At 71.6% G+C, this 57097-nt stretch carries 51 protein-coding genes (1 of these 51 cut by a window edge); 24 read left to right on the top strand and 27 right to left on the bottom strand.

Features of this window, described 5'->3' with window-relative positions; translation table 11 throughout:
* From Van01_RS17745 to Van01_RS17720, 6 genes are all read right to left on the bottom strand, one after another.
* On the bottom strand, positions 1 to 848 hold the 5' portion of the coding sequence (locus tag Van01_RS17745; RefSeq protein ID WP_239099138.1) for a glycoside hydrolase family 6 protein. 226 nt of this gene lie to the left of the window's left edge; only the first 848 of its 1074 coding nucleotides appear in the window; its start codon is at positions 846 to 848; the stop codon falls past the left edge of the window.
* Between the two features lie 5 nt (positions 849 to 853).
* Complete coding sequence (locus Van01_RS17740; RefSeq protein ID WP_013735712.1) at positions 854 to 1033, bottom strand: DUF6104 family protein; 180 nt, start codon at positions 1031 to 1033, stop codon at positions 854 to 856.
* 76 nt (positions 1034 to 1109) lie between these two features.
* Positions 1110 to 4880 (bottom strand): multifunctional oxoglutarate decarboxylase/oxoglutarate dehydrogenase thiamine pyrophosphate-binding subunit/dihydrolipoyllysine-residue succinyltransferase subunit, encoded by a 3771-nt coding sequence (locus tag Van01_RS17735; protein ID WP_204008434.1) that lies wholly within the window; start codon positions 4878 to 4880, stop codon positions 1110 to 1112.
* 290 nt (positions 4881 to 5170) lie between these two features.
* Positions 5171 to 5986: an ABC transporter permease gene (locus Van01_RS17730; protein ID WP_204008431.1), complete on the bottom strand. Its 816-nt coding sequence runs from the start codon at positions 5984 to 5986 to the stop codon at positions 5171 to 5173.
* A complete protein-coding gene (locus Van01_RS17725) occupies positions 5983 to 6918 on the bottom strand; it encodes an ABC transporter ATP-binding protein (protein WP_204008429.1) in 936 nt (311 codons plus the stop codon). The genes Van01_RS17730 and Van01_RS17725 overlap by 4 nt, the downstream gene beginning before the upstream one ends.
* Positions 6919 to 7067: 149 nt before the next feature.
* Positions 7068 to 7718, bottom strand: coding sequence for a hotdog fold domain-containing protein (locus tag Van01_RS17720; protein ID WP_204008419.1), 651 nt, complete (start codon positions 7716 to 7718; stop codon positions 7068 to 7070).
* Positions 7719 to 7888: 170 nt separating this feature from the next.
* On the opposite strand from Van01_RS17720, the gene Van01_RS17715 reads away from it, so the two are divergent.
* The 7 genes from Van01_RS17715 (at position 7889) to Van01_RS17685 (ending at position 15619) form a co-directional block, all read left to right on the top strand.
* Positions 7889 to 8653, top strand: coding sequence for a GNAT family N-acetyltransferase (locus Van01_RS17715; RefSeq protein WP_204008417.1), 765 nt, complete (start codon positions 7889 to 7891; stop codon positions 8651 to 8653).
* Positions 8650 to 9642 carry a lysophospholipid acyltransferase family protein gene (locus Van01_RS17710; RefSeq protein ID WP_204008415.1) on the top strand — a complete coding sequence of 331 codons (993 nt, stop codon included), beginning with the start codon at positions 8650 to 8652 and terminating at the stop codon, positions 9640 to 9642. The genes Van01_RS17715 and Van01_RS17710 overlap by 4 nt, the downstream gene beginning before the upstream one ends.
* A 72-nt stretch (positions 9643 to 9714) precedes the next feature.
* Positions 9715 to 10416 (top strand): response regulator transcription factor, encoded by a 702-nt coding sequence (locus tag Van01_RS17705; RefSeq protein ID WP_099853003.1) that lies wholly within the window; start codon positions 9715 to 9717, stop codon positions 10414 to 10416.
* Positions 10413 to 11966 (top strand): HAMP domain-containing sensor histidine kinase, encoded by a 1554-nt coding sequence (locus Van01_RS17700; RefSeq protein WP_204008413.1) that lies wholly within the window; start codon positions 10413 to 10415, stop codon positions 11964 to 11966. Before Van01_RS17705 ends, Van01_RS17700 begins: the two co-directional genes overlap by 4 nt.
* A 62-nt stretch (positions 11967 to 12028) precedes the next feature.
* Positions 12029 to 13564, top strand: coding sequence for a trypsin-like peptidase domain-containing protein (locus Van01_RS17695; protein WP_204008411.1), 1536 nt, complete (start codon positions 12029 to 12031; stop codon positions 13562 to 13564).
* Between the two features lie 173 nt (positions 13565 to 13737).
* Positions 13738 to 14409, top strand: a complete 672-nt coding sequence (locus tag Van01_RS17690; protein ID WP_204008409.1) for a BON domain-containing protein — start codon at positions 13738 to 13740, stop codon at positions 14407 to 14409.
* 148 nt (positions 14410 to 14557) lie between these two features.
* Entirely contained in the window at positions 14558 to 15619 is a 1062-nt protein-coding gene (locus Van01_RS17685; protein WP_204008545.1) for a glycosyltransferase family 4 protein, read from the top strand.
* Positions 15620 to 15632: 13 nt separating this feature from the next.
* Here the strand turns inward: Van01_RS17685 and Van01_RS33095 are convergent, their stop codons facing one another.
* The gene (locus Van01_RS33095; RefSeq protein WP_239099137.1) at positions 15633 to 17321 is read right to left on the bottom strand and encodes a serine/threonine-protein kinase; all 1689 of its coding nucleotides are present in this window, start codon (positions 17319 to 17321) and stop codon (positions 15633 to 15635) included.
* 183 nt (positions 17322 to 17504) lie between these two features.
* Here Van01_RS33095 and Van01_RS17670 point away from each other — a divergent pair, with 183 nt between their 5' ends.
* From Van01_RS17670 to Van01_RS17645, 6 genes are all read left to right on the top strand, one after another.
* Positions 17505 to 18335, top strand: coding sequence for a patatin-like phospholipase family protein (locus tag Van01_RS17670; RefSeq protein WP_204008405.1), 831 nt, complete (start codon positions 17505 to 17507; stop codon positions 18333 to 18335).
* Positions 18335 to 19351, top strand: coding sequence for a 1-acyl-sn-glycerol-3-phosphate acyltransferase (locus Van01_RS17665; RefSeq protein WP_204008403.1), 1017 nt, complete (start codon positions 18335 to 18337; stop codon positions 19349 to 19351). Before Van01_RS17670 ends, Van01_RS17665 begins: the two co-directional genes overlap by 1 nt.
* A gap of 9 nt (positions 19352 to 19360) precedes the next feature.
* Positions 19361 to 19681: a divalent-cation tolerance protein CutA gene (cutA, locus tag Van01_RS17660; protein ID WP_204008401.1), complete on the top strand. Its 321-nt coding sequence runs from the start codon at positions 19361 to 19363 to the stop codon at positions 19679 to 19681.
* A 48-nt stretch (positions 19682 to 19729) separates the two neighbouring features.
* The gene (locus Van01_RS17655; protein ID WP_204008399.1) at positions 19730 to 23362 is read left to right on the top strand and encodes an SCO7613 C-terminal domain-containing membrane protein; all 3633 of its coding nucleotides are present in this window, start codon (positions 19730 to 19732) and stop codon (positions 23360 to 23362) included.
* Between the two features lie 110 nt (positions 23363 to 23472).
* The gene (locus tag Van01_RS17650) at positions 23473 to 23766 is read left to right on the top strand and encodes a 4a-hydroxytetrahydrobiopterin dehydratase (RefSeq protein ID WP_204008397.1); all 294 of its coding nucleotides are present in this window, start codon (positions 23473 to 23475) and stop codon (positions 23764 to 23766) included.
* Complete coding sequence (locus Van01_RS17645) at positions 23763 to 24911, top strand: FHA domain-containing protein (RefSeq protein WP_204008395.1); 1149 nt, start codon at positions 23763 to 23765, stop codon at positions 24909 to 24911. The genes Van01_RS17650 and Van01_RS17645 overlap by 4 nt, the downstream gene beginning before the upstream one ends.
* A 53-nt stretch (positions 24912 to 24964) precedes the next feature.
* On the opposite strand, the gene rocD is transcribed toward Van01_RS17645, so the two are convergent.
* The 4 genes from rocD to Van01_RS17625 all read right to left on the bottom strand — a co-directional run bounded on the left by rocD (position 24965) and on the right by Van01_RS17625 (position 29168).
* Positions 24965 to 26179 carry an ornithine--oxo-acid transaminase gene (gene rocD, locus Van01_RS17640; RefSeq protein ID WP_204008393.1) on the bottom strand — a complete coding sequence of 405 codons (1215 nt, stop codon included), beginning with the start codon at positions 26177 to 26179 and terminating at the stop codon, positions 24965 to 24967.
* Positions 26176 to 26991 carry a dimethylargininase gene (ddaH, locus tag Van01_RS17635; protein ID WP_204008542.1) on the bottom strand — a complete coding sequence of 272 codons (816 nt, stop codon included), beginning with the start codon at positions 26989 to 26991 and terminating at the stop codon, positions 26176 to 26178. Before ddaH ends, rocD begins: the two co-directional genes overlap by 4 nt.
* A gap of 416 nt (positions 26992 to 27407) precedes the next feature.
* Positions 27408 to 28241, bottom strand: coding sequence for a DMT family transporter (locus tag Van01_RS33090; protein WP_239099136.1), 834 nt, complete (start codon positions 28239 to 28241; stop codon positions 27408 to 27410).
* A 237-nt stretch (positions 28242 to 28478) separates the two neighbouring features.
* Positions 28479 to 29168 (bottom strand): SDR family NAD(P)-dependent oxidoreductase, encoded by a 690-nt coding sequence (locus tag Van01_RS17625; protein ID WP_204008391.1) that lies wholly within the window; start codon positions 29166 to 29168, stop codon positions 28479 to 28481.
* A gap of 150 nt (positions 29169 to 29318) precedes the next feature.
* On the opposite strand from Van01_RS17625, the gene Van01_RS17620 reads away from it, so the two are divergent.
* Positions 29319 to 30125, top strand: a complete 807-nt coding sequence (locus Van01_RS17620) for an Fpg/Nei family DNA glycosylase (protein ID WP_204008389.1) — start codon at positions 29319 to 29321, stop codon at positions 30123 to 30125.
* 69 nt (positions 30126 to 30194) lie between these two features.
* On the opposite strand, the gene Van01_RS17615 is transcribed toward Van01_RS17620, so the two are convergent.
* The 4 genes from Van01_RS17615 to Van01_RS17600 all read right to left on the bottom strand — a co-directional run bounded on the left by Van01_RS17615 (position 30195) and on the right by Van01_RS17600 (position 35375).
* On the bottom strand, positions 30195 to 31187 hold the full coding sequence (locus Van01_RS17615) for an aminoglycoside phosphotransferase family protein (protein ID WP_204008387.1): 993 nt from the start codon (positions 31185 to 31187) through the stop codon (positions 30195 to 30197).
* Positions 31188 to 31335: 148 nt separating this feature from the next.
* Entirely contained in the window at positions 31336 to 32760 is a 1425-nt protein-coding gene (locus Van01_RS17610; RefSeq protein WP_204008385.1) for a WGR domain-containing protein, read from the bottom strand.
* 80 nt (positions 32761 to 32840) lie between these two features.
* Positions 32841 to 34211: an FAD-dependent oxidoreductase gene (locus Van01_RS17605; protein ID WP_204008383.1), complete on the bottom strand. Its 1371-nt coding sequence runs from the start codon at positions 34209 to 34211 to the stop codon at positions 32841 to 32843.
* 15 nt (positions 34212 to 34226) lie between these two features.
* Positions 34227 to 35375: a carboxylate-amine ligase gene (locus Van01_RS17600; RefSeq protein ID WP_204008381.1), complete on the bottom strand. Its 1149-nt coding sequence runs from the start codon at positions 35373 to 35375 to the stop codon at positions 34227 to 34229.
* 214 nt (positions 35376 to 35589) lie between these two features.
* Between Van01_RS17600 and Van01_RS17595 the strand changes: the two genes are divergently transcribed.
* Both Van01_RS17595 and Van01_RS17590 read left to right on the top strand, forming a co-directional pair.
* Positions 35590 to 37014: a carbohydrate-binding protein gene (locus tag Van01_RS17595; RefSeq protein WP_204008379.1), complete on the top strand. Its 1425-nt coding sequence runs from the start codon at positions 35590 to 35592 to the stop codon at positions 37012 to 37014.
* Positions 37015 to 37182: 168 nt separating this feature from the next.
* Positions 37183 to 38586, top strand: coding sequence for a chitinase (locus Van01_RS17590; RefSeq protein WP_204008377.1), 1404 nt, complete (start codon positions 37183 to 37185; stop codon positions 38584 to 38586).
* 113 nt (positions 38587 to 38699) lie between these two features.
* Here the strand turns inward: Van01_RS17590 and Van01_RS17585 are convergent, their stop codons facing one another.
* Together Van01_RS17585 and Van01_RS17580 are read right to left on the bottom strand one after the other, a co-directional pair.
* Entirely contained in the window at positions 38700 to 39368 is a 669-nt protein-coding gene (locus Van01_RS17585) for a DedA family protein (RefSeq protein ID WP_204008375.1), read from the bottom strand.
* 76 nt (positions 39369 to 39444) lie between these two features.
* Positions 39445 to 40035, bottom strand: coding sequence for a DUF1349 domain-containing protein (locus tag Van01_RS17580; protein WP_204008373.1), 591 nt, complete (start codon positions 40033 to 40035; stop codon positions 39445 to 39447).
* 107 nt (positions 40036 to 40142) lie between these two features.
* On the opposite strand from Van01_RS17580, the gene Van01_RS17575 reads away from it, so the two are divergent.
* Together Van01_RS17575 and fabG are read left to right on the top strand one after the other, a co-directional pair.
* Complete coding sequence (locus Van01_RS17575) at positions 40143 to 41795, top strand: alpha-amylase family protein (RefSeq protein ID WP_204008371.1); 1653 nt, start codon at positions 40143 to 40145, stop codon at positions 41793 to 41795.
* Between the two features lie 184 nt (positions 41796 to 41979).
* A complete protein-coding gene (gene fabG, locus Van01_RS17570) occupies positions 41980 to 42738 on the top strand; it encodes a 3-oxoacyl-ACP reductase FabG (protein WP_204008369.1) in 759 nt (252 codons plus the stop codon).
* Positions 42739 to 42777: 39 nt separating this feature from the next.
* Here fabG and Van01_RS17565 read toward each other — a convergent pair whose 3' ends face one another.
* Positions 42778 to 43206, bottom strand: coding sequence for a hypothetical protein (locus tag Van01_RS17565; RefSeq protein ID WP_204008367.1), 429 nt, complete (start codon positions 43204 to 43206; stop codon positions 42778 to 42780).
* Positions 43199 to 43597 carry a hypothetical protein gene (locus Van01_RS17560; RefSeq protein WP_204008365.1) on the bottom strand — a complete coding sequence of 133 codons (399 nt, stop codon included), beginning with the start codon at positions 43595 to 43597 and terminating at the stop codon, positions 43199 to 43201. The genes Van01_RS17565 and Van01_RS17560 overlap by 8 nt, the downstream gene beginning before the upstream one ends.
* Before the next feature lie 204 nt (positions 43598 to 43801).
* Here Van01_RS17560 and Van01_RS17555 point away from each other — a divergent pair, with 204 nt between their 5' ends.
* On the top strand, positions 43802 to 44704 hold the full coding sequence (locus Van01_RS17555; protein ID WP_204008363.1) for a Gfo/Idh/MocA family protein: 903 nt from the start codon (positions 43802 to 43804) through the stop codon (positions 44702 to 44704).
* A gap of 245 nt (positions 44705 to 44949) precedes the next feature.
* Here the strand turns inward: Van01_RS17555 and Van01_RS17550 are convergent, their stop codons facing one another.
* Positions 44950 to 45141 (bottom strand): DUF2795 domain-containing protein, encoded by a 192-nt coding sequence (locus Van01_RS17550; RefSeq protein ID WP_204008361.1) that lies wholly within the window; start codon positions 45139 to 45141, stop codon positions 44950 to 44952.
* A gap of 86 nt (positions 45142 to 45227) precedes the next feature.
* On the opposite strand from Van01_RS17550, the gene Van01_RS17545 reads away from it, so the two are divergent.
* Complete coding sequence (locus Van01_RS17545) at positions 45228 to 46484, top strand: erythromycin esterase family protein (RefSeq protein WP_204008359.1); 1257 nt, start codon at positions 45228 to 45230, stop codon at positions 46482 to 46484.
* Between the two features lie 59 nt (positions 46485 to 46543).
* Here the strand turns inward: Van01_RS17545 and Van01_RS17540 are convergent, their stop codons facing one another.
* Complete coding sequence (locus Van01_RS17540) at positions 46544 to 48796, bottom strand: MMPL family transporter (RefSeq protein WP_204008357.1); 2253 nt, start codon at positions 48794 to 48796, stop codon at positions 46544 to 46546.
* 36 nt (positions 48797 to 48832) lie between these two features.
* Positions 48833 to 49384, bottom strand: a complete 552-nt coding sequence (locus tag Van01_RS17535) for a TetR/AcrR family transcriptional regulator (RefSeq protein ID WP_204008355.1) — start codon at positions 49382 to 49384, stop codon at positions 48833 to 48835.
* Positions 49385 to 49509: 125 nt separating this feature from the next.
* On the opposite strand from Van01_RS17535, the gene Van01_RS17530 reads away from it, so the two are divergent.
* Both Van01_RS17530 and Van01_RS17525 read left to right on the top strand, forming a co-directional pair.
* Positions 49510 to 50283, top strand: a complete 774-nt coding sequence (locus tag Van01_RS17530) for an isocitrate lyase/PEP mutase family protein (RefSeq protein ID WP_204008353.1) — start codon at positions 49510 to 49512, stop codon at positions 50281 to 50283.
* A 201-nt stretch (positions 50284 to 50484) separates the two neighbouring features.
* Positions 50485 to 51444 (top strand): DNA polymerase domain-containing protein, encoded by a 960-nt coding sequence (locus Van01_RS17525; RefSeq protein ID WP_204008351.1) that lies wholly within the window; start codon positions 50485 to 50487, stop codon positions 51442 to 51444.
* A gap of 53 nt (positions 51445 to 51497) precedes the next feature.
* On the opposite strand, the gene sigJ is transcribed toward Van01_RS17525, so the two are convergent.
* Positions 51498 to 52457, bottom strand: coding sequence for an RNA polymerase sigma factor SigJ (gene sigJ, locus Van01_RS17520; protein ID WP_204008349.1), 960 nt, complete (start codon positions 52455 to 52457; stop codon positions 51498 to 51500).
* Between sigJ and Van01_RS17515 the strand changes: the two genes are divergently transcribed.
* Positions 52456 to 53124: a carboxymuconolactone decarboxylase family protein gene (locus Van01_RS17515; protein ID WP_204008347.1), complete on the top strand. Its 669-nt coding sequence runs from the start codon at positions 52456 to 52458 to the stop codon at positions 53122 to 53124. The genes sigJ and Van01_RS17515 overlap by 2 nt on opposite strands.
* Before the next feature lie 53 nt (positions 53125 to 53177).
* Positions 53178 to 53600, top strand: a complete 423-nt coding sequence (locus Van01_RS17510) for a DUF6220 domain-containing protein (RefSeq protein WP_204008345.1) — start codon at positions 53178 to 53180, stop codon at positions 53598 to 53600.
* A gap of 228 nt (positions 53601 to 53828) precedes the next feature.
* Here Van01_RS17510 and Van01_RS17505 read toward each other — a convergent pair whose 3' ends face one another.
* The 4 genes from Van01_RS17505 to Van01_RS33495 all read right to left on the bottom strand — a co-directional run bounded on the left by Van01_RS17505 (position 53829) and on the right by Van01_RS33495 (position 56608).
* Positions 53829 to 55673 (bottom strand): recombinase family protein, encoded by a 1845-nt coding sequence (locus tag Van01_RS17505; protein WP_239099135.1) that lies wholly within the window; start codon positions 55671 to 55673, stop codon positions 53829 to 53831.
* Positions 55670 to 56167: a hypothetical protein gene (locus tag Van01_RS17500; RefSeq protein WP_239099134.1), complete on the bottom strand. Its 498-nt coding sequence runs from the start codon at positions 56165 to 56167 to the stop codon at positions 55670 to 55672. The genes Van01_RS17505 and Van01_RS17500 overlap by 4 nt, the downstream gene beginning before the upstream one ends.
* On the bottom strand, positions 56164 to 56316 hold the full coding sequence (locus tag Van01_RS17495) for a hypothetical protein (protein ID WP_204008342.1): 153 nt from the start codon (positions 56314 to 56316) through the stop codon (positions 56164 to 56166). Before Van01_RS17495 ends, Van01_RS17500 begins: the two co-directional genes overlap by 4 nt.
* Before the next feature lie 166 nt (positions 56317 to 56482).
* Positions 56483 to 56608 carry a hypothetical protein gene (locus tag Van01_RS33495; RefSeq protein WP_275410359.1) on the bottom strand — a complete coding sequence of 42 codons (126 nt, stop codon included), beginning with the start codon at positions 56606 to 56608 and terminating at the stop codon, positions 56483 to 56485.
* Between the last annotated feature and the right edge of the window lie 489 nt (positions 56609 to 57097).

Below are 57097 nucleotides of genomic sequence, written 5' to 3'. Positions count from 1 at the left end.
TTGCGGCTGGTGTCGATGACGAACGTGGCGTCACCGCCGAGCGCATCGGAGATCCGGTGCCCGTAGGCGACGTTGTCCTCGGTACTCACGAAATTCGCCACGTTGAGGGCGAACCCGTCGGCCTGGTCCACCCCGGCCCGGCGGAGCCCGGCCGCCAACGCCTCGATGTCGCGGATCCACCCCGGATGCCCTGCGTCGAGGTAGATCCGGGCGTTGCCGGTACTGGCCAGCACGGTGACCGCGTCGCGCAGCAGCGCGAGCCGACCGGCGGAGTCAGCCACGCAGCCAGCCACCGCGTCGGGCAACGCGCCCGGTTCGAGCACGACGATCACCGGGCGTCCCGCGACGCCGGCGGCGACCTCGCGGATCCACGTCTGGTACTCCGCGCTGGTGTCGGCACCGCCCTCGCCCTGCCGACCACAGTCGCGTTGCGGCACGTTGTGCACCACAAGCACTGGTGTCTGGCCGGCGATCGCGGCCTGCCCGAGAAAGGCGTCGACCTCGTCCCGTGCCGCCCCACCGGTCAGCCACTTCGCACTCGGCCGGCTGCCGATCGCGCGCAGCGCCTCCGCTGCCGCCGAGTCGCCCTGGGCGGCCCGCCGCGCCGCCTCCGCCTCGGCCGGATTGTCCGGGTCGAGGTAGAACACCGAGGGTACGGACGGTGGCGCGGCGCCAGCCGGGTCGGACACCCGAGGCGGTGCGGGTGCGTCGGAACAACCGGCCAGCAGCAACGCCAGGGCGACCCCGGCCGCCACGACATGCCGTCGGCGCCGCGCGGCACCGGTCCGGCTCGTCGGCAGCGAAGGCCACGGCCGGGTACGCCGGCCGCCCGGTCGGATGGCTGGCACGGTGATCAGTCGTCGTCTTCGTCGTCGAGCCGGGCCAGCCAGGTGGCGAACCGCTCGATCGGGGTCTCGAACTCCGGGTTCAGGTCGACGAAGTCACGCAGCCGCTCGCCCAGCCACTCGAGGCTGACCTGCTCCTCGCCACGCCGCTCGACCAGCTCCTCGATGCCCCGGTCGGTGAAGTACATGGATCTGCTCGCTTCCTCGGTGAAGCCGGCCGGTCCCGCCCCACCGTAGGGCGGGACGGGACCGGATCAGTTCTCGTCAGGGGCGGGGGAGAGCCGCCTCGATCAGCGCGGTCTGCTCGACCTCGTGCATCTTCGCCGAGCCGACGGCCGGAGCCGCGGCGGCCGGACGGGAGATGCGGCGCAGCCGGACACCGTCGAGGTGCTCCAGCAGGTTGAGCGCGACGAACGACCAGGAACCCTGGTTGGCCGGCTCCTCCTGCACCCAGGCGAAGTCCTCCGCGTTCGGGTACTGCGCGAGGGCGGCCCGGATCTCCTCCACCGGCATCGGGTAGAGCTGCTCCAGCCTGATGATCGCGGTGTCGGTGACGCCGCGTTCCTTCCGGGCCTGGAACAGGTCGTAGTAGACCTTGCCCGAGCAGAGCAGCACCCGCTTGACCTGCTCCGGCGCGCTCACTGCCGGGTCGGCCAGCACGGGGGAGAAGGTGCCGGTGGTGAAGTCCTCCACCGAGGAGACGCAGAGCTTGTGCCGCAGCAGCGACTTCGGCGTGAACACCACGAGTGGCTTGCGCTTGGGCGAGAGGGCCTGGCGGCGCAGCAGGTGGAAGTAGTTGGCCGGGGTGGTCGGGTTGGCCACCCGCATGTTGTCCTCGGCGCAGAGCTGGAGGAACCGCTCCGGGCGGCCGGAGGTGTGGTCCGGCCCCTGACCCTCGTGGCCGTGCGGCAGCAGCAGGGTGACCGCGGAGCGTTGGCCCCACTTCACCTCGCCTGAGGAGATGAACTCGTCGATCACCGTCTGGGCGCCGTTGACGAAGTCGCCGAACTGCGCCTCCCAGCAGACGAGCGCGTCCACGTTCTCCACCGAGTAGCCGTACTCGAAGCCCATCGCCGCGTACTCGCTCAACAGCGAGTCGTGCACGAAGAGCCGGGAGTGCTCACCGTCGCCGGTGAGCGACTTCAGCGGCAGGTAGTCGTCGCCGGTCTCCGCGTCGACGATCGAGGCGTGTCGTTGCACGAAGGTGCCTCGGCGCGAGTCCTGCCCGGCGAGCCGGACGGTGACCCCGTCGTGCAGCAGCGCACCGAAGGCGATGATCTCGCCGAACCCCCAGTCGATGTTGCCCTCGACGGCCATCCGGGCCCGCCGGTCGAGCAACTGCTGGATCCGCTTGTGCGGGGTGAAGCCCTCGGGGAGGTTGACGTGCGCCTCGCCGATGGCCTTGATGACCGACGCCTCGGTGGCGGTCTCCACCTGCGGCTCGGGCTGGTCCTGTCGGGGCGGGCGGCTCAGCTGGCGGGGCGTGCTGGCCGCGTCGCGGGTGGCCTTGAACACCCGCTCCAACTGCGCCTGGTAGTCGCGCAGCAGTTCCTCGGCGTCCTCCACGGTGATGTCGCCCCGCCCGATCAGCTCCTCGGTGTAGAGCTTGCGCACCGAGCGCTTCGAGTCGATGATCCGGTACATCTGGGGGTTGGACATCGAGGGGTCGTCGCCCTCGTTGTGCCCACGCCGCCGGTAGCAGACCAGGTCGATGACGACGTCCTTGTTGAACGCCTGGCGGTACTCGAAGGCGAGCCGGGCGACCCGGACCACAGCCTCCGGGTCGTCGCCGTTGACGTGGAAGATCGGGGCCTGGATCATTCGGGCCACGTCGGTGCTGTAGAGGCTGGAGCGGCTGTACTCCGGGGCAGTGGTGAAGCCGACCTGGTTGTTGACCACCACGTGGACCGTCCCGCCGGTGCGGTACCCGCGCAGCTGGGAGAGGTTGAGCGTTTCGGCCACCACGCCCTGACCGGCGAAGGCGGCGTCGCCGTGCACCGCCAGCGGCAGCACGGTGTAGCCCTCCAGCTTGAGGTCGATGCGGTCCTGCTTGGCCCGGACGATGCCCTCCAGCACCGGGTCGACGGCCTCCAGGTGCGACGGGTTCGCCACCACCGAGACCTTCACGGCGTGGTCGCCGTCGGGGGTGGTGAACTTGCCGTTCTGGCCCAGGTGGTACTTCACATCGCCCGAGCCCTGGGTGGAGCGTGGGTCCAGGTGCCCCTCGAACTCGGAGAAGATCTTCTCGTACGGCTTGCCGACGATGTTGGCCAGCACGTTGAGCCGGCCCCGGTGGGCCATGCCGATGACGACCTCGTCCAGCCCGCCCTCGGCGGCGGCCTCCAGCACCTCGCCGAGCAGCGGAATGAGCGACTCGCCACCCTCAAGCGAGAACCGCTTCTGGCCGACGTACTTGGTCTGCAGGAAGGTCTCGAACGCCTCGGCCGCGTTGAGCCGGTTGAGCACGTGCTTCTGCTCGCCGGCCGGCGGCTTCTCGTACTTGCGCTCGACCCGCTCCTGGATCCAGCGGCGCTCGGCCGGGTCCTGGATGTGCATGTACTCGATGCCGACCCGGCGGCAGTACGAGTCACGCAGCACGCCGAGGATCTCCCGCAGCTTCATCCGCTGCCGGCCGGCGAAGCCGTTGACCGGGAAGGTGCGGTCCAGGTCCCACAGGGTCAGCCCGTGCTGAAGGACGTCGAGATCCGGGTGCTTGCGGATCTTGAACTCCAGCGGGTCGGTGTCGGCCATCAGGTGGCCACGCACCCGGTAGGAGTGGATCAGCTCGTGGACCCGGGCGGTCTTGTTGATCTGACCCTCGCTGTCGACAGCGACGTCGCGCATCCAGCGCACCGGCTCGTAGGGGATCCGCAGCGAGGTGAAGATCTGGTCGTAGAAGCCGTGCTCGCCGAGCATCAGCTCGTGCATGACCTTGAGGAACTCGCCGGACTGCGCGCCCTGGATGATCCGGTGGTCGTACGTGCTGGTCAGGGTGATGACCTTGCTGACCGCGAGATCGGCCAGGGTGGCCTCACTCATGCCCTGGTACGGCGCCGGGTACTCCATCGCACCGACCCCGATGATCGCGCTCTGACCCTGCATGAGTCGCGGCATGGAGTGCACGGTGCCGATGCCGCCGGGGTTGGTCAGCGAGATCGTGGTGCCGGAGTAGTCCTCCATGGTCAGCTCGTTGCGGCGGGCGCGCCGGACGACGTCCTCGTACGCCTGCCAGAACTGCCGGAAGTCCATCTGCTCGCAGGCCTTGATGGAGGGGACCACCAGGTTGCGGCTGCCGTCGGGCTTGGTCAGGTCGATGGCGATGCCCAGGTTGACGTGCTCGGGGCGGACCATCACCGGCTTGCCGTCGACCTCGCCGAAGGAGTTGTTCATCTCCGGATGCGCGACGAGCGCCCGCACCAGGGCGTAGCCGATCAGGTGGGTGAAGCTGACCTTGCCACCGCGGCCCCGGGCGAGGTGGTTGTTGATCACGATCCGGTTGTCGACCAGGAGCTTGGCCGGCACGGCTCGCACGCTCGTCGCGGTCGGCACGGCCAGCGAGGCGTCCATGTTCTGGACGATCTTGGCGGCCACGCCGCGCAGCGGGGTGGTCTGCGGCCCGTTGGCGGTGGGCGCGGTCCGCTTCGCCGGCTCGGTCTTGGCGGCGGCCGGCTTCGCGGTGGTCGCCTTCGGGGTGGCCGGCGTCGGCTTCGACGCGGCGGGTGCCGGCTTCGCCGGTGCCGCCGGCGTACGGCGCTCACCCTTGGCCGCCGGCTCGGCCTTGGCCGCGGGTGCGTTCTTCGTGGCCGTCTCGGTGCCGGCCGCAGCGGCGTCCTTTGTCGCGGCGGTGGTGGCCGTCCGACCGTCTGTGGCGCCCGCTGTGCCCTGACCGGGTCGGTAGTCGGCGAAGAAGTCGTGCCAGGCCGGGTCGACGCTGCTCGGATCGGCGAGGTAGCGCTGGTACATCTCCTCGACGATCCACTCGTTCGGGCCGAAACCCGCCAGTGGGTTCTCCTGCGAAGTCTGCTGGGTCGACACGGCCGGTAATCGCCTCTTTCACGCGGGTTTGTATGTCACGCGGTGCCCGGTGCGCCGGGACGGACGCACAGGACGGTTCCCAGGCTACGCCGTACCGAACCTCGGGGCATTTCCGCCTCCGACGCGTGGTCGGATTCACAGAAGATGCCAGAAGTTCGGTAAGCGCTGCGTATTCCCTCGATCGCTGCTATGGCCTGTCGCTTCCGAGCGGCGACGGGCCCGGTACCCAGTTCTCGCTGGGTACCGGGCCCGTCGGGGCGGTGCGCTCACCCGGGTTGGTCGTCCAGGTGTCAGGAGATGTCGCGGCGCCGGGTGATGAGGATTCCGGCCACCCCGCTGACCACGGCGTAGCCGATGAGCACGAGCGCGCCCACCCACCAGGCGGGCAGCATCTCGTTCTCGCCCGGCGTGATCATGACCTGGGAGGCAGCGGCCGGCCAGACCACCTGCCACTTGATCACGGCCATGTTGTCCAGCACGTTGGCCAGCAGCAGGAAGAGCAGGCCGATCACCTGGGTACCGATCAGGTAGAGCACCGAGGCAGTGATCACCGCGCCCAGTTGGTTGGTGATCAGCGTGCCGATGCCGACGCCGAGCACCGTCCAGATCGCGTACGCCATCAGGTTGAGCAGCAGGGCCCGCTGGACCTCCCACTCGCCGAGTTGCGTGCCGTAGTCGTTGAGGGACAGGAACGTCGCTCCGGCGGCGAGGTCGATGAGCGTGGTCACCAGCCAGAACGCGAAGCCGAGCAGGCTGGCCGCGACGAGCTTGCTGGCGATCACCGCAGTGCGTCGCGGGGTGGCCAGGAACGTCGTGGTCGCGGTCTGGTGGAAGAACTCGTTGGTGACCATGAGGATGCCGATGAGCATCACGAACATCAGACCCAGGTACTGGCCGGAGGTGTAGAGGTTCGCCGCCTGAGCCGGCGCGGAGGCGGCGTCGCCGGTGTAGCCGAACTCCTCCCCACCGCCGCTGAGGGTCTCGGTGGCCAGCCAGGCGTTGAAGGCGAAGGCCAGGGCGATCGACAGGAACGCCCCGATGGCCAGCCACCACCAGGTGCTGGTCGTACGGATCTTGAGTAGTTCGGAGCGGACGAGGTGGCTCATCGGATGCCCGCCTTTCCGGCCGTCAGCTCCAGGAACACACGTTCCAGGTCGGGTCGTTCAGTGGTCAGCTCGTGCAGTTCGACCCCGGCGGTCAGGGCCGCCCGGCCCACCGCCGGAGCGTCGACCCCGCCGATCAGGAGAGTGCCCTGCCCATCGTTCTCGACAGTGGCCGGCCCCTGGGCCAGCGCGGCGGTCAACGCGTCGGCCTGCGGGGTGCGGACCCGGACCCGGACACCCTGCGCCATAGACCCGATCACCTGGTCCACCGGGCCCTGCCGGACCAACTGACCGGCCGCGATGATCACCACGTCGTCGGCCAGCAGTTGCATCTCCGAGAGCAGGTGGCTGGAGACGAGCACCGTGCGTCCCTCGGCGGCCAGCCCCTTGAGGAATCCGCGCATCCACCGGATGCCCTCCGGGTCCAGACCGTTCGCCGGCTCGTCGAGGATGAGCACCCGTGGGTCGCCGAGCATCGCCGCGGCGATGCCGAGGCGCTGCTTCATGCCCAGCGAGTAGCCCTTGAACTTGCGCTTGGCGGCCGGGGTCAGCCCGACCAGTTCCAGGGCCTGGTCGGCCCGTTCCCGCGGCAGCCCGGCGGCGGCGCTGATCACCCGCAGGTGGTTGACGCCGGTCCGGCCCTTGTGCGCGCTGGACGCCTCCAGCACCGCGCCGACGTGCCGCAGCGGGTCGGCCAGGTCGGGATACCGGTGACCACCGATGGTCGCCGTCCCGGCGGTCGGGGTGACCAGGTTCAGCAGCATGCGCAGGGTGGTGGTCTTACCCGCACCGTTCGGGCCGAGGAAGCCGGTGACCCGACCCGGTTGAACCGTGAAGGACAGGTTGTTGACCGCGAGCACGTTGCGGTACTGCTTCGTCAGACCGGAAACCACGATCTGCGCGTCGTTGGTGGGGCTTGGTTGCCCGTCGGTCATCGTTCTCCTCCCGTGGCGGCGCCGGGGTGCGCCGTTGCACAGCGTGACGTTAACGGTCGAGCAATTCAATCGGGCTCGTTCGGGAGATCGTCGTCCACCTCAGGCAGGAGTCGTCTCATCCCCAGGTACGAGTCGATCGACGACCGCGTCTACACAGCGATCCAGGTCGCCCGGGCGTGGCCGAGCGGGTGGCCGTCCGGGGCGTACAGGCTCGTGTGCACCAGGGCCTTGCGGCCCTCGGTGCCGATCAGCGCGCCGGTCACCACGCACTCGTCGTCCGGTCGGGGCAGCGCCGCGATCCGGGCCGCGATCCGGCCGAGCACGTACGGCCGGCCGGCACCGATCACCGCCCACCCGCCGGGACAGTCCAGGGCGGCCCAGACGGTGGCGACCTCGACCTGACGTGGCGCCCGCACCGGTGCGGCCGTCCGGCCGTCCGGCAGCCGACCCGGAAAGATCCGCAGGCCGTCGGGGCGCTGCGGACCGCAGACGTAGCAGCGGGGGAACGGATGATCGACAAGCCCCGGGTACGTCGCCGAGGCGGCCCGGGCGGTCGCCAGATCCACAGGCGGGACCGTGACGTCGTCGAGATCCTGCGTCGGCCGCAGCTGTGCGACCACCTCGCCGGCCGGGTCCCGCACCTGCGCGTCGACGAGCGTCAGCGGCGTGTCCAACGGTGGCGGTCGGCGCAGGGTCACCTCGACCGGACCGTCCCCGCCGTACGCGCTGGCGAAGACACCGGCACTCCACCCGCCGTTGCCCGAACCGGGCGGTCCGTTGAAGCGTCCCTCGATGATCATCGAGCCTCCGTCCGCCACGCCGCCCGGTCGGGTCGCCGGGGCACCGGCAGCCTCGCACGCCCCCGGTGTCGGCCGGCGTGGCGGGTCGGCCACCGGTCGCCGACCGGCGTTCACCGGATCGACACCGCCGGTCACCAGGGCCGGCAACCCCCCGGCACTACACAGAGGGCATGGCCGTTCTGCCAGCCGTGGACGTAGCACTGACGACCAGCGGCTACACCCTTTCGATAGCCGACAACCCCAGCCAGGTCGAGGCCGCACAACGCCTGCGTCATCAGGTGTTCGCCGGCGAGTTGGGCGCCACCGTGTCCCGCGACACGGCCGGCCTCGACCGTGACGTCTTCGATACTTACTGTGACCATCTGGTGGTGCGCCAGGAGGGCAGCGGCGAGGTGGTGGGTACCTACCGACTACTTCCACCGGGGCGTACCAACCGTCGCTACGCCGAGGGCGAGTTCGACCTGACCGCGCTCGACCCGTTGCGCAGCCACCTTGTCGAGGCCGGCCGGTCCTGCGTACATCCCGCGCACCGCAGCGGCGCGGTGATCAACCTGATGTGGGCGGGCATCGCCCGCTACCTGCACCTGCGGGGTCTGCGCTGGCTCGGTGGTTGCGCCTCCGTGCCGGTGGCGGACGGCGGCCTCGCCGCTGCCGAGGTCTGGGCCCAGGCGCGGGCCAGGCACCTGTCGCCGCCATCCCTGCGGGTCCGGCCACTGCGACCCTGGTTCGCCGAGCCGGGTGCGCCGACCGAGCCGGTCACCGGATCGGCCAAGCTGGTCCCGCCGCTGCTCCGCGGCTACCTGCGGCTCGGTGCCCAGGTCTGCGGCGAGCCGGCGTACGACCCGGACTTCGGGGTGGCCGACTTCTACGTCCTGCTCTCCATGGACCGGATGAATCCGCGCTACCTGCGGCACTTCCTCGGCGGGCAGCCATGACCACGCTCTGGCGGCCCATCTCCGGCTGTGGCCCCGAATGCCTGCCCGGCCCCGGCGAGGCTCCCACCGCCTCGGCGGTGCGGCAACTGGGCCGCGCCGCCGGCCTGCTCGGCATGCTCGGGCTCGGCGTCGGGCTGGCGGCAGTGCTCCCGATCCTGCCGACCCGGGAACGTCAGGCCGCGTTGCGCGGCTGGGCGCGTGCCACGGCACGGGTCTGCGGCGTACGCCTCGACGTGCGCGGTCGGCTGCCTCGGCGGCGAGCCCTGCTGGTCGCCAACCATGTCTCCTGGTGGGACGTCCTGGCGCTGCTGGCCGTCGCGCCGGCCCGCCTGGTGGCCAAGCGGGAGATACGCCGCTGGCCACTCGTCGGCCTGCTCGCGCACGCGGCCGGCACCGTGTTCGTGGACCGTTCCCGTCCCCGCGAACTGCCCGCCACGGTGGGCCGGGTGGCCGCGGCGTTGCTGTCGGGCCGCTCGGTGGCAGTGTTCCCCGAGGGCACCACCTGGTGCGGCGCCGCAACCCGCTGCCGTCCGCCCACCGGTTTCCGGCCGGCGATGTTTCAGGCCGCGATCGACGCCGGGGCGCCAGTGGTGCCGCTGCGGATCGGCTACCGCTGCGGCGTGACCGGCGCAACCAGCACGGCACCGGCCTTCGTCGGCGACGAGAACCTGGTGCGGTCGGTGCGCCGGATGCTCGCGGTCCGGAGGTTGACAGTCTGCGTCGACATCGCCGCGGCGCTGCACCCGGGACGGTCCGCCGACCGACGGGCGCTGGCCCGGGTCGCCGAGTCGGCTGTGCATCTCGTACCGTCGTCGCCGGCCGCGCGGACCGCGCCGGTGACCACCGAGCCCGCGCCCGAGCAGCCGGTACGCGTGCCGGCCCGGCCCGACGCCGGACCGGTCGTGCTACCGGTGGCGACCCGGTCCCCGGCGGCGACGTCACCGGGCAGTCCGTCGACCGGGGAGCGGGAGCTGCCGCTGGCCGCCTGACCGATCCCGCTCACAGGCTTTTTCCAGGATCCGCCCAGCACGGGCGCAGTGTCTGCGCGGATGATGGGCGGCATGGCCGCTACCCAGACCGAGGCGCGACTGCTCGTCGTCGAGGATGACCCCAACATTCTCGAACTGCTCTCCGCGAGCCTGCGCTTCGCGGGATTCGACGTGGCCACCGCCACCAGTGGCAGCGCCGCGCTGAGCGCGGCCCGTGACCATCGCCCCGACCTCGTGGTGCTCGACGTGATGCTGCCGGACCTCGACGGGTTCGAGGTGATCCGGATGATGCGTGAGGGCGGCACGCGTACGCCTGTGGTCTTCCTCACCGCCCGGGACGCCACCGACGACAAGATCCGCGGGCTCACCCTGGGCGGGGACGACTACGTGACCAAGCCGTTCAGCCTGGAGGAGCTGACCGCCCGGATCCGGGCGGTGCTGCGCCGCACCAGCACCGGCGAGCAGGCGCCCGCCCGGCTCACCTTCGCCGACCTGGAACTGGACGAGGAGACCCACGAGGTCTACCGGGCCGGCCAGCGGGTGCAGCTCTCACCCACCGAGTTCAAACTGCTGCGGTACCTGATGCTCAACGCCAACCGGGTGCTGTCCAAGGCGCAGATCCTCGACCACGTGTGGAACTACGACTTCCGGGGCGACGACAACATCGTCGAGTCGTACATCTCGTACCTGCGCCGTAAGGTCGACACCACCGATCCCCGGCTGATCCACACCCTGCGTGGCGTCGGGTACGTCCTGCGCAAGCCGGCGGCGTGAACGCGGTACAGCAGGTCAAGTTCCGGCTCCGCGCGGTACCGCTGCGGGTGAAGCTGGTCGCGGCCGTGCTGACCCTGGTCGCCGCTGCGCTGCTGGTGATCGCCTCACTTACCACGATCTTTCTCCGCAGCTACCTGGTCGACCAGGTGGACGGGGAGCTGATCAGCGCTGTCGAAACCATCGAGGGCGACCTGGCGAACAAGCCCTGGGCGGAGGTCTACATCCCGCCGGACTCGGTTATCCCCACCGACTACGTGGTGGTGGTGACCAGCCGCAGCAGCGGGCTGGTCTCGGCCTACGGGTTCGACGAACGCCGGTTCGACGCCGCCGACCTGCCGCCCTGGCCCCAGGACGCCGCCGGTTTCGAGCAACTGGCCGGAAAACCGTTCGATACCCGGGCGCGCGGCAGCGACGTGCGCTGGCGGATGCTCTACACCGAGCTTCCCAACGGGCAGTGGGCGGCGATCGGGCAGCACCTCACCGACGTGGAGCAGGCGGTGAAGCGGCTCATCTGGATCGACCTGCTGGTCGGTGGGGCGGTGCTGGTGCTGCTCGCCTCGATCGGCGCGGCGATCGTCCGGACCAGCCTCAAGCCGCTTGTGGAGATCGAACGTACCGCCGCCGCCATCGCCGGTGGTGATCTGAGCCGCCGGGTGCCCGACCCGGAGGACGGCCAACCCTGCCCGACCTCGGAACTGGGCCGGTTGTCCCGGGCCCTGAACGCGATGCTCAGTCAGATCGAGATGGCCTTCACCGCCCGGGCGGCGTCGGAGTCGGCGGCCCGGGACGCCGCCGAGGGGGCCCGTGCCTCCGAGGCCCGGGCCCGCCGCTCCGAGGAGCGGATGCGGCAGTTCGTGGCGGACGCCTCGCACGAACTGCGTACCCCGCTGACCACCATCCGCGGCTTCGCCGAGCTGTACCGCCAGGGTGCGGCCCGGGCCCCCGAGCAGACCTCGGACCTGCTACGCCGGATCGAGGACGAGGCGGCCCGGATGGGACTGCTGGTCGAGGACCTGCTGCTGCTGGCCCGGCTGGACCGCGAACGGCCGCTCTCGCTGGCTCCGGTGGAGCTGCCGGTGCTGGCGGCGGACTCGGTGGCGGCGGCCCGCGCGATGGCGCCGGACCGGCAGATCGAACTGGAGATCGAGCCCGGCTCCGGTCCGCTCGTGGTCCGCGGCGACGACGCCCGCCTGCGGCAGGTGATCGGCAACCTGATGACGAACGCGCTGCGGCACACCCCGCCCGGTGCGGCGGTGACGTTGCGGCTGCGCGCCGAGCCCGGGAACCTGGCGGTGATCGAGGTGGCCGACACCGGGCCGGGGCTCACCGCCGAGCAGGCGGAACGGGTCTTCGAGCGCTTCTACCGGGTGGACGCCTCGCGTACCCGCAGGACCGACGGCAACACCGGCACCGGTCTCGGCCTGGCGATCGTCGCCGCGCTGGTGACCGTGCACCAGGGCACCGTCGAGGTGACCGAGACGCCGGGCGGTGGTGCCACCTTCCGGGTACGGCTGCCGCTCGCGCCGGCCACCGACATCGACGACCAGTGATTTTCAGCCAATCCTCAGTTCAGCCCAAGGCGGGACGCAGAGCGATGGGAGAAGGTAGGGGCATGACCGAGTACGAGTCCGACCCGCGCCGGCCGGCCCCCACCGACGCCGAGCCGTCGCAACCCGAGCTGTCCCGCGCCGAGTACGCGCGGTCCGACTCCCCGTCCACAGCCCGTCCCGACGCCGACCCGACGGTCGAGGCGCCGACCGTACCGGTGCGGGCCGTCGACCCGTCGTCGGCCGGCCCGGACGCCGCGCCGGGCCGCCCGGGCGACGGCACCGGCTCGCCGGTGGCGGCGCAGCCGGTCTCCGGTCAGCCCACCTGGGCACCGGCCGGCGCTCACCAGCACCAGCAGCCTTACCAGCACCCGTACCAGCCGGGTGCCCGCTACCCGGGCAATCCCTGGTATCCCGGCCAGCCCGCCTGGAGCGGCGCCCAGCCGACCGGGCCCGGTGCCGGGCAGCCGGGGTATCCGGGGCAGACCCCCGGAGTGCCGGGCGGCTACCCGGGTCAGCCGGCCCCGTGGGCACCCACCCCGTCCAACGCAGGGACCCGCCCCGGCCGGATCGCCAAGCTGGCCGGCGCCGGCGTGGCCGTGTTCGCCCTGATGCTCGGCAGCGGGGTCGCCGGCGGGGCCCTCGCCCTCGCGCTGAACGACGGCGGCGGGATCACCCGCACCTACAGCGCCGCACCCGTGATCGACGGTGCCGACCTGCCGCGCATCGCCGCGTCGGTGCAGGACAGCGTCGTGTCCATCAGCACCGGCAGCGGTGAGGGCTCCGGCGTGGTGCTCAGTGCCGACGGCTACGTGCTGACGAACAACCACGTGATCGCCGGGGGCGGTGACACGGTCCGGGTCTTCTTCGCGGATGGCACCAGCACCCAGGCCGAGGTGGTGGGGACGGACCCGAAGACCGACCTCGCGGTGCTGAAGGCGAACGGGTTGACCGATCTCCAGCCGGCCACCCTCGGCGACAGCGACGCGATGCAGGTCGGCGACCAGGTCCTCGCCCTCGGCAGTCCGCTCGGCCTGCAGGGCTCGGTCACCGCGGGGATCCTCAGCGCCCGGGACCGCACCATCCAGGCCGGTGGGGGGCAGCAGCTCCCCGGCCAGGCGGTCAGCTCGATCTCGGGGCTGCTGCAGACCGACGCCCCGATCAACCCGGGCAACTCGGGTGGCGCACTCGTCAACACCCGGGGTGAGGTGATCGGCATCAACACCGCGATCGCCACCGCGGGGCAGGGCAGCACCGGCAACATCGGGGTGGGCTTCGCCATCCCGAGCAACAAGGCCAAGGACGTCGCGGAGAAGCTCCAGCGGGGCGAGAAGATCAGCCACCCGTCGCTGGGGGTCAGCGTGAACGCCGCCCCCGACGGCGGTGCGCTGATCGGCGCGGTGAACCCGGGCAGCGCGGCCGAGCGGGCCGGGCTGCAACAGGGCGACGTGATCACCCGGTTCGGCGACAAGGCGATCAACGACTCCAACGACCTGGTGGCCGCCGTCCAGGCCGGCAAGGTCGGTGACCAGGTCGAGGTGACGTACCAGCGAAATGGTGCCGAGGCGACGGCAACCGTGACGCTCGCCGAAGCGTCCTAACGAGACAGGACCTGCTTCCTCCCTCCGGGGCGGCGGGTGGCGCGGCCAAGGGGGTTGGCCGCGACACCCGCCGCCCTTCCTCTTTCCCGGTTCACCCGGACCGGGTGAACCGGGCTCACCCCGCTGCCCGGCAGCCTCGGCCGAGAAGACCTGCGGAGGCGGATGGGGGTGCCATGACCACGGCGACGGCGGCCCGGAGCGATGACCGGATCCAGCGCGACGTGCTTGACGAACTCGCCTGGGACGCCCAGGTGCGCTCGACCGACATCGGGGTGAGCGTGCGCGACGGCGTGGTTTCGCTCACCGGCGGCGTGGACAGCGCCGCACACAGGTGGGCGGCGGTGCGCGGGGCGCAACGGGTACGTGGGGTACGGGCGGTCGCCGACGACATCGAGGTGCGCCCCACCGGGCCTGTCGACGTCACCGACGGCGACCTGGCGATCGCGGCCAGCCGAGCGCTGGAGTGGAACAGCTTCGTGCCGGCCGAGCAACTGGACCTCACCGTCTCCGACGGCTGGTTGATGCTGCGCGGCGCTGTGGAGTTCGGTTGGCAGCGCCGTACCGCCGAGCGCGAACTGCGCCGGCTGCGCGGCGTACGCGGCGTCACCAACCTGGTCGAGGTGAGGCCCGCCGCCCCGGTCGACGTCGACCGGATCCGCACCGACGTGCAACGTGCCCTGATGCGGGGCATCGGCACCGAACGGGTGGTCGTCCAGGTGCGCGGCGACACGGTGACGCTGACCGGAGTGGTGCGTTCCTGGTGGGAGCGGGATCAGGCGGAACGGATCGCGTGGTCGGCCGAAGGCGTCTGCATGGTACGGGACCAACTGCTGGTGGGCGGCTGAACCGGCGAACCCACGCCCGTTTGTCCCGGCCGGGACCGGGAAGACGCTCGATTCCAGGCTGGCGCCGAGCACCGTCGACGCCTCCGGACCGCGACAGGGAGGGTACGTGGCCGACAACCTTGCGCGTGAGCACCGGTTGCGGATCGCGATGGTGGTGCCGCCCTGGCTGTCGGTGCCGCCGCCGGGCTACGGCGGACTGGAACAGGTGGTGGCCGGCCTGGTCGACGCTCTGGTCGCCCGAGGCCACGCGGTGACCCTGATGGGTGCCGGTGCGGCCCACGGCACCGCCGCCGACTTCCTGGCCACCCTCGACGAGTTGCAGTTCGACCGCCTCGGCGAGGCGCTGCCCGAACTGGCTCACCTGGCCCGGGTCAACCATCTGCTCAGTCCCGCCGACTTCGACATCGTGCACGACCACAGCACGATCGGTCCGCTGGTGGCCGGCCGGCGGGAGGTACCCACTGTGGCGACAGTGCACGGCAACCCGGTGGGCGAGTACGGGACGGTGCTCAGCGACACCGACCGTGGGGTCGGCCTGGTGGCGATCTCACACACCCAACGGGGGTTGAATCCGCACCTGCCCTGGGTGGGCACCGTGCACAACGCGATGAGCCTGGACGACTTCCCGCGCAAGGACGTCCCCAGCAACGGCCCGGTGCTGTGGCTCGCCCGGTTCAGCCCGGACAAGGGGCCGGAGTTGGCCATCCGCGCCTGCCGGGCCGCCGGTCTGCCGCTGGTGCTGGCCGGCAAGTGCAACGAGCCCGCCGAGCGGCGCTACTACGACGAGGTGATCCGGCCGATGCTCGGGCCGGACGTCACGGTGCTGCTCGACGCCGACCGGAAGGCCGTGTTGCGCCTGCTGGTCGAGGCGCGCTGCCTGGTCATGCCGATCCAGTGGGAGGAGCCGTTCGGCATCGTGATGCTGGAGGCGATGGCGACCGGGACACCTGTGGTGGCGCTGAACCGGGGAGCGGTGCCGGAACTGGTCCGCCCCGGGGTGAGCGGGTTGATCTGTCAGCGGCCGGACGAGTTGCCGGCGGCGCTGCGGCGGGCCTCCGACCTGGACCCCAGGGACTGTGTGGCACACGTGGCCCGGACCTTCTCCACCGAACGGATGGCCGCCGGCTACGAGGAGGTGTACCGCCGCTTCCTCGCCGCGGCGACCCCGCGTGGCGCGCTGCGCGAGCCGGCGCCTGTCACTCCGGCATGACCGGACGCGCCACTCACACCTGCGCGGCGCCGAGCGCGGTGATCGCCGCATCCAACTGCTGTGCGTACGCCTGACTCAACCCGTTCTCGCGCAGCCGGGTGGACACCTTCTCCCGGAGTCGGGCGACCCCCGGCCCCAGTTCGCCCTCGCCGCCGGTCACCGCCCGGGTGAGGTTGCGCAGCTCGTTGCGCAGGTCGAGGCCGACGTCCTCGCGGATGCCCCCGTCGGCGAGACCGGCACCGATCACCTCGTCCAGGCGGTTCGCCGCCTCGACGAGGCTGTCGCCGCCCGCCGGCGGGGTCGGTGCGCCAGATGTCGCCGACGGCGTCGGCTGGGTGCTCGACGGCACGGCGGTCGGCGAGGTGCTGGCGGTGGCCTCCGGCCGGACCGGGTCGGGTGACGCGGTCGGTCCGGTGGTGGGCAGGACGGCGGGCGGCCCGTCATCGTCCTCCTTCAGCAGCGCCGGCACCGCCAGCGCCGCCGCGACGAGCGTGGCCAGCGCCGCCGTGACGAGCAGCGGGCGACGTAGCCGCCGGGGGTCGTCACCGGTGACCGGTGCCGGGCGCGGCAGCCGTCGTCCCCGCCCCGGGTCGGCAGCGGAGACCGGTACCGGCCCGGCATCCCCGACCCTTCCGGTACCGGTCCCGGCGTCGCTGCCGTCCGGGTGTCTGCCGGTGTGGTCAGCGACGCCGGCGGCGGCGAGCGGGATGCCCGCCGCCGTGCCGGAGGCGACCCCGGTGAGGGCGGGCTGGAAGGCTGTGGGGCCGGCGGGCGGTGGCACCCAGGCGGGCACCGGGGCCGCGTCGGCCCGTCCCACCGAGGGCAGGGTGACGGTGGGCGCGAGCATCGTGTTGGCCTGCGGATCGGCGGGCAGCATCTGGTCGCGCAGCACGGTGGCCACCTGCCGGGCCGTGGGGCGGTCGGCAGGATCCCGCGACAGGCACCGCAGGCAGATCTCGGCCACCGTCGTCGGCAGCCCCGGCACCTCGGCCAGCGAGGGCGGTGGCCCGTCGGCGAGCGCGACGGTGAGTTCGTCCCAGGTGTCCGCCGGATACGGCACCCGCCCGGTCAGGGTCTCGTGCAGCAGGACGCCGAGCGAGTAGACGTCGGTCGCGGGTTGGGCCGGAGCGCCGTCGAGCCGTTCCGGTGCCACGTACGCGGGAGTGCCGAAGGTGGCACCGTCCTCATCGTCGTCGGGGGCACCGATCCGGGTGGCGATGCCGAAGTCGAGCACCTTCGCGCCGACCTGGGTCATCATCACGTTGGCCGTGGTGATGTCGCGGTGCACGATGCCGAGTCGGTGGGCGGCGGCGAGCGCGTCGGCGACCTGCGCGCCGATCTCCACCGCCTGCGGCCACGGCAGCGGGCCCGCGGTGAGCCGGAACTCCAGCTCCTCCCCGGCGAGCAGTTCCATCACCACGAAGGAGGTGATGGCGCCGTCCGGCGACACCGTCTCGCCGTAGTCGTGCACCGAGGTGACGTTCGGGTGGACCAACTGTGCGGCGGCTCGGGCCTCTTCCCGGACCATGTCGCGGAACCTGGCGTCGGCGGCCAGTGACGGGGCGAGCACCTTCAGTGCGACCACCCGGTCGAGTACCTCGTCGTGGGCCCGCCAGATCACCGACATGCCGCCGGAACCGATCTGGTCGATCAGCCGGTACCTGGTGGCCAGCAACCGGCCGGGCTGCAGTGCTGGCTTCACGGATCGCACCTGCCTCATAGGTGGGAGCGGTATCAGGTTGCGCGAATGTTGCCCCCCTGTCAACGGGCCTCGATGCGACGGGTGCCTCCGGAGCGGTGGGTGTCGCGTCGGGCGGGGCGCTCTACGTCGCGCCGGGGCGTACGGGTGGGCCCGCCGGGGCGCGGCCGTGCCAGGATGAACGGCATGGCGCGGGGACCTGTGGCTTTCGTGCTCGGCGGCGGGGGAGTCCTGGGCGCGGTCGAGGTGGGCATGTTGCGGGCCCTGTTCCGGGCTGGGATCCGGCCGGACCTGGTACTCGGCACGTCGATCGGCGCGGTCAACGGCGCCCTGGTGGCCGCCGACCCGACCGAGGCGGTGACCGACCGGTTGGTCCGGCTCTGGGCCTCTCCGGAAGCCAGTGAGGTGTACGGCGACTCGGTCGCCCGCCAACTGCGGCGTTTCGCCGCCCGTACCCATCTGCACTCGCCCCGGCCGTTGCGCAAGCTGTTGGAGAACGAACTCGGTGCCGACACCACCTTCGCCGACCTGACGATTCCGTTCCGCTGCTGCGCGGCGAACATCGAGCGGGCCGCCGAGCACTGGTTCGTCAGCGGGCCGGTGGTGCCGGCGGTCCTGGCGTCCGCCTCGGTGCCGGGGCTGCTGCCGCCGGCCCGCATCGGCGATCAGCACTACGTGGACGGCGGGATCGTCAACTCCATCCCGATCGGCGAGGCGGTCGCGGCCGGCGCCGGCCGGATCTTCGTACTCCAGGTGGGCCGGATAGAGCGGGCGCTGGCACCGCCACGGCGGCCCTGGGAGATCGCCCAGATCGCCTTCGAGATCGCCCGCCGGCACCGGTTCGCCAGGGAGATGGCCGCCCTGCCCGACGGGGTCGAGGTGCACGTGCTGCCGACCGGTGGGCTGGAGCCGCGTGACGACACCCCGTGGGCCTACCGGGACATGGCGGCGGTGGGCCGACGGATCAGCCGGGCGTACTCGGCCTCCCGGCACTACCTGGCCAACCTGGACCGCTGATGCCGTTACCGCCGCGTTGGCTGCGCCGACTGCTCCTGGCACCCGGCGTGGTGCTGCTGGCGATCCTGTTGGTCACCACGGTGCCGCTGTGGGTCCTGCTGGCGCTCGCCGCGTCCCCGTTCGTCCCCGGGCACCTGCGTCCGTTGCGGTTGCTCTGGATCGGCTGCTTCTACCTGGTGTGGGACGCGGCGGCGCTGCTCTGCCTCTTCGTGCTGTGGGTCGGCTCCGGGTTCGGCTGGCGGGTGCGCTCTCCGGCCTTCCAGCGGGCCCACTACGTGCTGGCCGGCTGGTTCCTGCGGGTGTTGTTCTGGCAGGCCAGGTGGACGCTGCGGCTGAGCATCGACGTGGTCGGCACCGACCCGGACACCGCCCTGCCGGGCCGGCCGGAACTGGTGCTGTGCCGGCACGCCGGTCCGGGTGACTCGTTCATCCTGATCCACGCCCTGGTGAACTGGTTCCGTCGCGAGCCACGGATCGTCCTCAAGGACACCCTCCAGTGGGATCCGGCGATCGACGTACTGCTCAACCGGCTGCCGAGCCGGTTCATCGCGCCGGGCCGCGACGGCCGGGGCTCACTTACCGACCAGGTCGGACATCTCGCCACCGGGCTGGACGACAACGACGCCTTCGTGATCTTTCCGGAGGGCGGCAACTTCACGCCGAAGCGCCGGCTGCGGGCCATCGCACGGCTGCGCGACCGGGGACACGAGCGGATGGCGCTGCGGGCGGAGGCGATGCGGCACGTGCTCGCCCCGCAGCCGGGCGGGCTGCTGGCGGCGCTGGACGCGGCACCCGACGCCGGAGTGATCTTCGTGGCCCACACCGGTCTGGACCGGATGCTCACCGTCAACGACGTGTGGCGCGAGCTGCCGATGGACAAGCGGCTGGTGATGCGGTTCTGGTCGGTGCCGCCGGAGGAGGTCCCGACCGACCGTCAGCAGCGCATCGACTGGCTCTACGAATGGTGGAGTCGGATAGACGAGTGGATCGCGACCAATCACGACGACGCGACGTAGGGTGCGCCTGTGGAGCAGATCAGCGTGGTGACGACGGTGGTCGACGCGCGGGCGGTCGCCGATCTGCTGGCCGCCGCAGCGGTGGCCGGGCGGCTGGCGGCCTGCGCGCAGGTCGGCGGTCAGGTGGACAGCACGTACTGGTGGCAGTCGAGCGTGGAGACCAGCACCGAGTGGTCGGTGCAGTTCAAGACGGCACCCGACCGGGTCGACGCGTTGGTCGAGCAGTTGCGGGCCAGCCATCCCTACGAGGTGCCGGAGATCCTGGTCAGCAGGGTGGACTGCGGTCATCCGGGCTACGCCGCCTGGGTCTTCGAGCACACCCGTTCCTGAGTACGCGCACTCTGGCGTCGGCGGTACCCGGCGGTCGAGGATGACGGCGTGGACAACGCCTACCCCTGCCCGGCCTGCGGTTCGTCGGCAAATCTCGACTCCGGCTGCACCGGCTGCGGCCGGCCGCCGCATTCGGCCGCCGCCGAGGTTATCCGGCTCGACCGGGAGATCGCCGTGCTGGGCGGTGAGGTGCAGCGGGCCCGTCAGGCGTACGAGGGGCTGGTCGGGCGGCTCGACGCGGTGCGGCGACGGCGGGGGGAGCTGGCCGCGGCGGTCCGGGCGGAGTTCCCGGTGTCCGTGACGGCACCGGGCCACCGCCCGACGCCGGCCGTCGGCGGACACCCGGGACCCGCTCCGGTACCGGCCGCACCCGTGCCGGCTCCCGGCGGGCGGCCCGGTTCCGCGCTGGTTCGCCCGGGCGGTGCGGAGACCTCGACGCGGACCGTGCAGGGTCTGCTCTTCGTCCTGGGTGGACTGCTGCTCGGCACGGCGGCGACGGTCTTCACGGCGGTGGCCTGGGCGTCGGTCGGGGTGGCTGGCCGGGCGGTGATCCTGTTGGCGTCCACCGCGCTGCTGCTGACCGTGCCGTTGGTCGCCCGCTGGCGTGGGCTGCGCGGCACCGCCGAGACCTTCGCCGCCGTCGGGCTGCTACTGGTACTGCTCGACGGGTACGCCGCCTGGTCTGTCGACCTGTTCGGGGTGACCGCCTGGCCGGGCAGCCGGTACGCGGCGCTGGTCGCGGCGGTCGGAGCGGCGGTGGCCCTGGGCTACGCCCGACTCAGCCGACTGGCCGTGCCGTGGTTCGCCGCGTTGCTCGTCGTCCAGCCGGTACTGCCGTTGCTTGCGGCCGAGGCCCGTCCGGAACCGGCCGGCTGGGCTGTGGTCTTCGTCGGGGTGGCGCTTGTCGACCTGGCGGTGGTCGCCGTCCTGCGGCAGCGCGCCGGTGTCGTCGCGGACGAGGGGGTCGCGACGACACCGGCGATGCGACTGGCCGGTGGCGCGCTGGCCTGGACCGGTTTCGCCGGTTGGCTGCTGCTCGCCGCCGGCTGCGCACTGGTGCCGTTGCTTGTCGGCCGGGCGGGTGGCATACCGCTGGTGGCCGGTGTGCCGATGCTGCTGGTGGCGCTTACCGCGCTCGGCGCGGCGTTGCTGGCCGGCGGCGAGCCGGCGCGGGCGCTGGCGGGCGGCGCGCTGGTGCCGGTGCTGGCCGGAGCGATCGTCCGTCCGGTGGTGGAACTGCGCGCATCGGTGTGGCTTGTGGTGTCCGCGCTTGTCGCGGCGCTGCTGGCCGGCGCGATACGGCTGCTGCCGCGCAGTTGGCGGGCCGGTCCGCGGGTGGGGGCGTTGCTGGTGGCCGGCGGCGGGGGGCTGCTGGCGGCGTTGGCGGGGCTGCTGCTGGCCGGAGCCGCAGTGGTCCGGTCGTTGCCGCCGTGGCAGGGGGCCACGGCGGGCCCGGAGTTCGCGTGGGGTTGGCAGCTACCGGTGGCTGTGGCGCTCACCTCGGCTGCGGTCGCGTTGCTGCTGCCTCGGGCGGTCCGGCCGGCGGTGCTGGCGGTCGGTCTCGCCGCGACCGCGTTCGCCGCGCCTGTCGCCTGGGCTGCGTCGTGGCCGGCGGTGGTCGCTATCGACCTCGCGGTCGGGGCGGTGCTGCTGGTCGTGGCGGTGGTTCGTCCGACGTTGCCCACCGTGACGCTGCTTGCCGCGACGTCGGCCGGTGCGGCGTTGCTCGGGCACGGGCTGTTGGTCGGGCTGGCGGACCCGATCGGTGCCGGCGTCGCCTGCGCGGTGATCCTCGGCGTCGGCCTCGGCGTGGCGGTTGCCTGTCGACAGGGCGATCCGGTGCGGCGGGCCGTGGCCGGGTGCGGTCTGGCCGCCGCTGTGCTCGTGGTACCGGCTGGGGCGGCGGTCGCACTGATCGGCGTCGGGGCACCCCCGTGGTGGCAGGCCCGGGCGGCGCTGACCGCCGTCGCGTTGCCGGCGGTGGCGCTGCTCGCGCTGCGCCGACGCTGGCCCGAGCTGACCGGGTACGCCTCGACCGGGCTCGCCGTGGTGGCGCTGCTGACCGGCTTGTCGCCCCTGGTCGTACCGGGTGCCGAGCGGGTGGCGGTGTACGCGGCGGTGGCGGCGTCGCTTGTCGCGCTCGCCGGGTTCTGGAGCCGCCCGGTGGGGCTGTTGCCGGTGGCCGGGCTGGGCCTGGCCGCAGTGGCGGTGCTGGCGGCCGTGCCGACGGTGGTGAGTGCGCTACTGACGCCGTACGGCCCGCCGCCCGCGCTCTGGTCCGGTGTCCCGGCTACCCGGTCGGCACCGGACGCGCTGCCGGTCGGCCTGGCGCTGGTGCTGCTGGCGGTGGCGGCGGCCCTGGCCACCTGGCCGGCGTCCCGCACCGACTCCGCGCAACAGCGATCCGTTGACGACGGTGGCGTTGCGCCCGGTGCTGCTGGTCCCGCCGGTGGCCGGGCCGCTGCCTGGCGGGTCGCCGGGGTGGCGCTGCCCTTCCTGGCCGCTGCCGGCCCGGTGCTGCTGGTCGCCGCCGCCGTGCCCTGGCCGGTGGTACCGGCGGCGGCGCTGCTGGGTGGGGTGGCACTACTGCTCGCTGTCGCGCTGCGGCCCCTGGACGGTTTCTTCGTGCGGGCGGCGGTGTCCGTCGGATTCGTGCTGGCGGTGGCCGGACTGCTCAACCTTCAGGCCACCGAGACCGCGACCCTGGCCGGGCTGGGCCTGGTGGCGGTGGCGGCGACTGTCGTCGGAGTGGGTGCCCGTCACCTCGCGGTACGCGTGTCCGGCTGGCTGGTCGCGGTGGCGGCGGCGACCGGCTTCGCGGTCACCGCTCCACTGGCCGGTGGGCAGCCACCCCGGGTGGCGGCGTTCGCGGTGCTCGGCGTCGCCGCGCTCACCCTGCTGCTCGCCGCGACGCTGTCGGGCCGGGGGAGTCTGCCGGGCGCGGTGGCACAGCCGGTTGCCGCGCCGGCGTCCACCCTGGCAGCCCCCGAGGTGCCCCGGAGTGGCGCTCCAGCGGTGCTGCTGGGCCGGGTGCTGGACGCCGCCGCACAGGTGGTCGCGTTGCTCGCGCTGCTGCTCACCCTTGGCGCACTCCGGCACGCCGCGACGATCTGCGTGCTGTGGGGCGTCGCGACGGGTGTCCGGCTGTTGCGTCGGGACGAGTCGCTCGGGCGGCGCTGGGTCTTCGCCGGCATCGGTGGTGGCAGCGAACTGCTGGCCGTCTGGCTGCTCCTGGTGGCCGGCGGAGTGAGCGTGCTGGAGGCGTACACGGTGCCGCTGGCGGCGCTGGCGCTCGCCGCTGGCACGGTGGCGCTGCGGACCCGGCCCGGGCTGAACAGTTGGCTGGCGCTCGGCCCTGGCCTGGCCGCCGTGCTGCTGCCCAGCCTGGCCGCTGTGCTGTTCGGCACCGACCCGCAGCCCTGGCGGCGGCTGCTGCTCGGCGCCGCCGCTCTCGTCGTGACGCTGCTCGGCGCGGTACGCCGCTGGCAGGCGCCGGTGCTGCTCGGCGGGGGCACGTTGGCCCTGCTCGCCCTGTACGAGCTGGTGCGCAATTGGGACCTGCTGCCCAGGTGGGCCTTCCTGGCCGTCGCCGGGCTGGCGCTGATCGGCCTGGCGACCACCTACGAGCGCCGACGTCGGGATCTGCTGCGGCTGCGATCCGCAGTGGGCCGCATGAGCTGACGGCTGTCCGGGCCGCTCGCCTCACCGCCACGCCTGCCCGGGTACCCCTCCGCTGGGCGCCGCCGGCCGCCACGATCAGGGGCGCCGGCCGGCACCGGTAGGGTCTGGCCATGGCAGAGGTGCTCACCGCCGAGGCGGTGCGAAACGAGCTGGGTGGGCTGGCGGGCTGGTCGGGGGACCCCGCCGGGATCACCCGAACCGTGGAGCTGGCCAGCTTCCCGGACGCCATCGCAGTGGTGGACCGGGTGGCCGCGACGGCCGAGGAACTGGACCACCACCCCGACATCGACATCCGGTGGCGCACGGTGACCTTCCGCTGCGTGACCCACTCGGCCGGCGGAGTCACCGAACGTGACCTACGGCTGGCCCGGCGGATCGACGAGATCGTGGAGGGTGCCCGATGAGGTTCGAGATCAGCAAGGTGTTGGACGCCATCGAGGGGCGGGTCTGCACCGACCCGCAGTTGGCCCGCGCGGTGCTGGACCTGGCGGAGATCATCCGCTACCAGGACCTCGACGGCGGTCGTCCGGCCAGTTCACTGCGCCTCGGTATGGTCATCGACGCGCTGGCGCGCAGCCTGGAGGAGGACAACGTCCCGGTCTACGCGGTGGTGCACCGGGGGATGCTCTCCGACGCCGACCTCACCTCCAACGAGCGGATGGTGGTACGCAGGTGGGCCGACGACGGTCTGGTGGAGGTGCTCGACAACCCCGGTGACCGGATGCTCGAGGTGGCCGACCTGCTCGGCCTGCCGGTGCTCAGCCGGGTCCGTTTCGACGGGCTGCGGGGGCGGTTCCCGTGGCTTGTGGAGCAGCCGGGCCGGGTGCTGGCACCGGTGCCGGGTGCCGGCGGTCCGGTCTTCATCGCCCACGTCGGCGGCGGCCACACACCTGTGGCAGGGCCGCCCGCGCCGGCCGGTGCCAAGCTGCTGTCCCGCGAATGGCGCTGCCCGGAGTCCGGCTGCACCCTGTTCGGCGGTGCCGGCGGCGGTGGCGCCTTCGCCGACCTGGCCCGGATCGACCGCGTGCCGACCGGGCAGCCGCCACCGTCGCTGCGCAACGGCGTACCCACCTGCCCCCGGCACGGCGCGCGGTTGCGGGACGCCGGTCCCCGGCCGCGCAGCGAGGTGCTCGCGGTACGCGTCGGTGGCCTGATCCGCCGTCGCTTCGTGGTCACCGAGGAGCAGCCGGTGGTGATCGGCCGGGCGCCGGAGGGCTCCGGCGGTGTCATGCTCGGTCAGTGGCTCAACGACGAGGCGCGACGCTGGATCAGCCGCAACCACCTGCGGCTGGAGCTGCGCGGCGGCGACGTCGTGGCCACCGATGTCAGCACCAACGGCTCCGGCGTGCGCCCGGGCGGCTCCCTGGCGGAGGCGGACCGGATCCCGCTGGCCCCGCAGCAGTCCCGGGTGCTCGGGAACGGCGACATGGTGGAGCTGTACCCGGGGGTGCAGGTCGGCCGCCCGAACGAGTTCCCGGCGGGAGCGCCGTACAACCCGGACTCGGTGATGTCCGAGGCACCGACCATGGCGATGCGCCTGCCCCGTTGAACGCCGGTGGGCGTCGGGACCAGGTCCCGACGCCCACCGGACGGTACGACCGCTCAGCCGGCCAGTACGGCGGCGACCTGCGCCACCGCGTGGTCGATCTCCTCCTCGGTGATCACCAGCGGCGGGGCCAGTCGGATGGTCGAGCCGTGCGTGTCCTTGGCCAGCACTCCCCGCTCCATCAGCCGTTCGCAGGCTTCCCGGCCGCTCATCAGGGACGGGTCGAGGTCCAGGCCGACCCAGAGGCCCCTGCCGCGTACCGCGACCAGCCCCTTGCCGATCAGCCCGCGCAGGCCGGCGTGCAGCCGCTCGCCCAGGTCGGCGGAGCGGCGCTGGAACTCACCGGTGGCCAGCAGTCGGACCACCTCGGTCGCCACCGCGCAGGCGAGCGGGTTGCCACCGAACGTGGAACCGTGCTGCCCGGGCCGCAGGACACCGAGCACATCGGTGTCGGCGGCCACCGCGGAGACCGGCACGATGCCGCCGCCGAGCGCCTTGCCCAGCAGGTACATGTCCGGCACGACGCCTTCCTGCTCGCACGCGAAGGTGGTGCCGGTGCGGCCCAGGCCGGACTGGATCTCGTCGGCGATGAACAGCACGTCGCGCTCGGTGCACAGCCGCCGTACGCCCGGCAGGTAGCCCTCCGGCGGCACCACCACGCCCTGCTCGCCCTGGATCGGCTCCAGCAGCACGGCGACCGTGTGTTCGTCGATCGCCTCGGCCAGCGCGGCCAGGTCGCCGTAGGGCACCACCCGGAAGCCCGGGGTGTACGGCCCGAAGTCCGCTCGGGCGTCCTCATCCGTGGAGAAGCTGACGATTGTGGTCGTACGCCCGTGGAAGTTGCCCTCCGCGACCACGATGTTGGCCTGGCCGCCCGGTACCCCCTTGACCTGGTAGCCCCACTTGCGGGCCACCTTGATGCCGGTCTCGACAGCCTCGGCCCCGGTGTTCATCGGCAGCACCAGGTCCTTGCCGCACAGCGCCGCCAGCTCCCGACAGAAGTCGGCGAACTGGTCGTGGATGAACGCCCGACTGGTCAACGTCAGCTTGTCGAGCTGGGCGTGCGCGGCGGCGATGAGCGTCGGGTGCCGGTGACCGAAGTTCAGCGCCGAGTAGCCGGCCAGACAGTCGAGGTAGCGCCTGCCGTCCACGTCGGTCACCCAGGCGCCCTCGGCTGAGGAGATCACCACCGGCAGCGGGTGGTAGTTGTGCGCGGTGTGGCGCTCCGCATCCTGCACCGCGGCAGGGGTCCGCAGCATGTCCTCGATCATCGGTTCGCCTTTCCCTGACGGAGTCGCAACGTGCAGCACTTCGGACCGCCGCCAGCCTTGCGCAGCTCGGACAGGTCGACGCCGATCGTCTGGTAGCCCCGGTCGCGCAACGTGGCGGCCAGACCGGTGGCCTGCTCGGGCAGCACCACGTGCCGGCCGTCGCTCACCGCGTTGAGACCGAGCACCTCAGCGTCGGCCAGGGTGGCGTGCACGGCGTCCGGGAAGAGCCGGCGCAGCACGGCCTGACTGCCGGGCGAGAACGCCTCCGGCAGGTACGCCACGGTCCGCTCGTCGAGCACGGTCAGCGCGGTGTCCAGGTGGTAGAAGCGCGGGTCGACGAGCTGCATGGTGATCACCGGGTAACCGAAGACCTCCTGGAGCTGGGCGTGCGAGGCGTGCGCGGTGCGGAAACCGGTGCCGGCGAGCAGGTGATCACCGGCCAGCAGGACATCGCCCTCACCCTCGTTGACGTGCTTCGGGTCGTACATCTCGAAGCCGGCGGCCTCGAACCAGGCGCGGTACGCGGGCGCCTCGTCGGCGCGCTGCGGGTCCCGGAACTGCACGGCCATCGCCCTGCCGTCGATCACGGTGCCACCGTTGGCGGCGAAGACCATGTCGGGCAGGCCGGGTACCGGCGCGATCTCCTCGACGGTGTGACCCAGGTCCAGGTAGACCTCGCGCAGCCGCTCCCACTGCCGGACGGCGAGGTCGACATCGACCGGAGCGGTCGGGTCCATCCACGGGTTGATCGCGTAGTCGACGGCGAAGTACGTCGGCCGGCACATCAGGAAGCGCTGGCGGGTGGCGTCCATCGTCATGTGTCCTGCTCCAAGCGTCGGGCGCGCCCGGCCACCGTCGGCCCACGGGCTGGCGCCGTGGCTCAACCGTATGCGGGTCCGACGAGCAGGATCCACCGCGAACCCTTGCATTCAGCGGCAGAACGTTGCGTTTACCACCCACCCAGCGGACTTTCATTGCGCGAGAGCCCCGGTCGGGTCGATCCGCTTGTCGGCTGTCCCTGATCGGCGGGCCGGCACGTTCGGTCACGGTTCGCCGCCCGGACACACGTCGGCGGCGGCGAACCGCCCCCGGACATACGTCAGGGGCGGCGAACCGCCGCCCCTGACGAGCGTGTGCGCCCGGCTGGTGAACCACCAGATCTGATCGGGCTACGGTCGGTTCCGCACCGACCGGGCCGGTGCACCACCGGCGGGACGAAAGGTGCCCGCTACAGGCGATCGACAAACTGTGAATCAAGCCACTCACGGAACCGGGCGACCAGGTCGCCGTCGGTGGTCGGCCAGTCGTACTGGCCGGTCATCGCCAGTACGCCCAGGACCACCGCGCCGATGCCGAAGGCGATGCCGAGCAGCGCGTCGGACTTGCCGGCGATGTGCCGCCGCCGGGTCGCGATCAGCCCGAGCACGGCGAGCACGGCTCCGCCCGCGCCCAGGGCGATGCCGTACCCGGCGAGGGTGCCGGTGAGCACGAAGAGAACGCCGGCGACGCCGACGATCAGACCGAGCGTGGCCAGCAGACTGGCCCGGGGTCGCGGGCCGACAGGTGCCGGCGGCAGGTCCCGGCTGGCCTCGCCGTCGGGGGTCCGGTCGGCGTCGACCGCGCCGTTCCGCTCGCCGGTGCCGGTGCCGGTGCCGGTGCCCCGCTCCCGGCCGGTGTCACGGTCCGCGTCGCCGGCCCGGTCGGTGGTGCGGAGGTCGTCGACGGTCCGGTCGCGGTCGCCGTCGACGGCGTGATCCACGCCGGTTGCCCGGTGGCCGTCGACGGTCTCGGGGGCGGCGGCACGGGCGCGGCGGGAACCCAGGACTGTGGATCGAGCCGTGGCGGCACGGGCCTCGGCGCTCCGCCTCGCGTCGGGCTGGCGCTCGGCCCGGTCGGTGGTGCTGTCGCCGGTCGGTGCACGGCGGGTGGTGCTGCCGTCCGTGCTGCCCTCGACGTCGGGTCGCTCGTCGGTACGGGTGTCGGTGGCGACCGCCCCGGCCCGGACCTCGTCGTCTGCCGGCGGCGCCGGTTCCTCCCGGCGTGACAGCGAAGGAAATCTCATAGGTTCACCTCCTGATCGATGCGTGGACGGCGGCATCAGCCCCGTATCGCCAACCACGCCACAACACCCACCAGGTACCCACCCCCCCACCCCCGCAACACCCCACTCCTCCCTCCCCACCTCGATCCCTGCGATCTTGCAGTTGTCGTCGCGACAAAAGCACGTCTATAGGTCATATCGGCGACCATAACTGCAAGATCGCGGAGGTGGGGGCGCGGGGAGAGGGTGGGGTGGGGATTAGCGGGGGCGGGTCAGGGGGGCGAGGGCGGAGGTTAGGAGGGCCAGGCGGCGGGGGCGGGAGACCAGGACGGGCCGCTTGCGGACGCAGCGCACGAGGATCTCCACGGCCCGCTCGACCGGGATCATCAACGGTCGGGAGGCGGCCTTGGCCATCTTGGTGTCCACGAAACCGAACCGCACAGTGGTCACGTGCACGCCGTGCCGGCGCAGGGCCGCCGACATACCCAGCAGGTACGACGACAGCCCGGCCTTCGAGCCGGCGTAACCGGGTGCCTCGCCGGAGACCAGCCGGTCGGCGAGGCTGGAGATCCCGATCAGGTGTCCGTCGCCGGCTGCCAGCATCCTCGGCACCACCACGGCAGTGGTGCGTACCGCGCCCATCAGGTTGACCTCGAAGGTGCGGGTCTGGGCGGCCAGGTCGCTCGGGTCGACAGGCTCCCCGATGCCGGCGGCGTAGACGCACAGGTCCAACCCGCCGAGTTCGTCGATCGCCTTGGCCAGCACGTCGGGATAGTCCGGCGCGGTGACGTCTACGGTGTGGTGGCTGTACGTCGGGACGATTATCGCGTTGTCCCGTCGGGACAGCCCGGTGACCAGCCAGCCGTCGGCGAGCAGTCGGCGGGTGAACGCCAGCCCGATCCCGTCGCTGTTGCCGACCACCACCGCACGGCGCATCCGAACCGTCATGACCCCGCTGCCCCCATCGAGTCGACGTGGTGCCCGCCGTGCCGGCGGCCCGACCGGCAATTGAACCAGACACCTGGAGCAATCCCCCTACCGTCGAGTAGCGGTGCTGCCCGAGCGCTGCTCACCGGCCCGCTGGCTACGCTTGGCGCCGTGCCAGAGGGACACACGATTCATCGCCTGGCGGCCCGGCACGCCGAGCTGTTCGCCGGGGACAAGGTGCTCGCCACCAGCCCTCAGGGCCGCTTCGCCGACGGTGCCGCCCGGATGTCCGGGACGGTGCTCGACGGCACCGAGGCGTACGGCAAGCACCTGCTGCACCACCATGCCGGTGAGCTGACCCTGCACGTGCACCTCGGTCTCTACGGCAAGGTCACCGACGGCGACGGTGAACCGCCGGAGCCGGTGGGACAGATCCGCCTACGACTGACAAGCGACCGGCACTGGCTCGACCTGCGTGGCCCGACCGCCTGTGAGCTGCTCACTCCGCCGGAGGTGGCGGCGCTGCGGGCCCGACTCGGTCCGGATCCGCTGCGCGCCGACGCCGATCCGGACCGGGCGTACGCCCGGATCTCGCGCAGTGCGACGCCGCTGGCGGCGCTGCTGCTGGACCAGGCGGTGGTGGCCGGCACCGGCTTGATCTTCGTAACCGAGGCGCTGTTCCGCGCCGGTCTGTCGCCGAGGCTGCCCGGCCGGGAGCTGACCCGGGCCGGTTGGCAGCTGCTCTGGAGCGATCTGGTCGAACTGATGACGCTCGCGGTCGCCACCGGGCGGATCGACACCGTCCGCGCCGCCCACCTGCCCGAGGCGATGGGCCGCCCGGCCCGCGTCGACAGGCACGGGGGAGAGGTCTACGTCTACCGCCGCCCCGGCCAGCCCTGCCACGTGTGCCGGACACCTGTCAGCCGAGGCACCATCACCGCCCGCAACCTCTACTGGTGCCCCACCTGCCAGTCGTAGGGCTGAGATCGACGCCGCCGCGCGCGGTCGAGGCGAGGCGACACGTGGCGGAGGCGTCATCGTGTCGCCTCAGTCCAGCAGCCAGCGGACCACCTCGACGTGGTCGGTGAAGACCCGGTCGCCGTCGATGCTCCAGGCCATCGTCTGGCCGATCGTCCAGCCGCGTACCCGGTCGCGGTCCAGCCCCAGCTCGGCGCTGAGCCGGTGCAGGCGGCGACGGACGGCCGACCGGGAGTGGCCCAGCTCGGTGCCTCGCACCATCGGAACCACCGAGAACTCGCGTTCGCCGACAAGCGGCTTCGGGTCGATCACCAGCCACGGCTCGCGTTCGGCGCGCAGCACGTTGCCGGCGTGCAGGTCCTGGTTGACAAGCACCTGCTCACCTTGGCTGACGGCCAGCCCGGCCAGCAGGTCGAGTGCGGTGTCGACCAGCCGGCGCGGATACGGCTGGCCGGCCCGTTCCCACTTGACCGGTAGCCGGGCCGACCAGCCGGCCGCCGCCTCCGCCAATGACATGAACGGCGCACCGGCCCGCCCGGCCGCCCCGCCACCGGCTGCCCCGTCCCCGGCTGCCCCGCCACCGGCCGCAGCGGCATCCGCCGTACCGGCCCGATCCGGCGGATCGTCCGGTCGCTCCGGCGTGGTCGCCGAGGGCACCCAGAGGCGGGGGAGCAGCGCCACCACGGCGTCGAGTGCCTCGTCGAGCGGCAACACGTGCAGCGGTGTGCCTGGGTCACAGCGCTCCACCAGCAGCGCCCGCAGGCCGGGATCGTGGTCGAACAGCCGGATGGCGCCGTTGCCGTCCCAGCGGCGCAGCGCGATCGCCTCGTGCTCGCTCTCCGCGTCCGGGAACTGCAACTTGAGCACCGCCCGGGTGCCGTCCGGCAGGTCGGCCGGCATCGCCAGCGAGGCGCAGGCGTACCCGAAGGGGGGCCCTACCCGCAGCGACCAGCGCCGAGTGCAGCGGGCCAGCCGTTCCGGCAACTCGGCCAACCATTCCGGGCCGCCCGGAATGCCGTGCAGCCAGGTCAACCCCTCGGGGATGCGCAGCACACCGGTCACCGGCTCATCGTGGCCGAGCCCCACCGGCCGCCACAACCCGGGCTTCCGGCCACCAGACCGGCCGCCACAACCCGGGTGCCCGCCCCACCAGCCGGCCACGACAGGTCCCCGGTCAGTGGCGCGATCGGGGGGCGGGGCGCGGCGGGGATCAGCGGAGCCGGCGGATGTCGCCGTAGGCGCGGTAGAAGCCGCCCCGGCCGGACTCGCGGACCTCGGTGACCAGGTACCGGGCACCCGGCTCGCGGATGCCCTTGGGGAACTGCACCGACCAGTTCCGGTGGTAGCCGGCGGAGAGCACGTGCACCCGCAGCCGGCCGCCCTGCTCGACACACTCGACGATCACCCCGTCACCGGCGTCGCCGACGATCTCGACCTGGGTGACCGCTGCCGGTTCGGGCAGCCGGGCCGGGGCCTTGACGTCGACCACGTCCGGCACGTTGCCCGCCTCCGCCGCCCGGATCGCCGGCTCGCTGGCATCGATGCAGGCCAGGTGACCACTTGTGGTCACCACGTAGAGGCGCTGGTCGTGGTACTGCATGGAGTACGCCGAGCCGCAGCCGGTGCCGAGCTTCCACAGCCGGGTGCCGTCGGCGGCGAAGCAGTAGATCGAGGACTGGCTGTCCCCGGCGAACACGTAGCGGCCGTCTTCCGCCGTGGCGCAGGAGAAGACCGGGGCGTCGGCCCGGTAGGTGCGCAGCGCCGAGCCGCCCTCCTTGCCGATCCGGACCACCTCGCGGGTGGCGGTGCCGGCGAACACGGCGTCGCGTTCCTGCCAGCCGAAGAGCACTGAGCCGGTGCGGGTGTGCCACAGCTCCCGACCGGTGCGCCAGTCGTAGCCGCTCACCCCCGTCGAATCGCCGTGGTAGACGGCGTCGGCGTCGCACCGCACCATCCAGGCCGACCGGCCACGCCCGGCCCGCCGCCAGAGGAACTCGTCCTCGTGGTCGATGGCGGCGATCCCGCCGTCGGCGTCGGAGACGCCCAGCACCCCGTCGTGGATGTCGAGCCAGTAGATGTCGATGTCGGGCACGATCGCGTACGCCACCCTGGGGATCTTGCCGGAGAGGTCGTAGACGTTGCCGTCGTCGCAGCCGGCGTAGATCCAGGCGTCGTCGGCGACGATGCACTTGACCCCGTCGGGCAGGCGGACCTGATCCAGCACCCGGGCGTCGTGGTCGAGAGTGGTGATCACACCTCGTTCGTTGCCCACCATGCAGGTGCGCCCGTCGACGAAGATGCCGAAGGCCGGCGCGCCGGATTCGTACCGCCAGAGCACCGGGGCGGTGCGGGCGGTCGAACGGGTGCTGACGATCTGCCGCCGGGAGACGGCCCGCTTCTGGCGTACGCCGGGCACCGCCGGGGCGTACCCCTTGCGGACCTTCTCGCCGATCTTCTTCGCCGCGGCGGCCCGGGCCCGCGTGTTGTCGGGGAAGCCTGTGGTCTTCACCTGGCCCTGGTCGCCGATCCGCCCGAAGCGCACGGTCATCGTGGTGTCGTCGACCACCACCTCGTAGAACTTGTGCGCTGCACCGTCCACTTCGGACAGTTCGAGGTAGGTCGTCTCCTGCGACATGGGGATTCCTCCGAGGGGTCGGCGTCGGCCCTGACCGGGCGCGGCACGCTCACGCTAACCGTCCCCACCGACAAGAACGCTCACCCGGCGAGCGCGTCCACCGCCTTACGGGCGGCGACCAGCACCGGATCCCAGACCGGGGCGTACGGCGGGGCGTAGCCGAGGTCGAGCGCGGTCATGTCGTCCACTGTCATCTTGTTCCACAGCGCCACGGCCAGGGTGTCGATCCGCTTCGCCGCCTCGGACCAGCCGACGATCTGGGCGCCGAGCAGTCGCCCGCTCGGGCGCTCGGCGATCAGCTTCACAGTCATCTGGCGGGCACCCGGGTAGTAGCCGGCGCGGTTCGTCGACTCGGCGATCACGGAGACGAACTCGAATCCGGCCGCCGAGGCTTCGCCTTCCCGGAGCCCGGTGCGGCCCACCTCCAGTTCGCAGACCTTGGTGACGGCGGTGCCGATCACCCCCGCGAAGGTGGCGTAGCCGCCACCGATGTTGATCCCGGCGACCCGGCCCTGCTTGTTGGCGTGCGTGCCGAGTGGCACGTGCACAGGCATACCGCTGACCTTGTGCAGGGTCTCCACGCAGTCGCCGGCGGCCCATACTCCGGGCACCCCGGAGACCCGCATCCGGCGGTCCACCCGGATCCCGCCGGTCGGCCCGAGCGGCAGGCCGGCGGCGGCGGCCAGCTCGGTGTTGGGACGTACCCCGAGACCGAGGACCACCAGGTCGGCGGGGATCGGCCCGTCGTCGGTGACCACCTCGCAGACCCGGCCGTCGCGCTCCGAGAGGTCGGTGACCCGTACGCCGGTGCGGATGTCCACACCCAGCCCACGCATCGCCTCGGTGACCAGCCGGGCCATGTCGGGGTCGACAGTCGACATCGGCTGCTCGCCGCGCTCGACCAGGGTGACCGACAGGCCACGGCGGACCAGCGCCTCGGCCATCTCGACGCCGATGTAGCCGCCGCCCACCACCACCGCCCGCTGCGGCTGCGGATCGGCGTCCAGCCACCGGCGCAGCGCCGAACCGTCGTCGAGGGTCTGCACCCCGAACACCCCGGCGGCGTCGGTACGCGCCCAGGCCGGCTTCTTCGGCACCGCCCCGGCGGCGTACATCAGGGTGTCGAACGGCTCGCGGACCTCGCCGCCGCCGTCCAGGTCGCGGGCGACCACCTCGCGCCGGACCAGGTCGATCCCGACCACCTCGTGCCGGAGCCGTACGTCGATGGCGTAGTCCTCGCGGTGCGTCTTCGGCGACCGGGTCACCAGTTGCTCCCGGTCGGTCACCAGGCCGCTGATCCAGTACGGGATACCGCAGGCCGAGTACGAGGTGAAGTGTCCTCGTTCGAACGCCACGATCTCCAGGTCGTCCGGGCCCCGGCGGCGGCGCGCCTGGGAGGCGGCCGACATGCCGGCGGCGTCCCCGCCGATGACGATCAACCGTTCCGCCACGGCACCACCCCTTCGTCAGGCCGGGTCCTCGCCCCGGGTCTGTCGTGCCACGTCCATCACCACATCCTCCATCCGTCCGGTCCTGGCGTACACCGAACGCTGCCGCGCCGCGCCGCTGCCGTGCCGGCGCAGCCCCTCCAGCAGACCTGTCACCTCGGCGAGGTCGCCGTGTCGTTCCAGGGCCGGCCCGAGTCGCCCGACGAGCTGGTGCAGCAGGTCCCACGCCGGCCGTAGCTCGCCGCTGGACAGGTCGACCGCCTCCCCCTCCAGCCCGTCGTGGGCGGCCCGCCAGTGCGCGCCCACCAGCAGGTGATGGTCGGTCGGCAGCGGTGGCCGCCCGGCGGCGATGTCGTCGAGCGCGGTCGCCACCAGCCCCCGGACCAGCGCGGCGATCAGGATCGCGTCGTCGACGGTCGGGCAGACGTCGCCGATGCGCAGTTCCACCGTCGGGTACTTGGCCGACAGTCGGGCGTACCAGTAGAGCATTCCCTCGTCGAGCATCACGCCGCTGCCGATCAGCTGACGGATCAGTCGTTGGTAGTGCTCGTGGTTGACCAGGTAGGGCGTCGGCGCGACCGAGGGCCAGCGTTCCCACTCGACCGACCGCCAACTGGCGTACCCGGTGTCCTCCCCCCGGGCGAACGGGGAGTTGGCGGTGACCGCGTGCAGGATCGGCAGCCACGGCCGTACGTGGTTGAGCACCTGCACGCCGGTGTCCGGGTCCGGCACTCCCACGTGGACGTGCATGCCGTTGTTGCCCGGCCCGGGCACCAGCAGCCGGTACCGGGCGAGCATCCGGTCGAAGCGGGGCTTGTCGACCACCGGGGGCACCGGCCCGTCGACCGGCCCGGTACCGATCGCGAGCAGCCGCGCGCCGGCCCGCTCGGCGGCGTCGGCGAGTGCGGAGCGGAGCAGGCCGAGGGAGTGCCGGACCGAGGAGAGTTCCAGGCCGGGTGGGCTGCCGATCTCGATCTGACTGGTCTGGAACTCCCGCTCGACCTGACCCCGCAGCTCGGCGGGGACCTGCTCCAGCACCTCCTCGACAGCGGGCACCGCGACCCCGGTCTGCGGGTCGACGAGCAGGAACTCCTCCTCGACACCGACGGTGAGCAGGTCGGTTGCCTCGACCGTGGGACGCGGGGCCGTTGCCGCCTGCCTGACCATCACTACCACCGTCCACTCCTGCCGGGGGCGGTCCGTCCGCACCGGGTCGGCCGGCAATTACCCCCTGTGGTGGCACCGGGAAACTCCGGCCGGCTCGGCGGGTGGTGTCCGATCGTCGGACCGGCCGAATCGATCGACATTGACAACTGCCTTAGGGGGACGTACAACTCGTGGAGAGAGCGCTCTCTCACCCGTCCCCTCAGAGAGGCACGTGATGACACCTGCCCCGGCGGCACCCGCCGCCCCGCCTGCGCGACGCCGGCTGCCGCTGGCGTTGGCCCTCCTCACCGCCGTCACCACAGTCCTGGCCGGGCTCAGCACGACCGCGGACGCCGCCGTGCCGCCACCCCCGCCGGGCTGGAGCCTGGTGTGGAGCGACGACTTCACCGGCGCTGCCGGCACCCTCCCGTCCTCCGCCAACTGGATCATCGACACCGGCACCAGCTATCCGGGTGGACCACCCAACTGGGGCACCGGCGAGATCCAGACGTACACCAACAGCACCGCCAACGTCAGCCACGACGGTGCCGGCAACCTGCGGATCACCCCACTGCGCGACGGTGCCGGCCGCTGGACCTCGGCCCGCATCGAGACCGTCCGCAGCAACTTCAAGGCTCCGGCCGGCGGCGTGCTGGCCATCGAGGGTCGCCTCCAGATGCCAAACGCCACAGGTGCCGCCGCCTCTGGCTACTGGCCGGCGTTCTGGGCGCTCGGCTCGCCGTACCGGGGCAACTACCAGAACTGGCCGGGCATCGGCGAGTTCGACGTGATGGAGAACGTGAACGGGCTCAACTCGGTCTGGGGAGTCCTGCACTGCGGCGTCGCCCCGGGCGGCCCGTGCGACGAGTTCAACGGCATCGGCGCCTCCCGGGCCTGCCCCGGTAGTACCTGCCAGTCGGCGTTCCACACCTACCGGTTCGAGTGGGACGCCTCGGTCAGCCCGCAGCAGTTGCGCTGGTACGTCGACGGGCAGCTCTACCACACGGTGAGCCAGACCCGGGTCGGTGAGCCGTACTGGTCGCAGATGACCAGCCACGCCGGTTACTTCCTGCTGCTGAACGTGGCGATGGGTGGTGCCTTCCCGAACGGGGTCGCGGGCAGCACGACGCCGACCTCGGCCACCGTGCCCGGCCGGCCGATGGTTGTCGACTACGTGGCCGTCTACAGCCGGGGTGGTGGCAGTACCCCGCCGCCCAGCACGCCGCCGCCGACCACCCCGCCGCCGAGCGGGACGCGGGACGCGTACGCGACCATCCAGGCCGAGTCCTTCAACGCCCAGAACGGCGTGATCGTCGAGGCGTGCGCCGAGGGTGGGCAGAACATCGGGGCGCTGCGCAACGGCGACTGGGTCCGTTACGACAACGTCGAGTTCGGCTCCGGCGGGCCACGCGACTTCGTGGCCCGGGTCGCCTCGGGCGCGGCGTCCGGCGTCAGCGGCCTGGTGGAGGTACGGGTGGACAGCCCGACAAGCGCGCCCATCGGCAGCTTCGCCATCGCCAACACCGGCGGCTGGCAGAGCTGGCGCTCGGTGCCGGGCAACGTCTCCGGGGTGACCGGACGGCGCACCGTCTACCTCACCTTCACCAGCGGTCAGCCCAACGACTTCGTGAACGTCAACTGGTTCCACTTCCGCCGGTGAGGCCTCCGGCGCGGTCCCCTGGCGTCGCCATTGGCGGGGCAGGGGGCCGCGTCGGCGCGCAGCGGACCGCCTGAGTGGTCTGGACCAGCCCTGGACATAAACAGTTAACAGTCCTAATAATAGGCGCCAGGTTGACGTACATGGATCTGCATCCGGGCTGGAGGGCACATGAGAAGGTCCAGAACGTTCGTGCTGTCGGTGATCGGCGCGCTGGCCGCCGCGATCGGTGCGGTCGGGCTCGCGCCGGCCGCGTACGCCGCCGGAGTCACCGCGAGCTTCGTCAAGACGTCCGACTGGGGCTCCGGCTGGGAGGGGAAGTACACGATCAGCAACGGTGGCAGCACCACTGTCAACGGCTGGAGTCTCGCCTTCGACCTGCCCGCCGGCACCACCGTCGGCACCTACTGGGACGCGCTGCTGACCTCGAGCGGCCAGCGGTACACCTTCACCAACCGCTCCTGGAACGGTGCCATCGCGCCGGGTGCCTCGGTCTCCTTCGGCTTCCTCGGCAGCGGTTCCGGCGTACCGGCGAACTGTCGGCTCAACGGCGCGGCCTGCGCGGGCGGCACCACGCCCACCACGCCGCCGCCGACCACGCCGCCCCCCACCACGCCGCCGCCGACCACGCCGCCGCCGACCACGCCGCCGCCGACCACGCCGCCGCCGACCACCGGGCTGCCGAAGCACATCCTGACCGGCTACTGGCACAACTTCGACAACCCCGCCGCCGAGCTGCGGCTGCGTGACGTGCCCACCGAGTACGACCTGGTGGCGGTCGCCTTCGCCGACGCCACCGGCACCCCCGGCGCGGTCGGCTTCGCCATCGATCCCGGCCTGTCCGCCTCGCTGGGCGGATACAGCGACGCCGACTTCTCCGCCGACGTGCGAACCCTCCAGAGTCGCGGCAAGAAAGTGATCATCTCGGTGGGCGGCGAGACCGGCCGTGTCGTCGTCGACAGCTCGGCGTCCGCGGTGGCCTTCGCCGACAGCGTGTACGCCCTGATCCAGCGCTACGGCTTCGACGGGGTCGACATCGACCTGGAGAACGGGCTGAACCCGACCTACATGGCGCAGGCCCTGCGCTCACTGCGGTCGAAGGTCGGCAGCGGGCTGATCATCGCGATGGCGCCGCAGACCATCGACATGCAGAACCCGGCGGGCAGCTACTTCAAGCTGGCACTGGACATCAAGGACATCCTGACCGTGGTGAACACCCAGTTCTACAACTCCGGGGCGATGCTCGGCTGCGACAACAACTCCGCGTACGCCCAGGGGACCGTCAACTTCATCGTCGCGCTGGCCTGCATCCAGTTGGAGGCGGGGCTGCGCCCCGACCAGGTCGGGCTCGGCCTGCCGGCCGGTCCGGGGGCCGCCGGTGGCGGCATAGTCCCGCCCAGCGTGGTCAACGCCGCGCTGGACTGCCTGACCCGGGGCACCAACTGCGGCAGCTTCCGCCCCCCGCGCACCTACCCCGGCCTACGCGGCGCGATGACCTGGTCCATCAACTGGGACATCACGAACAACAACGCCTTCGCCCGCACCGTAGCCCCCCACCTCCGCACCCTCCCCTGACACCCACCCCCCGTCCTCCGCCACACCCCGTCCTTCGCGATCTCGCACTTTCGGTCGGCGTTATGACCTCTCACAGAAGAATTGTCACGACCAAAAGTGCGAGACCGCGGGGGTCAGGGGCGACGGGAGGGGGTTTGGGAGGGGGAGGTGCGGCGGCGGCGGATCTTTTTGATCACCCAGGTGGCGAGCATGAGGATGAGCAGAGCGAGGATGCCGTAGTCGAACCAGGAGCTGTAGCGGTCGATCTGCTGCCAGCGGGAGCCCAGGGCGTAGCCCAGCCCGATGAAGAGCCCGTTCCAGATGCCGCTGCCCAGCGTGGTGAGCGTGACGAACTCGACGAGCGGCATCCGGTTCGCCCCGGCCGGCACCGACACCAGACTGCGTACGACAGGTGCCATCCGGCCGAAGAACACCGCCCAGCGGCCGTACCGCTCGAACCACCTGTCGGCCTTCTCCAGGTCGTCCAGATCGACAAGGGGCAACCGGTCGAGCCACCGCTTGAGGCGGTCCTCGCCGAGGGCGGCGCCGAGCCAGTACAGGACCAGCGCGCCGAGCACCGAGCCGACGGTGGCCGCGACGGTCACCAGCACCACGTTGAACCGGCCCTCGCCGGCCAGGTACCCGGCCATCGCCAGGACGATCTCGCTGGGAATCGGCGGGATGATGCTCTCCAGGGCGACGAGCAGGGCGACCCCCACCGGCCCGCCCGCCTCGATCACCCCGGCGATCCAGCCGGTCAACCCGCCGACCTGCGCTGGGTCGACGTCCTGGGCGAGCGCCATGATGATGCCTTTCGCGGGACCGGCGTAAAGCGGGCTATTACCCGCCGTCACCATGAGGCACACCAGGCCGGACGGCTCAGTCCGCTGGGTGCAGCGCCTCGTCCGCCGATCCCTGGCGCCATCCGGTGAACCTGACCACCAGCCCGCCCCGGCTGGGGGAGCAGCAGTACGGTCCGGCCGTCGCCACCACGTCGGGCGCCAACGGGGCGAGCCGGACCAGCCGCCACGGCTCACCGACGACCCGGGCGCGCACGGTCAGCGCGTCACCGGCACGGCTGACCCGTACGCACACGTTCCGGCCCGCCCAGTCCGGGACCGGCGCCACCGACCAGTCGGAGACCTCGCGGGTCACCACCGCGCCCACCTGGGGCTGGCCGTCGCTGACCTCCACGCCGGCCTTCACCCAGTTCCGGTCGTCCACCCGGACCAGCACACCGGCCTGGTCGAACTGCCCGGTCCAGTCCAGCCGGAAGTCGACCTCCATGGCGGTGCCGGTCGGGAACGGCGCGAGCAGCGCCGGGGCGTCGTCGTGCACGAAGCCGTAGCTTGTGTGTCGCCACAGGTCGCTGCCGTGGCCCGGCTCGACGCTCAGCGCGCCGTCCGGTTCCTCGGTCACCCGGACCGGTCGGCGGTGCCACTCGCCACCGGACCACTCGATGCTCCGCATACCGGCACCGTACCCAGGGCCCGGGTCAGCCCCCCGGTCGGCCCGTGCCGGGGTCCGGACCGCGCTGCGGGTTTGCCGAGGTGCCGGCCGGGAGAAGGTTCGGGGGCATGTCTGACAGGTGGTACTCGGAGGCGGTCGTGTACTGCCTCGACATCGACACGTTCGCGGACTCCGACGGTGACGGGGTAGGTGACATCCGGGGTCTGATCGGCCGGCTGGACTACCTCGCCCGGCTCGGGGTGACCTGCCTCTGGCTGCACCCCATCCATCCGTCGCCGAATGACGACGACGGCTACGACGTGACCGACTTCTACAACGTCGATCCACGGTTCGGCACCCTTGGCGACTTCGCCGAGTTGCTGCACCAGGCCAGCAACCGGGGCATCCGCGTGATCATCGACCTGGTGGTGAACCACACCTCCGACCAGCACCCGTGGTTCCAGTCCGCGCGCTCCTCGCCGGACTCGCCGTACCGCGACTGGTACGTCTGGTCCGACCAGGAGCCGGCCGACCGGCACCAGGGCATGGTCTTCCCGGGCGAGCAGCACGAGACCTGGACCTACGACCGGACCGCGAAAGCCTGGTACTACCACCGGTTCTACAAGTTCCAGCCCGACCTCAACACCACGAACCCGGCGGTACGCGCCGAGATCAAGAAGATCATGTCGTTCTGGATCCAACTCGGTGTCGCCGGCTTCCGGATGGACGCGGTGCCGTTCATCATCGAGCGCACCGAGCCGGGCGACCCGAACCCGGAACTGGACTTCGAATTCCTCACCGAACTGCGCCAGCACGTGCAGTGGCGGCGCGGGGACGCGGTCCTGCTGGCCGAGGCGAACGTCGAGCCGGACAACCTCCCCGCCTTCTTCGGCGACAGCGGGGGTTCGGCGAACCGGGTGCACATGCTCTTCGACTTCATGTTGAACGGGCGGCTGATGCTGGCTCTCGCCCGGCAGGACCCGGAACCGGTGATCGAGGCGCTACGGGACACCCCGGCGCTGCCCGAAGGCGGGCAGTGGGCGACGTTCCTGCGCAACCACGACGAGATCGACCTGTCCCGGCTCACCGCCGAACAGCGCAACGAGGTGTACGAGCAGTTCGGTCCCGAGGAACGCATGCGCATCTACGACCGGGGCATCCGTCGCCGGTTGGCACCGATGCTGGGCAACGACCGCCGGCGCGTCGAGTTGGCGTACTCCCTGCAGTTCTCGCTGCGCGGCACGCCGGTGCTGCGTTACGGCGAGGAGATCGGCATGGGTGAGGACCTGTCACTGGACGGGCGGGAGGCGATCCGTACCCCGATGCAGTGGTCGAGCCAACCGAACGCGGGCTTCTCCACAGCGGAGCCGGAGAAGCTGGTCCGCCCGGTCATCGACAAGGGCGACTTCGGGTACGAGAAGGTGAATGTCACCCTCCAGCGTCGGGACCGCACCTCGCTGCTGGCCTGGTTCGAGCGGATGATCCGTACGCTGCGGGAGGCCCCGGAGATCGGCTTCGGCTCCACGAAGCACATCGATGTGCCGATGCCGCCGGGGGTGCTGGCGCACCGGGCCGACGGCCCGACGGGGAGCATGGTCTTCCTGCACAACCTCGGTACCGCCGACGTCGAGGTCGACCTCAGCCTGCTGCAAGCCGAGGCGGACCTGCCCATGGACGTGCTCGCCGATCGCAACTACGACGAGGTGGGCAAGCTCGACAAGCTGCACCTGTCGGGTCACGGCTACCGCTGGATCCGACTCTGTCGATCCTGGTCGTCCTGAGCAGGGACGCCGGTGCCGGCCCGCCCGTGGGCAGGTGACCTCCGGGTCGGGCCGGTGACCTCGGGGCGGGGCGCGGGGCTTCCGGGCGGGGTGTGCCCGGCCCGGAGGCCGGGATCGACGGGGACCACGTGGACCCGGGGTGGGTTAGGCTCCTGCCGTCGAGCCAAGTTACCGGGAGGTAGGTATGTCGGAGGGTCAGCGGGTCGCCATCGTGACCGGGGCGGCACGGGGAATCGGCGCGGCCACCGCCAGGCGGTTGGCCGCCGACGGCCTGGCCGTCGCCGTGGTCGACATCGAGGAGTCGGCGACCAAGGAGACCGTGGACGCGATCGTGGCGGCCGGTGGTCGGGCGCTCGGCGTCGGCGCGGACGTGGCGGAACGGGCCCAGGTGGAGGCCGCCGTGGACCGGGTGACAGCCGAACTCGGCGCGCCGACGGTGCTTGTCAACAACGCCGGTGTGCTCCGCGACAACCTGCTGTTCAAGATGACCGACGCCGACTGGGACACGGTCCTGGGCGTACACCTGCGCGGGGCGTTCCTGTTCAGTCAGGCCGCGCAGAAGCACATGGTCGAGGCCCGTTGGGGCCGCATCGTCAACCTCTCCAGCACCTCCGCACTGGGCAACCGGGGCCAGGCCAACTACGCCGCGGCCAAGGCCGGCATGCAGGGCTTCACCAAGACCCTGGCCATCGAACTCGGCCCGTTCGGGGTGACCGTCAACGCGGTAGCGCCCGGGTTCATCGTCACCGACATGACGGCCGCCACCGCCGCCCGGATGAAGGTGGACTTCGAGGCGATGCAGAAGCACGCCGAGGCGGAGATCCCGGTCCGTCGGGTGGGCCGGCCCGAGGACGTGGCGCACACCATCTCGTTCCTGGTCAGCGAAGGGGCCTCGTTCGTGTCCGGCCAGGTCGTCTACGTCGCCGGCGGGCCTCGGGACTGACCGGCTCCGTCACGTGAGCCCCTTCCTGCGCACCGGGTGTCAGGAAGGGGCTCCTGCCATCTGTCGGCGGGTGTGCCGGAGCCAGGCGAGGCCGAGGACCGGCAGCACCAGCGGGATGTAGCCGTAGCCGCTGCCGAAACCGGACCAGACCGTCTCGTCCGGGAAGAGATCCGGGCGGGCCAGGCTGAACGCGCCGACCCCGAGCACACCGACGAGTTCCAGCGTGCAGCAGGCCAGGGCGACACGGCGACCCGCGTGACCGGCCCGTGCCAGACCGACCGCGGCCACGATGTAGACCACCGCGGCGAGCGCGGAGAGCAGGTACGCCAACGGTGCCTCGTCGAACCTGGTGGCGATCTGGAGGGCGGCACGACTGCTCGCGGCGATGGCGAAGAGCAGGTAGACCGCGATCAGCAGCCGCCCCGGGCCGGCGTTGGTCCGAGGTCGCACGGAGCGCGGCTCAGCCACCGAGCACCTCCCAGGTCTGCTGGAGCCGGACCACGACCACAGGCGTCACCAGGCACACCGCGCACACGATCGCCGACCCCCAGCGGGTCGGTTCCATCCGGGCCAGCACCGCCGCCAGCGGCGGCAGACAGACGAGCGTGACCAGGTAGCCGAAGAACGATCCCGGCTCGCCCGGGCGCTCGCCGCCAGCCAGCGCCACGGCGGTCACCAGCACCAGCCCGAGCAGCAGCAACTCCAGCACGGCCAGCCCGATCAACTGCAACCGGTCCGGCGGCCGGTGGCGCAGCGCGGCCACCAGCGCCCAGCCGGCGACCAGTAGCGACAGCACGATGGCGGCGACCGCCAGCGCCCCGTCGGCCGGCGACCCGGTGGTGGTCGCGGCGGCGGTCACCTGGTTCGTCCGGTGCTTGATCCGATCACCGGCCCACTCTACTAACCCCCGTAGTAAGAGCGACCGGCGACAGGGCTGGCGTGGCCGTCGGGTCGCCGGTGGCGCGGGCCGGTTCGGGAGGGTGCGTAGCGGGCGTCGCGGGCATGGTCTGATGAGACGCCGGGGCGGGTGCGCCGTGGCCAGGCGAGGACGCGGAGGTACGGGATGCGGTTCGGGTTGTTCGGCACCGGGCACTGGGCGGCGGAGACGCATGCGGCGGCGCTCGAGGCGCACCCGAGAGCGGATCTGATCGGGGTCTGGGGGCGCGATCCCGACAAAGCCGCCGCGCTGGCCACCCGCTTCGGGGTGCCGGCGTTCGACGACGTCGACACGCTTGTCGAGGCGTGCGACGCGGTGGCTGTGGCGCTTCCGCCCGACGTCCAGGCGGACATCGCCGTCCGGGCCGCCACCGCCGGTCGGCACCTGCTGCTGGACAAGCCGCTGGCGTTGAGCGTGGCCGACGCCGACCGGGTGGTCGAGGCGGCCGGCGGCTCGGGGGTGGCCTCGGTGGTCTTCTTCACCGCTCGTTACCAACCGAACGTCGCCGGCTTCATCGCCGCGACCGCCGCTGCCGGGGGCTGGCACACCGCCAACGTGATCCGGTTCGCCTCGATCTTCCAGCCCGGCAGCCCGTACGGCCAGTCGCCGTGGCGCCGGGAGCACGGCGCGCTGTGGGACATCGGCCCGCACGCCCTGGCCGTCCTGCTGCCGGTGCTCGGCCGGGTCACCCGGGTGTCCGCCAGCGACGGCCCCGGCGGCCTGGTGCACCTGCTGCTCAGCCACGCCGAGGGAGCCACAAGCACGGTGTCGCTGACCCTGGACGCGCCGCCCCGCTCGGTCGCCGCCGAGTTCGTCCTCTACGGCGAGAACGGCATCGAGCGACTTCCGGACGGCGGCGCGAGCTCGGCGACAGCCTTCGGGGTGGCCATCGACCAGCTGTTGGCCGAGATCGATGCCGGCACCCGCGATCACCGCTGCGACGTGCGCTTCGGCCGCGAGGTGGTGACGGTCCTCGCCGCCGCCGAGACCGCCCGTGCGCAGCGCACCGTCATCGACGTACCGGCCTAGACAGGGCATAAACCGGTGGCCGCCCGCCGGGCGGGTCGGTAGCGTCGCCGGCATGTGCGTTTGTGCCCTGATCAACGCGGTCGGCACGCCTGCCGCGTTCGGGCCGTTGCTGGTGGCCCGTCCGCGCGTTCGGCGTCCGGCCCTGGCCGGCGCGATTCGCGACTGACGCCGCTCACGCGTACGTCTTCCTCACCGACCCGATCGCTGTCGCGCGGTTCGTCGACGCCGCCCGCCCGCTGAGCGGCTCAGGGGAGCGTGCGCAGCGCCTCGGTCAGTTCCATGGGGGAGCTGAACTGCTCCACCGGCAGCGCCCGTACGGCCTGCAACTGCTCGGTGCTCGCGCCGTTCTCCTGGCACCACCGGACCAGATCCTCGCGGGAGACGGGAAAGTCCAGCCCCGCGAGGTACTCGGGCAGGGCGGCACCGCTGTCGGTCATGCTGTCCGATCTACCCGCGCAAGTGCCCCGGCACACCCCCGACGGACCCCCGCGTTTGCTCGTCGGGGTGCCGGGTAGCCGCAGGCATGCTGGTACAGCGGCTCGGCGCGCCGAGCGACCTCGATCCGTTGCTGGAGCGCGTCCGGGACGCCCGGGTGGTGATGATCGGGGAGGCGACGCACGGCAGCTACGACTACTACCGGATCCGGGAGCAGCTGACCCGGCGGCTGGTCGCCGAGTGCGGCTTCTCCTTCGTGGCTGTCGAGGGTGACTGGCCGGACTGCGACCGGGTGCACCGTTCGGTGACCGGTGCCCCGGGCGCGGCGGCCGAGCCGCAGAGCGCACTTGAGGGCTTCGAACGGTGGCCGACGTGGATGTGGGCGAATGCCGAGGTGGCCCGCTTCTGTCGTTGGCTGCGGGCCTGGAACATGGATCGGACGGAGGCGGCCCGGGTCGGCTTCCACGGCCTCGACGTGTACAGCCTCTGGGAGTCGATGCAGGCGATCTTCGACTATCTCGGCGAGGAGGAACCGGCGTCGCTGGAGCTGGCCCAGGACGCCTACCGGTGCTTCGAGCCGTACGGCAAGCGGGTCGAGGAGTACGGCGCGGCGAGCCGGTTCGTCTCCGCCCGATGTGAGCAGGAGGTGATCCGGCTGCTGGCGCGTACCCGCGAACACGCCGCCACCGACGGGCCGGGCGCCTTTTCCACCTGGCAGAACGCGGAGGTGGTGGCCGGTGCCGAGCGCTACTACCGGGAGATGGTCGCCGGTGGACCCGGGTCGTGGAACGTCCGGGACACCCACATGACCGACACCCTGGACCGGCTGCTCGACCGTTACGGGCCGGGTGCCCGGGGCGTGGTGTGGGCGCACAACACGCACGTCGGTGACGCGCGGGCGACCGACATGGCCGCCGACGGGATGGTGAACATCGGCCAGTTGGCCCGGGAACGCCATGGTGCCGACCAGGTGGCGTTGATCGGCTTCGGTAGTTGGCGGGGCACGGTGATCGCCGCCCCACGGTGGGGTTCGCCGGCAGAGGCGATGGTGGTGCCACCCGCCCGGCCCGGCTCGCTGGAGCATCGACTGCACGAGCTGATGCCGGAGCGGGCGGTGCTGGTCTTCGGCGGGCCGGACCAGCCGGGCTGGGTCACCGACACGCTCGATCATCGGGCGATCGGGGTGGTGTACGACCCGTCGTTCGAGTCGTGGGGCAACTACGTGCCGACGCGGCTGGGGGACCGCTACGACGCCTTCATCTGGTGCGACGAGACCACCGCGTTGCATCCGCTGCCCGCGCTGGCCACCCCGGGCGAGATGGAGACCTACCCGGCCGGCGTCTGAGCCGGGTGCCGACACGGCCCTCCATCCGTGTCGGGTGAAGAGCCGTGTCGTGGTGCGGGTCAGGCGCCGGCACCGACCTTGTCGTCGAGCTTGGCGCGGAGCTTCTCGCCCTCGATGTCGACGTTCGGCAGCGCCCGGTCCAGCCAGCGGGGCAGCCACCACGCCACCTTGCCGAGCAGCGACATCACCGCCGGCACGATCGTCATCCGGACGACGAAGGCGTCGATGGCCACACCGATGGCGAGCGCGAAGCCCATCGACTTGATCACCGGGTCGTCGAGGAAGATGAAGCCGCCGAAGACCGAGGTCATGATCAGGGCGGCGGCGGTGACCACGCGTGCCCCGTGCCCCATCCCGTTGATGGTGGCCTGCTGGGCGGTGTCACCGTGGACGAAGTCCTCCCGCATCCGGGAGACCAGGAACACCTCGTAGTCCATGGCCAGCCCGAACAGGATGCCGATCAGCAGGATCGGCAGGAAGCTGATCAGTGGGCCAGGAGTGTCCAGGCCGACCAGGTCGGCGAGGTGCCCCTGCTGGAAGACCGCGACAGTGATGCCGAACGTGGCAGCGACGGTGAGCAGGAAGCCCAGGGCCGCCTTCACCGGCACCAGCACCGAGCGGAACACAAGCATCAGCAGCAGGATCGACAGGCCGACCACCAGCGCCAGGTAGATCGGCAATGCGTCGGAGAGCTTCTCCGAGATGTCGATGCCGATCGCCGTCACCCCGGTGAACAGCACGTCTGCGCCCTGGATGCCACCGACGGCGGCGCGGATGTCGTGCACCATCGTCTCGGTGGCCGGGTCGGTCGGGCCGGTCTGCGGGATCACCCCGAGCAACGCCGTCCGACCGTCCGGGCTGAGCTGCGGCGGGGCCACCGCGAGCACGTTGTCGGTGCGCTGGACCAGGGCCGTGACCTGCGGAACGGCCGCGGCGGTGGCGGCGGCGTCGTCACCGGCCACCACCACCGCGAGCCGCCCGGTGAAGCCGGGGCCGAAGCCCTCGGTGATCAGGTCGTTGGAGACCCGGGCGGCGGACCCGGCCGGGGCGGTACCGGCGTCGGGCAGGGCCAGGCGCATGTCCGGCGCCGGAAGCGCCAGCAGCCCCAGGCCGAGCAGCCCGACGAGGATCACCGGGATCCGGAACCGGGTGATCAGCCGGGCCCAGCGGAAACCGAACGCCGAGGTGTCCTCACCGGCCACGGTGGCGGCCTCCGGCGCCGCCCGGTGGGTGGTCACGTCGCTGCGCCGGGCAGCGTCGTCCGGGAGGTCGTCGGCGGTGAGGGCCACCGGCACCGACGAGCGCAGCCGACGGGGCAGGACCCGGCGGCCGGCGAAGCCGAGCAGGGCCGGCTGGAGGGTGATCGCCACAAGTACCGCGACGGTGACGGTGCCGGCGGCGGCCAGACCCATGACGGTCAGGAACGGGATGTTCACCACCGCGAGACCGGCCAGGGCGATGACGACTGTGGCTCCGGCGAAGGTCACCGCCGAGCCGGCGGTACCGACCGCCCGGCCGATCGCCTCGTCCGCCGGCATGCCGTCGAGCAGGTTCTGTCGGTACCGCGAGGTGATGAAGAGCGAGTAGTCGATGCCGACGGCCAGACCGAGCATCAACGCGAGGATGGGCGCGGTGCTGGTCAGCTCGATCACGCCGCTGAGCGCGAAGAGACCGGCCATGCCTACGCCGACGCCGATCAGCGCGTTGAGCATCGTCATGCCCGCGGCCACGAGCGAGCCGAAGGTGACCACCAGAACGATGAGGGCCACCGCGACGCCTATCGCCTCGGTGGAGCCGACCTCGGGCTCGGTGTTGAGCACCTCACCGCCCGGCGCGACCTGCCAACCTTGGGCCTGGGCCTCGGCACCCAGCCGCTCGTACGCCTCCCGCTGCTCGTCGGTCACCTGGTCGGCGCCCTCGTTGAACTGGACCTGGATCAGCGCGTACTGGCCGTCGGGCGTGACCGAGCCGACCTGGAACGGGTCGATCGCGGCGAGCACACCGGGGACCGTGGTGGCCTCCTGGGTGATCGACTGGATCACCGCCTGGCCCTCGGGCGTGCCCAGTTGTCCCGGCGCCGGTGCCTTGACCGCGATGGTGCCGGTGGCGCCGGCAGCCGCCGGGAACTGCTCGTCGAGCAGGTCGAGCGCACGCTGCGATTCCGTGCCGGGCATGGTGAAGTTGCTTGCCGTCGGGCCGCGCAGGGTCGCCGCTGCCAGGCCGAGCCCGACGAGTACGACGAGCCAGATCGCCGCGACGAGTCGCCGACGACGCATCGAGCCCCGGCCAAGCCGGTAGAGCAGGGTCGCCATGAGGTCCTTTCCCTCGGTCGTTGGTTGTGGAACAGGTCAGTGCGCGGGCTGCTCGAGCGCCCGGAGCAGCAGGGCCAGCAACGCGTCGCTCAACTCCTGATCGGGCACGTCGGCGAACTGGCCGCAGGTCTCCGCGATGCCGGCGAGCAGCACCAGCGCGGTGATCCGGGCGGAGGCCCGTGCGGAGTGCCCGGCGAAGGCGTCGATGAGTCGTTCGGAGATCTGCTGGATGTGGGCGAAGACGGGTTGTTGCAGCAACTCCGGGAACTCGCCGCGGAGCAGAGCGATCTCACTGCGGAACCGGACCGCCAGGTCGACGAAGCCCTCGGCGGCGACCCGCTGCGCGGCGGCCGGTCCGGGCTGTTCGGCGATCCGTTCGTCGAGCGAGCGCAGCACCTCGATCGCGGGTGCCATCAGCTCGGTGAGGATGGCCTCCTTGTTGGCGAAGTGGTAGAGCACCGCAGCCTTGGAACAGCCCACCTCGGTGGCGATGTCCTGCAACGACGTACCCCGGTAGCCGGTGGCGGCGAAACGTCTCGCCGCTGCCGCCAGGATCTCGCCGTGGGTCTGCGGGGTGGTGCGGGCCATGACTCTCAGCATGCCTGACCGATCGGTCAGAGGCTGACCGATCGGTCAGATCAGTGGCGTTCCCCACAACCAGCGGTGCCGAATTGGCTCTCCGGGCGCTGTCGTGCCGAGCCCAGAATCGGTGCGTGACCGAATCCACGGCGGCCCGGGCGGTCGCGCTTCGCGCCCTGCACCGACCAGGCGACCCGCTGGTGCTGCCCAATGCGTGGGACGCCGGCTCCGCCCGGGCGGTGGCCGACGCCGGCTTCCCGGCGGTGGCCACCGGCAGCGCCGCGGTCGCTGAATCCCTCGGGTACGCCGACGGCGAGCGCACCCCACCGGCGGAGATGTTCGCGGCGGTGACCCGGATCGCCCGCGCGGTAGCCGTGCCGGTCACCGCCGATCTGGAGCGAGGCTACGGTCTGGGCCCGGCGGAGCTGGTCTCCCGGCTGCTCGACACCGGGGCGGTCGGGCTGAACCTGGAGGACTCGGATCCGCGTACCGGTGTCCTGGTGGATGCCGAGGAACAGGCCGACCTGCTGGCCGGAGTGCGGGCGGCGGCCGACGACGCCTGCGTGAAGGTGGTGGTCAACGCCCGGGTGGACGTCTACCTTCGGCCCGGTGGCGAGCCGGCTGCCGACCGGCTCGCCGAGGCGATCCGCCGGGCCAGGCGCTACCTGGCGGCCGGGGCGGACAGCGTCTATCCGATCCTGCTGGCCGACCCGGCGCAGCTACGCAGCTTCGTGCCGGCCGTCGCTGCGCCGGTGAACGTACTGGCCCGCCCAGGCGCACCAGCGCTCGCGGAGCTGGCCGCGCTGGGCGTGGCCCGGGTCAGCTACGGCTCCGGCCTGTACGCGGCGACCCGCGCCCACACCACGCGGCTGCTCGCCGCCGTCGCCGCCGGTGGCCCCCTCGCCTGACCGTTGAACACCTGTCGGACGGGTCGGACCGTTCGGCTGGCGTTGGCCTTGGCCCTTTGCCCGCCCGCCGGACCGGCTCGACCGCTTGCCTGCGCGGCTGCCCATAGCAGTAGTCCGCTGAGCCTGTCGAGCTGACGGCGCGGACGGATCAGGCGCGGTGTCGCGGTTGACCGCCGGGCCCCGGACGGGGATGGTGATCGGATGGGGGCTGACGAGACCCGGGACGGGGTCGCGCTGACCAACCTCGACCAGCAGTTGTTCGACGGGTCAGGGGTCAGCAAACGCGACCTGGTCGACTACCTCGACGCGGTGGCCGATCGGATCGTCCCGCAGCTGCGGCAGCGTCCGTTGTCGGTGGTCCGGGTACGCCCGGGGCAACCACCGTTCATGCAGAAGAACCTGCCGCGCTACACCCCCGACTGGGTACGCCGGGTGCTGATCTGGGCGGAAGCGTCCCGCCGGGAAATCGCGTACGGGCTCTGCGACGACCGCCGTACCCTGCTCTGGTTCGCCAACCAGCGGGCGGTCGAGTACCACCCCACCCTGGCCATGGCGGACGACCTGAGCCGACCCACCCACCTGGTGCTGGATCTCGATCCGCCCGAGGACGCCGGATTCGCCGCCGGGGTGTCGGCCGCGTTGCTGGTCCGGCAGGCGCTCGCCGACACCGGGCTGGCGGGCGCGGTGAAGACCAGCGGGGCCAAGGGGGTGCACGTCTTCGTTCCGGTCGAGCCGGGCCCCGACGCCGAGGAACTGGCCGCCGCCACCCGAGCCCTCGCCGCTCGGACCGAACGGCTGGACCCGACGCTTGCGACCACCGCGTTCATCCGCGAGGACCGGGGTGGCAAGGTCTTCGTCGACCCCACCCGGACCGGCGGGGCGACAGTCGTCTCGGTCTACAGCCCCCGGCTGCGTCCCGGTGTGCCGGTCTCCTTCCCGGTGCCCTGGCCGGATCTGGCGTCCGTCACCCCGGCGGACTTCACCATCCGGACGGTCCCGTCGCTGGTAGCGGAACGGGACCCGTGGGCCGACCTGATGCCGGCCCCCAAGCGACTGCCCGCCGATCTGATCGAGGAGGGCCGGGCGATTCCGGTGCCGAGGGTGCAGGCCATGCACGAGGGCCGGCGTCGGGCCCGCGCCCGGCGCGCTGCCGCCGACTGAGTACGTACGCCGCGCAGACCCGCCTCGCCGGGCGGGCCGCGGCCCCCGCGATGTCAGTCAGTCGTCCAGAGTCGCAGCTTTTCCGGGTTGCGTACCGCCCAGATCCGGGTGATCCTGCCACTCGCGACATGGAACGCCAGTACCGCGATGGTGGCGCCGCCCTGCCGGGCCACCAGGCCGGGCTTGCCGTTGACCGTGCGCTCCAGGAACGTCATGTCCGGCACCCGGGTGGTTATGTCGATCGCGGCGCACGCGATCCGATTGCCGCCTTCGATCGGGTGCACTGCGGCGCTGACCAGACCGCCGCCGTCGGCGACCGCCTTGGCGTGCGGGTCGAGCAGGCCGATCAGGGCGTCGATGTCCTTGGCTTCCCAGGCTTTCTTGAAGTCCCGGACCACACCAGCCTGGTGTGCCGCCGGGCTCGGTCGAGCCTGGGACGTGCGAATCCGGCGGCGGGCCGACGAGGCGAGCTGACGGCAGGCCGCCGGCGTCCGATCGACGATCTCGGCTACTTCGGCGAAGGGGTAACGGAAGACGTCGTGCAGGATGAACGCGACGCGCTCGGCCGGAGTCATCGATTCGAGCACGACGAGGAAGGCCATGTTCACCGACTCGTCGAGGGTGACGCGCTCGGCCGGGTCGGCGCCGGTGCGGCCCGTCGGTCCCACGCTCCACTCGGCCTGGTCGGGCAGTGGCTCGGGCACCCATTCGCCGACGTAGCGCTCCCGCCTCATCCGCGCCGAGCCCAGCAGGTCGAGGCAGACCCGGCTGGCGACGGTGGTCAGCCAGGCACCGGGCACCTCGATGGCTTCCCGTTGCTGCGGGGTCATCGCGTACCAGCGGGCGTAGGTCTCCTGGACGGCGTCCTCGGCCTCGGCTGCTGAGCCGAGCAGCCGGTACGTCAGATTGAGCAGTTGACGCCGTTCGCCCGTGATCGCGCTCAGCCCCGCTTCGGGCTGGCCGTCCGCTGCTCTGCCCAGCCTGGCTGGCTCGGGCTGATCCTGGCTGGTCATGGTGTCCTACCTCCCCGTCGGTCCAGACCGTCCGCATCGGTACGACGAGACACGGTGCCGGATTGTGAGGGGCGCGCCGCCTCACATCTTCGGCCACCGCGTCGTCGGACCACTGACCGGCCAGCAATGCACCACGATGAACCGGAAGGGACTGCCAATCATGCCCTCACCCACCACGTTCAGGCAGGAAGACCTCACGTCGCGCCTGCCTGATCCGATGGAGTTCTTCCCCGAGCTGACAGCGATCTCCAGCGCGATGGCCAAGGCCACGCTCAACGGCGCAGTTCCACCGGCCACCATCGGGCTGTTGCAGCTGCGCGCCGGACAGATTGCCGGCAGCACGTATCACACGGTTCGCCAATCCAACCTGCTGCGCAAGTCCGGTGAGACGGAGGAGCGGATCACCGCTGTCGCGTCCTGGCAGGACGCCCCGTACTTCACCGAACCGGAGCGGGTCGCGCTGGAACTCGTGGAAACCGTTCTCAGCGGAGGTTCGTCCGGGGAGCGGGTCTCCGACGAATTGTTCGCGAGAGCGGCCGCCCACTATGACGACCTGGCGCTCTGGACGCTCACCGTGGCGATCGCCCAGATCTGCTTCTTCATCCCGGTCGCCGCGATTGCCAAGCCGATCCCCGGTAAGCCGCCAGGAAAGAACTACCGCACCTGAAGGCCGCGTAGTGCCGCCATTTCGTGATCACACCGAGCTCGGGAGGCGCTCCTATGCGTAGAGTTTTCGCCGGTCTGGCGATCCTGCTGCTGCTGATTGTGCTGGCGGAGTTCTACTTTTCCGCAGCCGGCGCGGCCAGTTCCGCACCCCGAGCCGAGGCTTATCGTCCGCACCACGCGCTGGGGTACGTGATCTTCTTCGTGCCGGTGGTGATGATCGTCGTCGCGGTCCTGGCCCGAATGCCACTACGGTTTGTCGGCCTGCCCGCTCTCATCGCCGGACTGACCGCTGTCCAAGTGCTGATCACCGAGGTCACCAAGGGGCTCGGCGATACATTCGGGTCGGTCATCTTCGGTCTGCACGCGGTAAACGGCGTGGTCATCCTGGCGGTGGCCGCAGTGATCGTCGGGTCGGCGCGAACGGTCGCCGTGTCTCCGGCTGCAGCCGACATCGCGCAACCAGCGAATCGAGGCTGACCGGTAACGACGAGGCTGCACATGCGGATGGCGGGTGTCGAACGGGGGCCCGCCATCCGTCTCGGAACGCGTCAGCGTGCCGGACTGCCGACGGCCAGTCCACCCCGGCGTTGGCCCACCCCCGGCGTGGGGTCCGGGGCTCGGCCCCGGACAGAAATGACAAGCGTCCCAGGTCCGCGCTTCTCAGCGGACCTGGGACGCGAAAGCTTGTGCCCCCGGCAGGGCATGTCACAGAACTGCAAATGGTCGCTGCCCCCGCCGTCGTCGTCGGGGGCAGCGTCGTTTGCGCTGGTGTGGTGGTGGGTGGGGGGCGTCTGCCGTGGCGCGGGTTAGCCGGGCCAGGTGTGGGGCGGCGTGTTGGCTGACGGTGGCTCGGAACGCGACCTGCTTGGCGCGGACGTCGTGGTGGATCTGCACGGCGAAGGCGTCCAGGAGGCGGCGGAGACGGTCCGTGGGTAGCAGGCTGAGCTTGATTTCCATCTCGGGAAGGTCGGCGAGGATGTCGGCGCTGCCGGGATCGGCCGGCATGGTTTCTTCGAGGTGGGCGAGTTCGGCGGTCTTGATCTCGCGGTCACGGTCGAGTTGGGCTCGTCGCTCGCTGATCTCCGCGAATACGCTGCCGTCTGGGTCGTCGTTTTCCTCGATGACCCGTAGGAGGCGACGGCGGCGAGCGGCGATGTCGTCCAGAGTCCGCCGCAGTACCGCGATTTGTCGCCGTTGCTCCTCGGCGGCTTGTTGGGCGGCGATGTCCAGGCTGCGGGTGGCGAGTTGCACCCGGTCCGGACCGAGGACGTAGGTGTTGAAGAACCGATCGGCGAAGTCGAGCAGCACCTCTTCGGTCACGGAGATCATGCTCGGGTGCCCGTCGGGGATGGCCCTCTCTCGGGGTTGGCAGGAGTAGTAGGTGTAGCCGGTGACGGTGCGGCCGAACATGCGCCGCTGGCACGGCGCGCACCAGACGTAGGAACGAAGCGCGTAGACCCGTTTGGCCTGCCGGTGCCGGTTGGGAGAACCCTGGCGGGCGTCAGCGCGTGATCGTTCTCGGGATCGGCTCACGTTCTGTGCGGCGAGGAACGTCTCTATTGGCACGATGCCCGGGTGGGTGGGCTGGGCGGAGACGACCCACTGTTCACGGGGGTTGACCTTGCCGGGGTGCAGTTTGTCTTTGGTCGAGCGCCGGTTCCAGACCATGTGGCCGGTGTACTTGGGGTTGACGAGGATCTCGCGGACGGCCGAGCCGGTCCATCGTCCGACCGCGCGGGCGGGGTCGACGGGTTGTGGGGGCGGGTAGCGGTCGAGGTCGGTGTTGAGCCGGTCGGCGATGGCTCGGTAGGACAGCTTCTCGTCGATCCGCCAGGCGTAGATCTGCTCGACCACCGGCCCCCGGTCGGGGTCGATCTTCAGCTTCGTCTTGTGCTTGCCCTGCGCCCGTTTGGCGGGGACCGGGTGTTTGTGTTTCTCGGCGAGGTAGCCGTATGGCGGCTTGCCGACGTTCCAGCCCTGACCGGTGTGTTCCTCGAAGCCGTCCCACGACTTCTCCAGCATCTCGATCATGTACCACTCGGCTACGCCCTGTTTGGTGCGGCGCAGGAGGACCTGGGCGGCGCGTTTGCGGCTGTTCGACTGCGTGATCGGCTCGTCGGCGGCCAACAGCGGCACCCCGGCGAGTTCGAGGTCATGCTCGATCTTGGTGCCCTGGTGGGTCCATCGGGCGATGCGATCGATCGACTCGCAGATGACGACGTCGAAGCGGCGATCCGGTGAGGTGGCTTCGGCGAGCATGTCGGCGAGGCCGCCGTCGCGGCGGACGTCGATGTTGAACTTCTGCCACGCTGTGCTTCGGCCCCGCTGGCTGAGTTCCTTGCGGGAGGACTCCACGTCCCAGAACCAGGCGACGATGACCATGTTGGGCAGGAGCGCCCGTTCGGAGTTGGTCAACTGCCGGGGGATGGACAGGGTGGGGTCCTGCTGCTCGTCGGTGGAGGTACGCCCGAGGAACGCGACCCGTATCGTCCGCTGGGGTACGGGCGTGGTGGCGGGTGAGCGTAGCCAGTCGGGCAGGGTGCTCCTCACAGGTAGCCTCCTTCGGCGACGAGTTGGGTCAGGACGTTGATGTAGGAGACGCTGCGCAGCCGCCAGGGCATGACCGGCAGCCGGTCCCCGTCGCGGATCTCGGGGGCGTGGAGGAACTCGATGCCGGCGACCGCGAGCATGCGCAGGAGCACGGTCCTCGTCGCCATGTCACGGGACAGGCGGTGCACGTCGGTGCTGATCACGAAGTCGAATCGGCGTTCTGGCCGGTTCGCCTCAGTGAGCAGGCCATCCAGACCACCGTCACGGCTAATCTCCCGCTCGTGGCTTAGGAACAGGCTGGCGGGTGCCCGCCGGTAGTCAGGCCGGGTACCGAGGTCGGAGAACACCGCCGTGATCGCGCCGTCGGGCAGCACCGAGACGCACTGCTGGTACTGACCGCCGAGCACACGGGTGGCCGTGGCGAGGTCGCCGGCATCGGCGGTCCGGCCGTAGAACGCCACACGCGGCAGCACTGTCGTGCGGCGGATGTTCATGCCTCGGCCGGGGTGCCGGACGTGCGGTCAGCGGCCCCCGATGGGCAGATGGCGACGGTGACCGCCCCATCGGTCGGTACGACGACCGGTGTGTCGTGGGGGCCGTAGACGACGATGCGCCCGGTGTCGCGGGTGACGGTGGCGTACATGACGCGCGTACCTCCTGAGGTTTGTGTCTGGTCGGGCCACGGGTCGACCGCCCGGTGCTGCCCGACCCGTGGGCGTCGATCACCGCGCAACTCGGTGAAGGGATCAAGACCGGCCCCCGACGGCAGCACACTCCACGGCACGCCGAGTGGCCCGGAGGGCGACCGGTCAGACGGGCTCGGCGCGGTGCCGCTGGTCGTGAAGCCAGGTCAGCACGTCGAGGATCACCTCGGCTTGCAGCACGGCCAGCCGCCGACCGGCGTCGCCGTCGAGCACGGTGACGTCGAATCGCACCTCCGGCACATCACTGCGGGCGACCGCGACCTCTGCCGACTGCCCGTCACCGCGAGCCGGAGACTCCCGATCGGGCGAGGTCGATGCCCTGCGTTGTCTGCCGTCGCCGGGCTCAGGGGCGGACGGTCCGTACCCGTCCGGTACGCGCGGATCGGGGGTGCGGGGGACGTGGGTAGGGGGAAGGAGGAACCCGGCAGGTGCCGGCTGGGGCCGGTCGCCGGGGGTGGTGGAGCTGGGCTTCGGCATGGGCGTGTGGGCCACGTCCGCCGACGAGCGCTGACACTAGGGGATTACAAATCCGGGCCTCGGATTGGAAACCGCGCTCCGCGCCGAACAACTCGCGTCGCCCGAGCCGCCCGGTTGAACAAGATCCTCAACGGGTTGAACACACAGGTCAGGCCCCTGAGGTGCCGACTTTCGGTGGCACGGGAGCGGCGTGGAACGCCGATACGATCGGTGACAGGTTGCACAGAATCTCCACCTACTTGG

Source organism: Micromonospora andamanensis, assembly GCF_016863495.1.
In the GTDB taxonomy this organism is placed as follows: domain Bacteria; phylum Actinomycetota; class Actinomycetes; order Mycobacteriales; family Micromonosporaceae; genus Micromonospora; species Micromonospora andamanensis.
The sequence above is the reverse complement of the archived record's forward strand: the minus strand, read 5'-3'. Positions and strand labels throughout refer to the sequence as shown.

Coding starts and splice junctions, on each gene's coding strand:
- Van01_RS17740 (WP_013735712.1), bottom strand. CDS start 1,033: ATGTACTTCACCGACCGGGGCATCGAGGAGCTGGTCGAGCGGCGTGGC.
- Van01_RS17730 (WP_204008431.1), bottom strand. CDS start 5,986: ATGAGCCACCTCGTCCGCTCCGAACTACTCAAGATCCGTACGACCAGC.
- Van01_RS17725 (WP_204008429.1), bottom strand. CDS start 6,918: ATGACCGACGGGCAACCAAGCCCCACCAACGACGCGCAGATCGTGGTT.
- Van01_RS17720 (WP_204008419.1), bottom strand. CDS start 7,718: ATGATCATCGAGGGACGCTTCAACGGACCGCCCGGTTCGGGCAACGGC.
- Van01_RS17715 (WP_204008417.1), top strand. CDS start 7,889: ATGGCCGTTCTGCCAGCCGTGGACGTAGCACTGACGACCAGCGGCTAC.
- Van01_RS17710 (WP_204008415.1), top strand. CDS start 8,650: ATGACCACGCTCTGGCGGCCCATCTCCGGCTGTGGCCCCGAATGCCTG.
- Van01_RS17705 (WP_099853003.1), top strand. CDS start 9,715: ATGGCCGCTACCCAGACCGAGGCGCGACTGCTCGTCGTCGAGGATGAC.
- Van01_RS17695 (WP_204008411.1), top strand. CDS start 12,029: ATGACCGAGTACGAGTCCGACCCGCGCCGGCCGGCCCCCACCGACGCC.
- Van01_RS17690 (WP_204008409.1), top strand. CDS start 13,738: ATGACCACGGCGACGGCGGCCCGGAGCGATGACCGGATCCAGCGCGAC.
- Van01_RS17685 (WP_204008545.1), top strand. CDS start 14,558: ATGGTGGTGCCGCCCTGGCTGTCGGTGCCGCCGCCGGGCTACGGCGGA.
- Van01_RS17670 (WP_204008405.1), top strand. CDS start 17,505: ATGGCGCGGGGACCTGTGGCTTTCGTGCTCGGCGGCGGGGGAGTCCTG.
- Van01_RS17665 (WP_204008403.1), top strand. CDS start 18,335: ATGCCGTTACCGCCGCGTTGGCTGCGCCGACTGCTCCTGGCACCCGGC.
- Van01_RS17650 (WP_204008397.1), top strand. CDS start 23,473: ATGGCAGAGGTGCTCACCGCCGAGGCGGTGCGAAACGAGCTGGGTGGG.
- Van01_RS17645 (WP_204008395.1), top strand. CDS start 23,763: ATGAGGTTCGAGATCAGCAAGGTGTTGGACGCCATCGAGGGGCGGGTC.
- rocD (WP_204008393.1), bottom strand. CDS start 26,179: ATGATCGAGGACATGCTGCGGACCCCTGCCGCGGTGCAGGATGCGGAG.
- ddaH (WP_204008542.1), bottom strand. CDS start 26,991: ATGGACGCCACCCGCCAGCGCTTCCTGATGTGCCGGCCGACGTACTTC.
- Van01_RS33090 (WP_239099136.1), bottom strand. CDS start 28,241: ATGAGATTTCCTTCGCTGTCACGCCGGGAGGAACCGGCGCCGCCGGCA.
- Van01_RS17625 (WP_204008391.1), bottom strand. CDS start 29,168: ATGACGGTTCGGATGCGCCGTGCGGTGGTGGTCGGCAACAGCGACGGG.
- Van01_RS17610 (WP_204008385.1), bottom strand. CDS start 32,760: ATGTCGCAGGAGACGACCTACCTCGAACTGTCCGAAGTGGACGGTGCA.
- Van01_RS17600 (WP_204008381.1), bottom strand. CDS start 35,375: ATGGTCAGGCAGGCGGCAACGGCCCCGCGTCCCACGGTCGAGGCAACC.
- Van01_RS17595 (WP_204008379.1), top strand. CDS start 35,590: ATGACACCTGCCCCGGCGGCACCCGCCGCCCCGCCTGCGCGACGCCGG.
- Van01_RS17590 (WP_204008377.1), top strand. CDS start 37,183: ATGAGAAGGTCCAGAACGTTCGTGCTGTCGGTGATCGGCGCGCTGGCC.
- Van01_RS17585 (WP_204008375.1), bottom strand. CDS start 39,368: ATGGCGCTCGCCCAGGACGTCGACCCAGCGCAGGTCGGCGGGTTGACC.
- Van01_RS17580 (WP_204008373.1), bottom strand. CDS start 40,035: ATGCGGAGCATCGAGTGGTCCGGTGGCGAGTGGCACCGCCGACCGGTC.
- Van01_RS17575 (WP_204008371.1), top strand. CDS start 40,143: ATGTCTGACAGGTGGTACTCGGAGGCGGTCGTGTACTGCCTCGACATC.
- fabG (WP_204008369.1), top strand. CDS start 41,980: ATGTCGGAGGGTCAGCGGGTCGCCATCGTGACCGGGGCGGCACGGGGA.
- Van01_RS17555 (WP_204008363.1), top strand. CDS start 43,802: ATGCGGTTCGGGTTGTTCGGCACCGGGCACTGGGCGGCGGAGACGCAT.
- Van01_RS17550 (WP_204008361.1), bottom strand. CDS start 45,141: ATGACCGACAGCGGTGCCGCCCTGCCCGAGTACCTCGCGGGGCTGGAC.
- Van01_RS17545 (WP_204008359.1), top strand. CDS start 45,228: ATGCTGGTACAGCGGCTCGGCGCGCCGAGCGACCTCGATCCGTTGCTG.
- Van01_RS17540 (WP_204008357.1), bottom strand. CDS start 48,796: ATGGCGACCCTGCTCTACCGGCTTGGCCGGGGCTCGATGCGTCGTCGG.
- Van01_RS17535 (WP_204008355.1), bottom strand. CDS start 49,384: ATGGCCCGCACCACCCCGCAGACCCACGGCGAGATCCTGGCGGCAGCG.
- Van01_RS17525 (WP_204008351.1), top strand. CDS start 50,485: ATGGGGGCTGACGAGACCCGGGACGGGGTCGCGCTGACCAACCTCGAC.
- Van01_RS17515 (WP_204008347.1), top strand. CDS start 52,456: ATGGTGTCCTACCTCCCCGTCGGTCCAGACCGTCCGCATCGGTACGAC.
- sigJ (WP_204008349.1), bottom strand. CDS start 52,457: ATGACCAGCCAGGATCAGCCCGAGCCAGCCAGGCTGGGCAGAGCAGCG.
- Van01_RS17510 (WP_204008345.1), top strand. CDS start 53,178: ATGCGTAGAGTTTTCGCCGGTCTGGCGATCCTGCTGCTGCTGATTGTG.
- Van01_RS17500 (WP_239099134.1), bottom strand. CDS start 56,167: ATGAACATCCGCCGCACGACAGTGCTGCCGCGTGTGGCGTTCTACGGC.
- Van01_RS17495 (WP_204008342.1), bottom strand. CDS start 56,316: ATGTACGCCACCGTCACCCGCGACACCGGGCGCATCGTCGTCTACGGC.